The organism is Mycobacterium sp. pW045, assembly GCF_041287085.1.
In the GTDB taxonomy this organism is placed as follows: domain Bacteria; phylum Actinomycetota; class Actinomycetes; order Mycobacteriales; family Mycobacteriaceae; genus Mycobacterium; species Mycobacterium algericum_A.
The window spans coordinates 171,088-227,265 of record NZ_JBGGKU010000003.1 but is presented as its reverse complement, the minus strand read 5'-3'; the positions used below and the strand labels follow the sequence as shown (position 1 = coordinate 227,265).

Sequence of the window (56,178 nt, the reverse complement as noted above, 5' to 3'; positions counted from 1 at the left end):
CCCCCGAAAACCTCCGCCATGGACCACACCTTCCCCGTCCCCGGATCCCCCATGTGATCCAGCTGATGGGAAGGAAAATAATTGCCCTCTAAATGACTGTCAAATATAAGTTGACGCTTATTTCAGCCTAAATGCATGGTTTTTTTGGCGGAGTAAGCCCCGAAGTGATGAATCGGAGTTCATGGAAGCGGAATCGGTTCCAGAATCTCTGTCCTGGCTTCGGGCGCCCTCGCCCGCAGCTCGTCCGCCGAGGCGTCATCGGGCTGTTCCTGCGACAGGATCTCGGCCTCCACCCGGGCGGTGTAATTGGCCACCTCCGCATCCACCGCGGCGTCGTCCCAGCCCAATACCGCCGCCATCACCTCGGCGACTTCGCGGGCACAGTTCACCCCGCGATGGGCGTACTCGATGGAGATCCGCGTCCGGCGGGCCAGCACGTCCTCCAAGTGCAGCGCGCCCTCGGCGGCGGCTGCGTAGGCGACCTCCACCCTCAGGTACGTGGGCGCCTCGGCGATCGGGTCCAGCAGGTCCGGCCGGTCCTCGGCCAGCGCCAGCACGTCATGGATCAGCGAGCCGTAGCGGTCCAGCAGATGGCGCACCCGATACGGGTGCAGGCCCTGCTCGGCGCCGACGTGCTCGGCCTGGTTGACCAGCGCGAAGTAGCCGTCGGCACCCAGCAGCGGCACCTTCTCGGTGATCGACGGGGCCACCCGGGTCGGGATGAACTCGGCGGCGGCGTCGATCGCGTCGGCGGCCATCACCCGGTAGGTGGTGTACTTGCCGCCGGCGATCGCCACCAGGCCCGGCGCGGGCACCGCCACCGCGTGCTCCCGCGACAGCTTGGAGGTGTCGTCGTTCTCCCCGGCCAGCAGCGGTCGCAGCCCGGCATAGACGCCCTCGATGTCGGCGTGGCTCAACGGGGTGGCCAGCGCGGTGTTGACGTTGGCCAGCAGGTAGTCGATGTCGGCCTTGGTGGCCGCCGGGTGGGCCAGGTCCAGGTTCCAGTCGGTGTCGGTGGTGCCGATGATCCAGTGCGTGCCCCACGGGATGACGAACAGCACCGACTTCTCGGTGCGCAGGATGATCGCCACCTCGGACACGATCCGGTCGCGCGGCACCACGATGTGCACGCCCTTGGAGGCCCGGACGTGGAACCGGCCGCGCTGGCGCGACAGCGCCTGGATCTCGTCGGTCCACACCCCGGTGGCGTTGACCACCACGTGACCGTGCACCTCGGTCGTCGCACCGTTCTCGGAGTCGCGCACCGTCACCCCGGTCACCCGGTCGCCTTCCCGCAGTAGCGCCACCACCTGGGTGGAGGTGCGGATGACCGCGCCGTAGTGCGCCGCGGTGCGCCCGACGGTCAGCGTGTGGCGGGCGTCGTCGACGACGGTGTCGTAGTAACGGATGCCGCCGATCAGCGCGCTGCGCTTGAGCCCCGGGCACAGCCGCAGCGCGCCGGCGCGAGTCAGATGCCGTTGCGCAGGAAGCGATTTCGCCCCGCCCAGCTGGTCGTAGAGGAAGATGCCGGCGGCGACGTACGGCCGCTCCCACCACCGGGCGGTCAGCGGGTAGAGGAACGGCAGCGGTTTGACCAGGTGCGGCGCCAGCGTGGTCAGCGACAGTTCGCGTTCGTGCAGCGCCTCGCGCACCAGGCCGAACTCCAGCTGTTCGAGGTAGCGCAGCCCGCCGTGGAACATCTTCGAGCTCCGGCTCGACGTCCCGGCGGCGAAGTCCCGCGCCTCGACCAGCGCGACCTTGAGGCCGCGGGTGGCCGCATCCAGCGCGCAGCCGGTGCCGACCACACCGCCGCCGATCACCACCACGTCGAACTGCTCGCTGCCCAGCCGTTCCCAGGCTTGCGCTCGTTGGTCAGGTCCCAGCGTGCTCACGCCTGCCAGGCTACGTGGCCGGTTCGCCGCTACCATCTGGTGTGGCAGAAGCTACACCGGTGAATCACGGGTCGGCCTGACGCTGGATGAAGTCCGCCATGCCAGGAACCGTGAAGGCGACGACTCCATGTTCGGGAGCGAATATGAGCCCCTTGGCAATGAGGTTTGCCCGCACCGGCCCGAAACTGTTGACACTCCGCCCGAGCCGCGCAGCCACGTCACCGGACGTGCTGCCGGCATCGCCGTCGACGGCCATGGCGCGCAGATAGCGCTGCTCAGCCCGCGTTGCGCGATCCCAGCGGGCACGGAAAAACCCGTTGTCGAGAGCGGCTCGCCCCCGCGCCGCGCCGACCCGGGCGTCCGACAATGTGATGTCTGGTCCGGTCGCCTCGTTCCAGGCCTCCTGCCCGAACTGCTGAAGGAAGTAGGGGTAACCCGCCGTTTCCTGAACGACTAGGGTCACGGCGTCGTCGTCCCACCGCGACCTCTCGAGTTCCGCGGGCTCGACAAGGGCCTTTCGAGCGAGATTTTGGTCAAGCTGTTCGATTCGTTCGAAAACGAATAGCCGCTCTGCATAAGACTTCGCCTCGGCAAGAACGCGCGGCAAGCTCGGTAGCCCGGCGAGCGCGAACGTGCATGCCCAGCCGCGTTGTCCGGCAATATGTGCGACCGAACAAACCGCCGCACGCTCGTCGGGAGTGAGATCCTGTGCCTCGTCGATAAGGACCGCCAGGCCGACGTCTTCCTCCTCCGCGGCCTCGGATAAGTCCAGCACCAGCTTGTGCAGATCGGTCTCGAGCATGCCGGTGTCCGCGCCGCCCCCTCCCGCTGATTCGGTGAGATCGAGACCGAAAGTCCAGCTGCCGCCGGTGTCGTAGGACGCTTTGAAACTCAGGGCCGTCTTGAGGCCTTTCAGCAGCCGCTTGCCCGCCGATGGTCGCGCCAAATCTGCCAGCGGCGCATGGAGCGCCTCTCCGAGCAGTTCGCGTAGCGACTTTCCCGTCCCGGCCTCCACCTGGGCGACGATCCAGTTCCGGTCTCGAGCAATCCGGAAGAATTGAGTCAACAGGACCGTCTTGCCTACGCCTCGGAGCCCATACAGCACCTGCGGTTGCGCCGTCCGGCCAGACCCGATGCGGTCCAGGCCGACGCGCCAGCGGTCCAGTTGACTGTCCCGCCCGACCAGGGCCGCCGGTATACGGCCGGCGCCAGGCGCATACGGATTCAGCACTGGATCCATCGCTGCCCCTGCTCCCGTGCGTCCATACCGAAGTATAGCGCTGTATAGCGTTTCACTATATGTGCACATATATTGCTATAGATGGCGGTTTCGCATCTTCGTGCAGGGCGGCCGTTGACCGGCCGACTCCCGTTCGCCGCCGACCATGTACCGACAGCGCAGTCCGATCAAATGCTTCGCGCCATACCCACGTTCGGTAGGCAGGAGCGGCATCCCGACCAGTTCAGTCCAGGTCGTCGTGCGTCATCAGCCGCCGGGCCGCCTCAGTGAGCGAGCCCGACAGCGACGGATACACCGCCAGCGTCTGCGCCAGGTCGGCCACGGTGATCCGGTTCTGCACCGCCAGCGCGATCGGCAGGATCAACTCCGAGGCGATCGGCGCCACCACCACCCCGCCGATCACCACTCCGGTCGCCGGCCGGCAGAACAGCTTGAGGAAGCCGTGCCGCATCCGGCTCATCTTCGCCCGGGCGTTGGTCTGCAACGGCAGCATGACGGTGCGCGCGGGCACCGTGCCGTCGTCGATCTGGGACTGCGGCACCCCGACCGCGGCGATCTCCGGGCGGGTGAACACCGCCGCGGCCACCGTCCGCAGCCGGATCGGGGCCACCGCGTCACCCAGCGCGTGATACATCGCTATCCGGCCCTGCATGGCCGCGACCGACGCCAGCTGCAACAACCCGGTGCAGTCTCCGGCGGCGTAGATGCCGGGAACCGTGGTGCGCGACACCCGGTCGACTGGCAGATAGTCACCGGGCTCGAGCTTGATGCCGACCCGCTCCAGGCCCAGCCCGGCGGTGTTGGGCACCGAGCCGACCGTCATCAGCGCGTGACTGCCGGTCACGGTGCGGTCGTCGGTCATGGTGACCAGCACGCCGTCGGGCGTGCAGGTCACCGAGGCGGCCCGGGCGTTTTTGACCAGGGTGACGCCGCGCTCGGCGAACGAGCGTTCCAGCACCCGGGCGGCGTCGGGGTCCTCGTGCGGCAGCACCCGGTCGCGGCTGGCCACCACCGTCACCGGCACGCCCAGCTCGGTGTAGGCGTTGACGAACTCCGCGCCGGTGACCCCCGAGCCCACCACCACCAGGTGTTCGGGCAGCGTGTGCAGGTCGTAGAGCTGGCGCCAGGTCAGGATGCGCTCGCCGTCGGGCTCGGCGTGCGGCAGGGTGCGGGGGCTGGCGCCGGTGGCGATCAGCACCACATCGGCGTCGAGCACCCGCTGCGCACCGCCGTGTTCGGTGACCAGAACCCGGTGATGCGCCAGCCCGGGCTCGGGGTCGATCAGCTCCCCGCGGCCGGCGATGACGTCGATGCCGGTGTTGACCAGCTGGGTTCTGATGTCGGCGGACTGCGCCTCGGCCAGCGACTTGACCCGCTGGTGGATCTTGTCCAGCTCGATCTCGGCATCGGTGAAGTGGATGTCGAAGCCCAGGTGCGGGGCCCGGCGCAGCTCGGTGCGCACCCCCGAGGAGGCGATGAAGGTCTTCGACGGCACGCAGTCCCACAACACGCAGGCACCGCCGATGCCGTCGGCGTCGACCACGGTGACCGTCACCACCTCGGGCCCCTTGGCCGCTGCTACCAGCGCGGCTTCGTAGCCGGCCGGACCGCCGCCGATGATCACGATGCGCGTCGAGGCAGAAGTCACAGCGACCAACTTATCCTCGACACGACGTTTAAGCTTTCTGCCGTGCCGCTCTACGCCGCCTACGGGTCAAACATGCATCCCGAACAGATGCTGCAGCGGGCACCGCACTCTCCGATGACCGGAACCGGCTGGATACACGGCTGGCGGCTGACGTTCGCCGGCGAGGACATCGGCTGGGAGGGTGCCCTGGCGACCGTGGTCGAGGATCCGGGGTCAAGCGTGTTCGTCGTCCTCTACGACGTGACCCCCGAGGACGAGCAGAACCTGGATCGCTGGGAGGGCTCGGACTTCGGCATCCACAAGAAGATCCGCTGCCGGGTGGACCGGGTGGACGGCATCACGTCGGATCCGGTGGACAGCAAGCCCGAACCGGTGCTGGCCTGGCTGTACGTGGTGGACGCCTGGGAGGGTGGGCTGCCGTCGGCGCGCTACCTCGGCGTGGTGGCCGAGGCCGCCCAGATCGCCGGCGCGCCGGAGGAATACGTGCGCAATCTGCAGACCCGCCCGGCCCGCAACATCGGCCCCGGGAGTTAGTTCCCCGTGCGCGAGCGCCCGCTCGGCCGAGCGGGCGTGTTTGCACAGCGACACGCCGGTGTGCTCGTACAACTGTGCACCCTCACGGGCGGAATCAGGGGCGCGGGCGGAGTCGGGGGCGCGGGCCGAATCAGGGGCGCGGGCGGATTCGGGGATGCGGGCCGGTCTAGGCGGCGGCGCGGGCCAAGTGCGTCTCGATGCGGCGGACGGTCTGCCAGGGCTGGCGTCGTACATCGTCGGCGATGATCGGGATCACCACCCAGCCCAGCTCCTGCAACGCGGCACGTCGCTGCCGCTCGTAGACGAACGCTTCCGGCCCCTCATGCCAGACGACCCCGTCGTACTCGACCGCCACCCGCTGCTCGGGCCACGCGAAGTCGACCCGCCAGATCCGGTGATTGCGATCCAGGATCTCGTACTGCAGCACCGGCACCGGCAGACCGGCGTCGATCATCATCAGCCGCGACTCGCTCTCCATCGCCGAAGCCGCCAGCGGGTCGGCCAGCGGCAGCAGATCGCGCACGTCCACGATGCCGCGTCGGCCGGCCTGCCGGGTGGCGGCGCGCCACAGTTCGCGGCGCGAGCAGGTGCGGCTGCGCAGCGCGGCATCCAACGTCGCCAACGCTCGGGGACGGCGCAGTGAGCGGGCCACCTCGATCGCGGTCCACGCCGGCGCTGTCGCCGGCCGGCCGGCGACTTCGCTCAGCGGTGCGCCCTCGCGCCGGTGCACCACTAGCCCGTCGGCCGATCGCAGCTGTCGATCCGGCGGGTTGAGCACGTGCAGATCGACCGGCTCCTCGGTGTCGAAGCCGTATAACGCGGCCGCGGTACCCAGACACACCGCGACCGTGGTGCCCGTCGCCAGGTCCAGCCCGCGCAGCCGCAACTCGTCGCTCGGCTCGCCGTCGCAGTCGCCGTCGGCGCCGTAGATGCCATACCAAATCTTTTGCAGCGGGCCACGTCTCAGCTCGGCTTCGAGCGCGCGGCGGGTGAGGATCGTGAGGGCTTGAGCGGACGTCACCACCCCGCCCTGGCGGTCGAGCAGCGTCCGCAATCGGTTGTCCATGCCGCCGATCGTCGGCGTCCGATGTGATAGCGGAGTGCCTCATCCCGTCCGGCCGGCCCCAATTGTGGACGGCGGCCGAACTGTGCACAGCCGCCGGCGCCGCGAGCGTGCACAGTTGTACAGAATTTGCGGCGTGTCGGCGGACAAACACGCCCGCTCGGCCGAAAGAGGGCGCGGCCGAGAGGGGGCGCGCGACCGGGTCAGGGCAGCGCGGCCTGGTCGATGATGCCGGCCATCACCTTGACCCCGATCGCCAGCGCCCGCTCGTCGAGGTCGAACGTCGGCTGGTGCAGGTCCAGTTGCGGCCCGCTGCCCGGCCACACCCCGAGCCGGGCCATCGCACCCGGAACCTGCTCCAGATACCAGGAGAAGTCCTCGCCCCCGCCGGACTGCCGGGTTTCGGCCAGCACGTGCGGCCCGACCGTCTCGATCGCGCGGGTCAGCATCCGCGTGGACACCGCCTCGTTGACCACCGGCGGCACCCCGCGGTGGTAGTACAGCGTGTGCTGGATGTTCAACGGCGCCAACAGGTGCGCCACCGCGTCCTCGACGATGCCCTGCATCGCCATCCAGGTGTCACGGCTCGCGGTGCGCACCGTGCCGGCCAACCGTCCGGCCTGCGGGATCGCGTTGGCGGCCGCCCCGGAGTTGACCGCCCCCCACACCAACACGGTGCTGTTGCGAGGGTCGATGCGCCGCGACAGCACGGCGGGCAGCCCGGTGATCAGCGTGCCCAGCCCGTAGACCAGGTCGGCGGTCAGGTGCGGCCGCGAGGTATGCCCGCCGGGCCCGCCGACGGTGATCTCGATGGTGTCGGCCGCCGAGGTGATCGGCCCGGGCACGGTGGCCACCCGGCCGACCTGCAGCCGCGGGTCGCAGTGCAGCGCGAAGATCCGGCTGACCCCGGCCAGCACCCCGGCGGCGATCGCGTCGATGGCCCCACCCGGCATCAGTTCCTCGGCGGCCTGGAACACCAGCCGCACTCCGACCGGCAACTCCGGTGCTGCGGCCAGCGCCAGCGCGGCGCCCAGCAGGATCGCGGTGTGCGCGTCGTGACCGCAGGCGTGCGTCACTCCGGGCACCAGCGAGGAGTACGGCGCCCCGGTCTGCTCGGTCATCGGCAGCGCGTCGATGTCGGCGCGCAACGCGATACGCGGGCCCTCTTCCGGGCCGAAATCGCAAACCAGTCCGGTTCCGCTGGGCAACACCTTGGGGTTGAGGCCCGCGCCGGCCAGGCGTTCGGCGATGAACTGGGTGGTGGCGAACTCCTGCCGGCTCAGCTCCGGGTGGCGGTGCAGATGCCGCCGCCAGGCCACCAGCTCGTCGGCGTTGACCGCCAACCACGCCTCGGCGGCGTGCGACGCGGGAGCTGAGGACATTCAGGCAGTATCCCACCGTGGCACCCGACTAAACTCACGGGCTGTGACGGTTCCGCTCGCGACTCAGGCCGCGGCGGTCGTGGCCCGGCGCACCGGCGTCGACTCGCATGACGTGGCGATCGTGCTCGGTTCGGGGTGGGCGCCGGCGGTGGCGGCCCTGGGCACACCGACCGCGACGCTACCGATGGCCGGCCTGCCCGGGTTCAGCGCGCCGACTGCGGCCGGCCACCTCGGCGAACTGGTGTCGGTCCCGATCGGCACCCACCAGGTGCTGGTGCTGGTCGGACGGATCCACGCCTACGAGGGTCACCCGCTGGTCGATGTGGTGCGGCCGGTGCGCACGGCGGTGGCGGCCGGCGCCAACACCGTAGTGCTGACCAACGCCGCCGGCGGCCTGCGCGAACGGTTCGAAGTCGGCCAGCCGGTGCTGATCAGCGACCACCTCAATATGACCGGGCGCTCACCGCTGGAGGGCGCCCACTTCGTCGACATGGTCGACGCCTACACCCCCGCGCTGCGTGCCCTGGCCCAGCAGGTGGACCCGACGCTGGCCGAGGGCGTCTACGCCGGGATGCCCGGCCCGCAGTACGAGACGCCGGCGGAGATCCGGATGCTGCGCACCCTGGGCGCCGACCTGGTGGGGATGTCGACGGTGCACGAAGCCATCGCGGCGCGGGCGGCCGGCGCGCAGGTGCTGGGCCTGTCGCTGGTGACCAACCTGGCGGCCGGGATCACCGGCGAGTCGCTCAGCCACGCCGAGGTGCTGGCCGCCGGCCGCGAGTCGGCGGGCCGGATGGGCGCGCTGCTCGCCGACGTCATAGCCCGGCTCTGAGTCCCCCGCGGCCGTGTCGGCTCAGTAGCCGACGCCGGAGCTGTGCCGCATCCGCGGCCACATCGTCTCCCAGCTGCCCCGCGCACCCTGGCACAGGTAGATCTTGGCGGCGCTCTCGCCGTTGCGCACCCCGCCGGGGAACCTGATCGACCGCAACTGGCTGACCTGGGACCAGTACTCGCGCAGCTTCGGCACCGGGAACCGTCCGACGCACAGCACGGTATCGGCGCTGCCGGCGGGCGGCCCCCAGTGGGCGAAACTGCCGTCGCCGCTGACCACCTGACGGTCGATGCCGGCGCCGGGGCCCAGGATCGTCAGCGCCGAGGCCTCGCCGTAATTGCTGGTGAAGATCGGCACCTCGGGGGGCAGCGACGATGCCGCGGCCGCCACCTGGGTGACGAACTGCGGCCAGCCGTAGGTCTCCAACGGAATCGGGTTGACCTTCCGCATCGTCATGGCGGCCGCCGGCGGCAGCACCGGCAAGCAGCACACGGCCGCGCCCACGAACGAGGCGATCAACGCCACCACCCAGCCGCGCGGCGGCCGATCCGGGTTCCCGGCCTCGACGCGGACCGCGCCGGCGGCGAACAGCGCGACCAGCGCCGGGCCCGCGTAGTAGGCACGGCCGCCGCTGATGACGCAGAGCACCACCGCCACCACCGGCACCGCCAGAATCCAGCGGTACTCCCGGCCGGCCGGGGACGCCAGCCAGCCGCCGCCGATTACCCACAGCAGCACCAACAGCGGGCCGGCGTACAACAGCAGCAGCAGCGGCACCTGGGTCAGCGATCCCAGCGGTCCGCCCATCCGAACCGACATCGCCTGGGCGAACTGCAGGCTCGGCCAGCCGTGTTGCGCGTTCCAGATCAGGTTCGGGGCGGCCAGCGCAGCGGCCACGGCGCCAGCCAGCCACGGCCCCGGTGTGCGCAGCGCTTCCCGCCGGAACAGCGCCAGGCCCACCGCGATGCCGGCCAGCAGCAGCGCAACGGTCTGTTTGGCCTCCAGTCCGATGCCGGCGACCAGGCCGGCCGCCAGCCAGGCCGGCACCGTGCCGACCCGCAGCGCGCGGGTCACCAGCAGCAGCACCGCGATCCAGATCAGCTGGTCGACCACGGTGGTCCCGAAGAACATCGCGGCGCCCATGAACAGCGGACTGCCGGCGACGGCCGCCGCGGTGATCGCCTGCGCAGTACGCCGCCCGCCGAACTCCGCGGCGAGCAGCGCCGCCAGCACGATGCAGCCGAGGTGTATCGCGATGGCCAGCAGTCGCAGGCCCGCCAGGCCGCCGAGCGCGGCCACCCGCGCCAGCAGCGGCACCAGCGGCGGGTGGTCGACATACCCCCACGCCGGGTGCCGGCCGCCGACCACGTAATAGAACTCGTCGGGATGCCAGCCGTATCGCATCGCCACCGCGCCGTGGACGGCCGCGGCGACCGCCACCACGACGGCGACCGGCAACAGGGTCGAGCGGTCCACCGACGGCGCTGTCGAACGGTCCACCGGCAGCGCTGTCGGGCGGTTCAAAGGCACTCCATCCTCGGTTTTCGGCATACAAAGTGGAGAAGCGTATCAAGTGGTTGACAGATGTCTGCCAGGGGTTTGGCGCGGATCGACCACAATCGACGCTGTGACGCCTGACGAGTGGATCGCCCACGACCCCGACCCGGTGACCGCCGCGGAGGTGGCCGGCTGGGACGCCGAGCAGACCGCCGCCCGGTTCGCGGCGCCGCTGCGGTTCGGCACGGCTGGCCTGCGCGGGCCGGTGCGCGGCGGACCGGACGCGATGAACCTGGCCGTGGTGCTGCGCGCCAGTTGGGCCGTCGCCACGGTGCTGCAGGCGCACCGGCACGCCGGTGCGACGGTGGTGGTCGGTCGCGACGCCCGCCACGGCTCGGAGACTTTCGCGACCGCGGCCGCCGAAGTGCTTGCTGCCGCCGGGTTTTCGGTGGTGCGACTGCCCGATCCGCTGCCGACTCCGGTGGTGGCGTTCGCGGTGCGCCAGACCGGCGCGGCGGCCGGCATCCAGATCACCGCCTCGCACAACCCGGCCGGCGACAACGGTTACAAGGTGTACTTCGACGGCGGGGTGCAGATCGTCTCACCCGTCGACGCCGAGATCGAGGCCGCGATGGCCGCGGCTCCGCCGGCCGATGCGATCCCCCGCCGTCCGGTGCCGCCCGCCGGCGACGAGCTGGTGACACGCTACCTCGGGCGGGCCGCAACGGTGCGGCGCCACCGCGGCCCGGTCCGGGTGGCGCTGACCCCGCTGCACGGCGTGGGCGGCGCGCTGGCCGTCGCCGTGCTGCGCGCCGCGGGATTCACCGACATCCACACCGTGACAAGCCAGTTCGAACCGGATCCGGATTTCCCCACCGTCGCTTTTCCCAATCCGGAGGAGCCGGGCGCCTCCGACGAGCTGCTGGAACTGGCCGCCGACGTCGACGCGGACATCGCGATCGCATTGGATCCCGACGCCGACCGGTGCGCGGTCGGCATCCCCGGACCGGCCGGCTGGCGGATGCTGACCGGCAATGAGACCGGTTGGCTGCTGGGCGATTACCTGCTCTCACGGCTGCCCCGGCAGCGGGTCTCCGATGCGGTGGTCGCCAGCACCGTGGTGTCGTCGCAGCTGCTGGCGCGCATCGCCGACCACTACGGGGCTCGCCACGTGGAGACGCTGACCGGGTTCAAGTGGCTGGCTCGCGCCGATGCCGGCCTGCCCGGTGCCACGCTGGTCTATGCCTACGAGGAAGCGATCGGCTACTGCGTCGACCCGGATGCGGTGCGCGACAAGGACGGCATCACCGCCGCGGTGCTGTCCTGCGACCTGATGGCGGCGCTGCGCGATCAGGGCTCCTCGGTGCCCGCGGCGCTCGATGAGCTGGCCCGCCGCCACGGCGTGCACGTCACCGAGGCGGTGTCGCGCCGGGTCGCCGACCTGGCCGAGGCCACCGCGGTGATGGCCCGGCTGCGCGCCGACCCGCCGGCGTCACTGGCCGGATTCACCGTGACCGCAACCGATCTGATGCACCGCCGCGGGCCGGCCACCGATGCGCTGGAGTTCAGCGGGGTGGGTGAGGGCACCTCGGTGCGGGTGGTGGTGCGGCCGTCGGGCACCGAGCCCAAACTCAAGTGCTACCTCGAAGTGACCCGGCCGCCGTCGGATGATGTGGCCGGCGACCGCGCCGAGGCGTCGCGGCTGTGCGCGGCCGTCGCCGCGGAGGTCCGCAGCTGGTAGGGCGCCGGCGTCAACCATGCGCCGAGCGTGCGTGCTTGTACGCGACACGCCGAACAGCAGCGTACAAACACGCACGCTCGGCGAAAGGGGGTCAGCGCGGCCCGAACTGCCGGTCGCCGGCATCGCCGAGCCCCGGGACGATGTAGGCGTTCTCGTTCAGCCCGTCGTCGATCGCGGCGGTGAACAACCGCACGTCGGCGGCGGTGTTCTTCAGCGCCGCAATGCCTTCCGGTGCCGCCACCACACACAGCACGGTGATATCGGCGGCGCCGCGCTCGATCAGCAGTCCCAGGGTGTGGGCCATCGAGCCGCCGGTGGCCAGCATCGGGTCGAGAACCATGACACCCCGGCCGCTCAGGTCCACCGGCAGCGACGCCAGGTACGGCTCCGGTTGGTGGGTGGCCTCGTCGCGCACCACACCGACGAATCCGACCTCGGCTTCGGGGATCAGGGCGTGCGCGGCGTCGACCATACCCAGCCCGGCGCGCAGCACCGGCACCAGCAGCGGCGGGCAGGCCAGCCGCGCACCGACGGTGTCGGCCACCGGGGTGCGCACGGCGATCTGCTCGCAGGGCGTCTCACGGGTCGCCTCGTAGACCAGCATCCAGGTCAGGTCGCGCAGCGCCGCCCGGAATCCGGCGCTGCCGGTGCGCTCGTCGCGCAGCGACCGCAGCCGGACCGCGGCCAGCGGATGGTCGACGACACGGACAGTCACGGGCTCAAACCCTACGGGTCATGCGCCGAGCAGGTTGAGGATCTCGAAGACCACCGCACCCATGTCCAGGAGCGGCTCCAGCGAGAGCAGCGGTTCGCCGTTGAACACCGCGTCCGGGCCGAGCCAGTCGGCCACACCGAGGGTCACCGCCAGCTGCTGCCAGGCGTCCAGCAGCGCGGCGTCCACCTCGTTGGTGAGCCGGTAGCCGGTCAGCAGGGCCTCGACCAGCGAATCGGGCAGCGGGTCGTGCCCGGCGAAGCCCAGCAGGGCATTGACCGGGTCGACGACGCTGCGCACCGCGGCGTACTGCACGCCGGCCAGCATCTGCAGCGGATCCATCCGCAGCAGGAACCCGGCGACGCCGGAGCCCTCGGCCAGCTGCCCGCCGGCGGTGACCGCCCAGGGCCCCACCGCGTCGGTTCCGTTGACGCCCACGAACGGGTCGCCCGGGTTGCCGTAGCCCCAGTCGATGACCAGCTTGAGCCACGGCGCCAGCGCGTCGCCGACGACCTTGCCGATGTCACCGAGCGCATAGACCGGCCACAGGATCGGCAGCTGCTGGGGGATCAGGTAAAAGTCGGTGTCACCGATGGTGCCCAGCTCGACGGTCTCGGAGAGGTTGTCGAACTCCAGATAGGAGAAGTGCACGGTCGCCGTGCCGATCAGCGCGTTGAGCATGGCCAGCAGGTTGGCCGGGTCCTGCGGAAAGTTGGCCAGGCCGTCGTACTCGCCGGTGTAGCTGTCAATGTCGAACCCACTGGTCGGGGTGGGCCCGATGCTCAGCGGGATGCCCAAAAACGGCAGGTGCACCGGCTGGTCGCTCAACAGCGGGCAGGCCGGGAAGCGGGTCAGCACCCCGCCGAGCGGGTTGTTGGGGTTGCCGATCAGCACGAAGTCCAGGTTGTCGGGGTCATAGCCGCCGCCCGGCGGCTCGGCGAGCAGGTTGATCATCTCCTGGGTGGAGATGGTGGCGCTCTGCGAGTAGCCGAACACCGTGACGTGATCGCCGGCCTGTAATTGCGGCACGATGGCGTCGTGCAGGATGTCGACGCCGCGGGCCACCGACTCGGCGAAGGTCAGGTAGGGATTCGGCGGCGGCAGGCACACCAGCGGGCAGAACTGCTCGGGGGTGACCAAGCCCTCGAACCGGTAGCCCGGGAACGTCGGCTGCCCGGGAAACCACGGCGTGACGGGTTGCAGGAACCGGTCCAGCACCGACTCCAGGTAGCCGCCGACGGTGGGGTCGGGGATGCTGGTCGGCCCCATGATCCAGCCTTCGTCGGCCAGCAGCACCACGTCGGGCCGGAACTGCGGGCCAGGCCCGGCCGGCGCACCGGCCGCCGCCACCGACGCCGCTGCGAGCAGTGCTGCCCCCAGCAGACGCCGGTGTCGCATCGGATCAGGCGTCGAGGTAGTTGAGGATGCTGAAGCCCACCCCGAGCAGGTCCAGCAGCGGCTGCGCGGAGATCAGCGGCGCACCGTTGAAGATCGCGTCCGGCCCCAGCACGTCGAGCAGGTTCCACTCGGTGGCCAGGTCCTGCCACCCGTTGAGCAGCAGCTGGTCCAGCTCGAGGGTGAGGTTGTAGCCGCCCAGCAGGGTGTCGACCACCGACTGCGACAGCGGGTCCTGCCCGGCGAAGTCCAGCAGGTTGTTGATGGTGTTGGTCAGGCTCTGCACCCCGGCGTACTGCAGGCCGGCCAGCATCTGCAGCGGGTCCATCCGCAGCAGGAACCCGGCAACGCCGGTGTCCTCCGACAGCTGACCGGTCGCGGTGACCGCCCAGGCGCCGGCCGCCCCGATCGGGCCGACACCGTCGACGGTGATGCCGGCATCCGGGGCGCCCGGGTTGCCGTAACCCCAGTCGATGACCAGCTTGAGCAACGGCGCCAGCGCGTCACCGGCCAGCTTGCCGAAGTCGCCGAGCCCGTAAAGCGGTCCCAGTATCGGCAACTGGGCGGTGGGAAGCATGTAGAAGTCGTTCCCGCCGATCGAGCCGAGGTCGATCGCGTTGCCGAGGTTGTCGTTGAAGTAGGCGCCGTGCACCGCCGGGATGCCCATCAGCGCGTTGATCACCGCCGGCAGGTTGCTGAGGTCCTGCGGGAAGCTGGACCAGCCGTCGTATTCGGTGCTGTAGATGCTGGCCGCGAAGTCGGTCGGACCCGCCCCGATGCCCAGCGGGATGCCCAGGAACGGGATGTGCTGCATGTTCCCGTCGAAGCCGTCGGCGAAGTCGAGCCGGCTCAGGATGCCGCCGATCGCGCTGTTCGGGTCACCGATCAGCACGAAGTGCAGGTTGTCGGGGTCGTAGGAGCCGCCCGGCACGTCGGCGAGCAGCTTCTGCATCGCCAGGGTGGCGACCACGGCGCTCTGCGAGTAGCCGAACACCGTGACCTGCTCGCCGGCCTCCAGCTGCGGGCGGATCGCCGCGTCCAAGTTGGCGGAGCCCTCCGCCAGCGAGGCCGCGAAGTCCAGCTGCGGGACCGGCAACGGCTGGCAGACGATCGGGCAGAACTGTTCGGGGGTGATCAGGCCCTCGAACGTGTAGTCGGGGAAGACCGTCTGCCCGGCGAACCACGGCGCCAACGGCTGCAGGTAGAAGTCCCGCACCACGTCCATGTAGTTGCCGATGGTCGGGTCGGACTGGCCGGTGCCGGTCATGATCCAGCCCCCGCCGGCCAGCAGCACGATCTCGGCGATCGCCTTCTCCAGCCGAGACGCCAGCGTCGGCGCCAGCAGCGACGACAACCCGAGCAGCACCGCGCACAGCGCCGCCAGTGCCGTCGCACCCAACCGGTGCAGTCGTGTAGCCGTCATTCGGGCCTCCCGGGTCGTCGCGTCACGCCATTAGTCGCAGTGGGACCCCGCCTGACGACTTCACATGGATCTATAAGGCGGAATTCAGCGTAGAGCCTATAAAGAAAGCGCGCGTTGTCAACTCCACAATGATGGTCCAGTCGTTCATCACGGTGGACGGACGTCCTACTGGCGTCTGCGCCGACTCGCCCGTCGCGCCGCTAAGCGCCGAAGAAGTTGAACAGGTCGAAACCCAGGCTGACCAGGCCCAGCAGCCCGTCGCCGGGAACGCCGACTCCGCTCAGCACCGCGTCGGGACCGAGCGTGTCGGTCAGGTCCAGCGAGTCCGTCAGGCTGCTCCAGCCGTCGAGCACGACTTTGTCGATCGAGTTGACCAGGTCATAACCCGTGATGACCTGCAGGAAGTCGGTGACGCCGGTGATGGTGCTGATGTCCGAGGTGCTCAACACACCGCCGTTGGCCGCGGCGGCGACATCCGCCCACGGCCCGACCAGGCTCTGGATCAGCGCGTTCTGGGTGCCGGCCAGCATCTGCAACGGGTCCATTTTCATGAACAGCCCCGCCACGCCGGAGCCGTCGTAGAGCTCGCCGGTCGGCGTCATCGCCCACGGTCCCCCGGCCACCCCGAACGCCTGTTGATACGGGCTGCCGTTGATGAACTCGCCGCCGGCGATCTGGTACATCCCGTTGACGTCCGGGTTGCCGGCATTGCCGTAGCCCCAGTTGATGACCAACCTCGCCCACGGTGAGAAGAAGTCGCCGAAGAACTGGCCGGCGGTCCCGCCGTTGAACATGAACTGCAGGATGGGCAGGTTCTGCGGGATCATGTAGAAGTCGGCGTCGCCGATGGTGCCGACGTTGACCGCGCTGGCCAACTGCTCGGCACTGTAGAGCGGGTAGTACGGGTGCACCGTCAGGATGCCGATCAGGGCGTTGATGACGGCCAGCAGGTTGGTCGGGTCCTGCGGGAAGTTCGCCCAGCCGTCGTACTCGCCGGTGTAGATGTCCGACGAGATGTGTTCGGTGGGGGTGGCGGCCAGGCTCAGCGGGATGTTCACGAACGGCATGTGCTGGCCATCGGGGAACTGGAAGCGGTCCAGGATGCCGCCGCTCGGGTTGTTGGGATCACCGATCAGCACGAAGTGGAGATTGCCCAGCGCATCCATGCCCGGGTAACCGTCCGACCCGGCGTTGGCGATCAGGGCGTTCATCTCGATGGTGGCGATGGCGGCGCTCTGGGAGTAACCGAACACCGTGACGTTATCGCCGGCCAGCAGCTGCGGCAGGATCGACTGGTGCAGCGCGGCGACACCGGCGTCCAGCGAGTCGCCGAAGTTGAGCGGCGGCTGATCCGGCAGGCACACGAACGGGCAGAACTGCTCGGGGGTGGTCAGGCCGACGAAGTTGTAGCCGGGGAAGCTCGGCTGGCCGTCGAAGTGCGGCGAGGCCGGTTGCAGATAGCCGGCCAGAATCTGGCTGAAGTAGGAGCCCACGGTCGGGTCGGGCACGCCGGTGCCACTCATGATCCAGCCCTCGTCTGCCAGCAGCCGCAGCCGGGCGGTGAGCTGGTCCACGCCGAAACCGGCGCCCGGGTGTGTGGGCGTCGCGGCCACCATGACGGCGCACAGCACCGCCGATACCGCCGCCCCCAGCTGACGTAATCGCATAGTCGTCATCGCCGCCTCCCCGACCCCGGGCTTTATGCGTTGCACACACATCCCCGGCGAAAGTGAACCTAACTAAAAGATGAGGGCGACGCCATTGTTAACACAAGAAATTCAGGATTCTTTATCCGCGGTTGCGGGCGGTGACAATCCGGTCGCCAATCCGGTCGGCAATCCGGTCGCCAATCCCGGCGCTGATCCCGGCGCTAATCCCGGTTCGGGCAGCCACCGGGCACCTCGCTACTCTGTGCGCCATGGCAGCTGACCTCGTACCGATCCGTCTTGCGGTGACCGCCGGTGACCGCTACACGCTGTGGGCGCCGCGCTGGCGCGACGCCGGTGACGAGTGGGAGGCGTTCCTCGGCAAGGACGAAGACCTCTACGTCTTCGCCACCGCGGCCGACCTGGTGGCGTTCGTGCGGACCAACACCGACAACGACCTGGCGGATCATCCCGCCTGGCCGCGGCTGGTCGAGGCCAACGCCCACAAGCTCAACCCGCCCCGCAACCGCCAGTACGACCTGATCGCGGTCGAGGAACTGCTGGCCGACAAGCCCAGCAAGCAGTCCGTGCGCTCGGTGGCCGACGCCCTGGAGATCGTGTCCTCCATCGGGACGGTCTGCGACCTGACCGCGGTGACGAAGTTCTTCAACGGCAACCCGAGCCTGGGCACGCTCGCCGGTGGCGTCGACAACTTCACCGGCCGGGCCGGCCGCAAGCGGTGGAACCAGATCGGCGACATCATCGGCCGCAGCTGGAGCAACGTGTTGGCGGCGATCGAAGGGGTCCTCGCCACACCCGACGTCGACGCCGCCGCGTCGTCGCGGGCAGCCGACGAACTGGCCGAAGAACCCCCGGTCGAGGTGACCGAGGCCGAGACCGAGGTGGCAGCCGCCGATGCCGAAACCGCCGACGGCACCGAGACCACCGAGGCGGCCGTCGAACGCGCCCGCGGTGACCGCGTGGTGCTCGGCGGCGACGCGGACTTCTGGGCCAAGGTGGGCATCGATCCGATCCGGATCATGACCGACAACGGGACGTTCTTCACGCTGCGCTGCTACCTCGGCGACGAGCCGGTGTTCCTCGGCCGCAACGGCCGGATCAGCGTGTTCAACTCCGAGCGTGCCCTGGCCCGCTACCTGGCCGACGAGCACGATCACGACCTGTCGGATCTGAGCACCTACGACGACATCCGCACCGCGGCGACCGACGGCTCACTGGCCATCGACATCACCGACGACAACGTCTACGTGCTGTCCGGGATGGTCGACGACCTGACCGACGGGCCCGACGCCGTGGACCGCGAGCAACTTGAACTGGCCGTGGAGTTCCTGCTGGACGTGGGCAGCTACGCCGAGGACGGCGTGGTCGCCGAAACCCTCAAACCGGATCGCGCGCTGGGCCGAATGGTCGGCTATGTGCTCGATCGGGAATCGGTGGCCGAACCGCAGCGTCCGTTCGCTCCGGCGGTCAAGGAATGGGAGCAGCTCGAGCAGTTCGTGCAGTCGCGGCTGCGGCGCGAGTAACGCGCCCGAACTCAGCGTCTTCTCGCCCCTGCCGCGGCGGCCGGCGGCATCATCGGTGTCGCCGGCGGTGCGGGTATGGCGGCAAGTATCGCCGGAATTCACCGACAATTGCCGCAACCATTTGCCCGATTTCATTGCCCGGTGGTCGTATCCCCGATAACATCTGGCCGATAACCTCTGGCCGGGCCGTGTGGGTTTGCGGGGCCCTTCCAAATTCGAAAGGACTACACATGCGCAAGGCGACACAACGAGCCGCAGCTGTATCCGCCGCAGTTTTGGGGCTCGGGTTGATCGGCACGGGTTGCAGCAGCACCAATGAGAAGACCAGCGAGGCCCTGAGCTCGGCCAGCTCGGTCGCATCCTCGGCCAGCTCGGTGATCTCGTCGGCGGTCACCACCCCCACCGAGGAGAGCGGCGCCGCCAGCTCCACCGAGATGACCGGCGCGGACGGCAAGGAGTACACCGTCGCCGGCCCCATCCTGGCCAAGCTGGACTCGCTGGACGCCGAGGCCAAGCAGAGCCTGGGCGAGCCGACCGGGGCCGAGCAGAAGAACCCCGACGGCGGCGTCTACCAGCAGTTCGACGGCGGCGTGATCGTTCACACCACCCGGTCATACGTGGTGTGGGGCAAGATCCGCGACAAGTGGAACGAGCTGGGCGGTTCGCAGGGCAAGCTCGGTTACCCGACCAGCGATGAGACCACCAACGCTGATGGGACCAAGCAGACCACCTTCGAGCACGGCATCATCACCTGGAAGGAAGGCGACCCGGAGGCCACTGTCACCGAGCACTGATCTCGTTGGAGAAGGCCGGGCAATCGCAATCGCGGTTGTCCGGCTTTCGCCTTTCAGCGACCCGGCGGATTCAGCCGACCAGCACCGCGAATCGCGGCTTGATCACTTCCTCGATTATCGCCACCCGCTGATCGAACGGGATGAATGCCGATTTCATCGCATTCACCATGAACCGCTGCAGATCGGTCCAGCCGTAGCCGAACGTCTCGGCGAGCACCGCCATCTCTTTGCTCATGGTGGTGTCACTCATCAGCCGGTTGTCGGTGTTCACCGTCACCCGCAGCCGGGCGCGCGCCAAAAGGTCGAACGGGTGCTCGGCGATGCTGCCGACCGCGCCGGTCTGCACGTTCGAGCTCGGGCACAGTTCCAGCGGGATCCGCTTGTCCCGCAAGATCGCCGCCAGCCGGCCCAGCCGTACCTGACCGTCGTCATCGACGGTGATGTCGTCGGTGATCCGCACCCCGTGCCCGAGCCGGTCGGCGCCGCAGAACGCGATCGCCTCATGAATGGACGGCAGCCCGAAGGCCTCGCCGGCGTGGATGGTGAAGCGGGCGTTGTGGTCGCGCATGTACTCGAACGCATCCAGGTGCCGGCTCGGCGGGTGGCCGGCCTCGGCGCCGGCGATGTCGAACCCGACCACGCCCTTGTCGCGGAACCGGATCGCCAGCTCGGCGATCTCCCGCGACAGCGCCGCGTGCCGCATCGCGGTGACCAGGCAGCGCACGGTGATGTCGCGGCCGGCCGCCGCGGCCCAGCGCTCCCCCTCGGCGAACCCGGCCAGCACCGCATCGGTCACCGCGTCGAACGACAGCCCGCCTTCGATGTGCAGTTCGGGCGCGAACCGCACCTCGGCGTAGACCACCGCGTCGGCGGCCAGGTCCTCCACGCACTCGGCGGCGACCCGGAACAGCGCGTCGGGGGTCTGCATCACCGCCACGGTGTGGCTGAACGGCTCCAGATACCGCTCCAGCGACCCGCTGTGCGAGCGGGTGCGAAACCAGGTCGCCAGCTCTTCAGTGTCGGTGGCGGGCAGGCCGTCGTAGCCGACCTGCCCGGCGATGTCGACGACGGTGGCCGGCCGCAACCCACCGTCGAGGTGGTCGTGCAGCAGCGCCTTGGGCGCCTGCCGGATCGTCTCCAGGGTCAGCGGTGTGGTCACGGGGCCGCTCCGATGATCAGTGGGCGCGCTGGGACCGCCGCGGCGTCGGTGATCCGGTAGCCGCCGTCGAGCTCGGCGTGCGCCGGCCCGAACCGCTCGGGCGCGTCGGTGTACAGCGTGAACAGCGCCTCGCCGGCGGTGACCGGCTCCCCCGGCCGGCGGTGGATGCGCACGCCGGCACCGGCCTGCACCCGTTCACCCGGGCGGGAGCGCCCCGCTCCCAGCCGCCATGCCGTCATACCCACCGCCATCGCGTCGATTTCCCCCATTGTGCCGTCCCGGGATGCGGTGACGGTCTCCGAGCATGCCGCCACCGGCAGCGCGACGCTCAGATCACCGCCCTGGGCGGCGACCATCGCGGCGAAGGCGTCCATCGCGGTGCCGTCGGCCAGCGTCGCGGCCGGCTCACGGTCGTCCAGCCCGGCCAGCTCCAGCATCTCGGTGGCCAGCGCCACGGTCAGCGCCACCACGTCCTCGGGCCCGCCGCCGGCCAGCACGTCGAGTGCCTCGGCGACCTCCAAGGCGTTGCCGACGGTCGCCCCGAGCGGGCTGTTCATGTCGGTGAGCAGGGCGCGGGTCGGCACGCCGTGGGCCGCCCCCAGGTCGATCATCAGCTCGGCGAGCTGCCGGGCCTGACCGGGCGACTTCATGAAGGCGCCCGAGCCGACCTTGACGTCGAGCACCAGCGCCTGCGCCCCTTCGGCCAGTTTCTTGCTCATCACCGAGCTGGCGATCAGCGGCAGCGACTCCACCGTGGCGGTGATGTCGCGCAGCGCATACAGCTTGGCGTCGGCCGGTGCCAGGGCACCGGCGGCGAAGATCGCCGCCCCGACGGTTGCCAGCTGCTCCCGCAGCCGGGCCGTCGGCAGCACCGGGTCGAAACCCGCGATCGACTCCAGCTTGTCCAGCGTGCCGCCGGTGTGGCCCAGGCCGCGGCCGGAGGCCTGCGGCACCGCGGCACCGCAGGCGGCGACCACCGCCACCAGCGGCAACGTGATCTTGTCGCCCACCCCGCCGGTGGAGTGTTTGTCGACGGTCGGCACCCGGCGCCCGTCGCGCCGCAGCTCGCCGAAGTCCATCCGCTCCCCGGAGGCGATCATCGCCGCGGTCCAACGCGCCGTCTCGCCGGTGTCCATGCCGCGCAGGAAGATCGCCATCAGCAACGCCGCCATCTGCTCTTCGGCGATCTCGGCGGCCGTGTAGGAGTCGATCAGCCAGTCGATCGCGGCGTCGCTCAGCCGCTGACCGTCGCGCTTGGCGGCGATCAGGGTCGGGGCGTCAAAGGAGCGGTTCAGCCCCATGCGTCGGGTCCGAACGCGTCGGGCAGCAGTTCCGAGAGCCGCCGGGCGCCGGCGGGATGGTCGACGAGCAGCTCGGGTCCGCCGTGTTCGAGCAGCACCTGCCGGCACCGGCCGCAGGGCATCAGCAGGTTGCCGGCGGCGTCGGTGCACGACAGCGCCACCAGCCGGCCTCCCCCGGCGGTACACAGCGCGGCGACCACCGCACACTCGGCGCACAGGCTCAGGCCATATGAGACATTCTCCACATTGCAGCCGGTGAACAACCGTCCGTCGGCGGCAAGGGCGGCCGCGCCGACCCGCAGCCGCGAATACGGCGCATAGGCGTTGGCGGCGACCGAAATTGCATTGCGCCGCAACACTTCCCAGTCGACCACGGCAGCCATCTCAGCTGCGCCCATATCGTTCGGAGACCATCACGTCACCTTGTCCGTCCAGTTCGGCTTGTCGAACGTCACCCTAACTTCGACCATTTCTACCCGTCGGTAACTTCGGCGAGGTCGTTTCGACCCTGTGGATGGGTTTAGAGTCCAAGCCGAGGTTTACTGACAGCGATGGCGTTGGGTAGCTGCCGCAAGCATGGCGGCTACAGATATTGGAGGCGCTAGATGACGGCGACATCCGTCGAGACGGCGGGAGCCGGGACGCAGGCGACCACCCGGCGTCCCCGGCGGCAGAGTCTGTACAAGGGCGACCCCGGCATGTGGGCGTTCGCGCTGCACCGGATCACCGGTGCGACCATCTTCTTCTTCCTGTTCGTCCACGTGCTCGACACGGCTTTGGTGCGGGTCAGCCCGCAGGCCTACACCGAGGTGATCGCGACCTACAAGACCCCGCTCGTCGGCCTGATGGAGCTGGGCCTGGTCGCCGCGGTGCTATTCCACGGCCTCAACGGCGTCCGGCTGATCCTGATCGACTTCTGGTGGCAGGGCTGCCGCTGGCAGCGCCAGATGCTGGTGGCGGTCGGCGCTGTCTGGCTGGTGGTGATGGTGCCGGTGGTGGTCCGGATCGGCATGCACATGGCGGAGCGATTCTTATGAGCACACCTGATCTGCAACTCGGCCGCGGCGCGCTGGCCCCGGTGCGCGGCCCGGACCGCGACCGGCCCGCCAGCCTGGGCGACCCGCGCGCGCCGTTCCGGCACAAGGGGATGGCCAACTTCGAGAAGTACACCTGGCTGTTCATGCGGTTCTCCGGCGCCGTACTGATCTTCCTGGTGCTCGGGCACCTGTTCATCATGCTGATGTGGGACGACGGGGTGTACCGGATCGACTTCAACTTCGTGGCCGAGCGCTGGCGCTCGCCGTTCTGGCAGATCTGGGACCTGAGCCTGCTGTGGCTGGCTCAGCTGCACGGCGGCAACGGCATGCGCACCATCATCAGTGACTACACCCGCAGCGGCCGCAGCCGGTTCTGGCTGCTGAGCCTGCTGGCGGTGTCGATGGTCTTCACGCTGGCGCTGGGCAGCTACGTGCTGCTGAGCTTCGATCCGAACATTTCTTGACGGCAGATCTCCTACGAACGGGTGATATCGCGGTGATTCAGGAACATCGATACGACGTGGTGATCGTCGGCGCAGGCGGTGCCGGGATGCGCGCGGCGGTGGAAGCCGCGCCCCGCGCTCGGACTGCGGTGCTGACCAAGCTCTACCCGACCCGCAGCCACACCGGCGCCGCGCAGGGCGGCATGTGCGCCGCGCTGGCCAACGTCGAGGACGACAACTGGGAGTGGCACGCCTTCGACACCGTCAAGGGCGGCGATTACCTGGCCGACCAGGACGCCGTGGAGATCATGGCCAAGGAGGCCATCGACGCGGTGCTGGACCTGGAGAACATGGGCATGCCGTTCTCCCGCACCCCCGAGGGCCGCATCGACCAGCGCCGGTTCGGCGGGCACACCCGCGACCACGGCAAGGCCCCGGTGCGCCGTGCGTGTTACGCCGCCGACCGCACCGGCCACATGATCCTGCAGACGCTGTACCAGAACTGCGTCAAGCACAACGTGGAGTTCTTCAACGAGTTCTACGTGCTGGACCTGGTGCTCACCGACACCCCGTCGGGCCCGGTGGCCACCGGCGTGGTGGCCTACGAGCTGGCCACCGGCGAAATCCACGTCTTCCACGCCAAGGCGATCGTGCTGGCCACCGGCGGTTCGGGCCGGATGTACAAGACCACCTCCAACGCCCACACCCTGACCGGTGACGGCATGGGCGTCGTCTTCCGCAAGGGTCTGCCGTTGGAGGACATGGAGTTCCACCAGTTCCACCCGACGGGCCTGGCCGGGCTGGGCATTCTCATCTCCGAGGCGGTGCGCGGTGAGGGCGGCCGGCTGCTCAACGCCGACGGTGAGCGGTTCATGGAGCGCTACGCCCCCACGATCGTCGACCTGGCACCGCGCGACATCGTGGCCCGCTCGATGGTGCTCGAGGTGCTCGAGGGCCGCGGCGCCGGGCCGAACAAGGACTACGTCTACATCGACGTGCGCCACCTCGGCGAGGACGTGCTCGAGGAGAAGCTGCCCGACATCACCGAGTTCGCCCGCACCTACCTGGGCGTCGACCCGGTCACCGAGCTGGTGCCGGTCTACCCCACCTGCCACTACGTGATGGGCGGCATCCCCACCACGGTGACCGGGCAGGTGCTGCGCGACAACACCGCGGTGGTGCCGGGGCTCTACGCCGCCGGCGAGTGTGCCTGCGTGTCGGTGCACGGCGCCAACCGGCTGGGCACCAACTCACTGCTGGACATCAACGTGTTCGGCCGTCGCGCCGGTATCGCCGCCGCCGAGTACGCCAACACCCACGAGTTCACCGAGTTGCCGGAGAACCCGGCCGAGATGGTGGTCAACTGGGTCGCCGACATCTTGTCCGAGCACGGCAACGAGCGCGTCGCCGACATCCGCGGTGCGCTGCAGCAGTCGATGGACAACAACGCCGCGGTGTTCCGCACCGAGAAGACACTCAAGCAGGCGCTGAGCGACATCCACGCGCTCAAGGAGCGCTACGCCCGAATCACCGTGCACGACAAGGGCAAACGCTTCAACTCCGATCTGCTGGAGGCCATCGAGCTGGGCTTTCTGCTGGAGCTGGCCGAGGTCACCGTGGTCGGTGCGCTGAATCGCCGGGAGTCGCGCGGCGGGCACGCCCGCGAGGACTACCCCAACCGCGACGACGTCAACTACATGCGCCACACCATGGCCTACAAGGAAGGCACCGACCTGATCGCCGACATCCGGTTGGACTACAAGCCGGTGGTGCAGACCCGCTACGAACCGAAGGAACGGAAGTACTGATGTCCTCTTCAGCTGACTCCGGCTGCTGCTCATCAGATTCAGGCTGCTGCTCGCCCGGTCCGTCGAGCGCGGCACCGGTGGCGCTGGTCGACGGCCCGCCGGCCGGTGACCCGCCGCTGCCGCCGGTCCCCGAGGGCGCCCGGATGGTCACGCTCAAGATCGCCCGGTACAACCCGGAGAACCCCGACCAGTACGCCGCCACCGATGGCTGGCAGAGCTTCCGGGTGCCGGCGCTGCCCACCGACCGGCTGCTGAACCTGCTGATCTACGTCAAGAGCTACCTGGACGGCACACTGACCTTCCGGCGCTCCTGCGCGCACGGGGTGTGCGGCTCCGACGGGGTGCGGGTCAACGGCAACAACAAGCTGGCCTGCAAGCTGCTGATGCGTGACATCCTGCCCAAAAAGCCGGGCAAGGAGCTGACGCTGACCATCGAGCCGATGCGTGGGCTGCCGGTGGAAAAAGACCTCGTGGTCGACATGGAACCGTTCATGGACGCCTACAAGGCGATCAAGCCCTACCTGATCACCTCCGGTAACCCGCCCACCCGGGAGTGGATCCAGAGCCAGCACGACCGGCACCGCTACGACGACACCACCAAGTGCATCCTGTGTGGCATCTGCACCACCAGTTGCCCGGTGTACTGGAGCGAGGGGTCCTACTTCGGGCCGGCGGCGATCGTCAACGCCCACCGGTTCATCTTCGACTCGCGTGACGAGGGTGCCGCGGAGCGGTTGGACATCCTCAACGAGGTCGACGGGGTGTGGCGCTGTCGCACCACGTTCAACTGCACCGACGCCTGCCCGCGCGGCATCGAGATCACCAAGGCGATCCAGGAGGTCAAGCGGGCCTTGATGTTCGCCCGCTGATTTCCCTGGCACCATTTTGCGCGAGCAGTCGCGAAAGCCCCCAATTCCGCCGCGAGTTGGGGGCTTTCGCGACTGCTCGGCAAATCCGTCACATTGTCGCGAGCTGTCTCGTCTCCACGGTGTATCCCCATTCGTCGTACACCATGAGGAGCTCAGTCATGATCGTCACGTGGTGGCCGCTGGCCGTGCTGGCCGGGATCCAGTTCGCCGATGCGGCTCTCTGCTGGAAACCCGTCGACTTCATCCGCGACTGCCTGGTCGACGTCCGGTTTCCCCGTCGCTTCTGGCGCGTGCTGCCGGTACTGAAGGTGGCAGCCGCAGCCGGCCTGATCCTCGGGATCTGGTTTCCGCCGCTTGCGTTGCTGACCTGTGCGGCGCTGGTCGGCTATTTCACAGTCGCCATCGGGATGCACGTCGCGGCCGGCGATTTCGGCCGGAACCTGTTCGTCAATGCGAGCGGCATGCTTGCGTTGTGCACCGCCGCACTGGGTTTCGTTGTGGTGTCGATGTAAACCGCGAGACTGTAGTTGGCGTGTGAAATTACGGGTGGGCGTCACGGCAACTACAGGCTCACGGTGCTGTTGTCAGCCGCCATTGAGTGAGACGGGCCCGCGGCGCCCACACCGCGACGTGATAGACCATCTGACATGCATTGGTACACCGGGAACAGCGTCTACGACACCGTCCTGACCTTCGCGTTCGGCTTCGCCGCGTTCGTGATCATCGGCGGCTTCTTCGGCCAGAGCTCCTACGGCCGGTTCTCCTCGGCCAAACTCGGGTTCAACCTGAACCCGAAGTTCGGCTGGTGGCTGATGGAGATCCCGGCGACGGTGGTCTTCGCCATCGCCTACTTGAGCGGGCCGGCCCGGTTCGAGCCGACGTCGCTGGTGCTGGCCGGGATCTGGGCGCTGCACTACGCCAACCGCGGCTGGTTCTTCCCGCTGGCGATCCGGCAGGTGCCCGGCAAGCGCAGCACATTCAACATCTCGGTGGTGGTGATGGGCATGCTCGTCACGACGATGCACGGCTACCTCAACGGTGCGCTGTTCAGCCACGACTACCTGGGGCAGTACGGCCGTTCCTGGCTGACCGACCCGCGTTTCGTGGTGGGCCTGGTGATCTACCTGTGCGGGTTCGCGCTGCTGATCAGCTCCGAGTCGATCGTGCGCAACCTGCGCGACAAGAACAACCCCGGTGCCGCCGAGTACCGGATTCCGTTCGGCGGCGGCTTCCGATTCGTCACCAGCCCGGCCTATCTGGGCGAGCTCATCGCCTGGACGGGTTTCGCGATCCTGACCTGGGCGCTGCCCGGCGTGGTGATCCTGTTGATCACCGCGGGCAACCTGATCCCCCGGGCCCTGCAGACGCACCGCTGGTACCGGGAGAAGTTCGCCGACTACCCCACCGACCGCAAGGCGCTGGTGCCGTTCCTGCTCTGAGGCCCCTGCTCGTCACATCAAGCCGAGTTGCCTCGTCTACCGGGTATGAGCACTCAACCGCGTATCGAACCGCTGTCCCCCAAGAAGACCGGCCTGCTGACCCGCGCGATGTACCGCTACGCCAAACGGCGCTTCGGCGAGGTCCCCGAGCCCTTCACCGTCATCGCGCATCACCGGCGACTGCTGGTCGCCGCCGCCGCGCATGAAGGATTGCTGCAGTCCGCGTCACGCAAGCTGCCCGCCGAAGTGCGCGATCTGGCGGTGTTCTGGACCGCCCGCACCATCGGCTGCTCGTGGTGCGTGGACTTCGGCGCCATGCTGGCCCGGCTGGAGGGCCTGGACGTCGAACGCCTCAAGGAGATCGACGACTACGCCACCTCGCCGCGCTTCACCGCCGACGAGCGGGCCGCCATTGCCTACGCCAACGCCGTCACCACCGATCCGCACTCGGTCACCGACGCCCAGGTCGCCGATCTGCGCGCGCGATTCGGCGACGACGGCGTCATCGAGCTGACGTATCAGATCGGCGTCGAGAACATGCGGGCCCGGATGTATTCGGCGCTGGGCATCACCGAGCAGGGGTTCAGCTCGGGGGATGCCTGCCGGGTGCCGTGGGCCCAGTGACGTCCCGAGACTGTAGTTAGCGTGCAAAAGTGCGAGTGCACATCTCGCTAACTACAGGCTCGCGGCACCGCGCAGCGGGGAACCACTGAATTTGTCGGGGTTGGCGATGTCCCAGACGGCATAGACCAGGCCGTCGCGCACCGTCATCGCGGTGACGCGGGGCAGCAGCTCGGCGAACCCGTCGGCAGCCGGAGCCCCGGACGTGTAGGCGCCGAGCTCGCCGTTGACCAGTGCCAACTGGTTCGCGCTGAGCAGCGTTGGCCCGTAGCGCCGCGCCAGGCCGAACAGGAACCGCGCCACCTTCTCCGGGCCGTGGATGGTCCGCACCGCGGTCGGCGCCCGGCGGTTGGCGTCGCCGGTGAACGTCACGTCGGGATGCAGCAACGCCACCACCGCGTCCAGGTCACCGGCGGCCATCGCGGCCATCAGCGATCCGACCGCCTCGGCGTGCCGCGGGTCGGGTTCCGGCGGCGGGTCGGCGGCAACGGCCCGGCGGGCCCGCGACGCCAACTGGCGGGCGGCGGCCTCGGTGGTGTGCAGCACCGCGGCGACCTCCCCGAACGGCACCGCGAAGCCGTCGTGCAGCACGAACGCCACCCGCTGATCCGGGGTCAGCCGCTCCAGCACCACCATCGCGGCGAACCGGGCGTCCTCGCCGGCCACCACCGCCGACAACGGCTCGTCGACGCCGGTCACCACCGGCTCCGGAAGCCATTCGCCCACATAGGTTTCGCGGCGCCGCGGCGCCGAGCGCAGCCGGTCCAGGCCGAGCCGGCTCACCACCGTCGTCAACCATGCCCGCAGGTCGACGATCTCGTCACGCTCGGCGGCATCGAAACGCAGCCAGGCGTCCTGCACGATGTCTTCGGCGTCGGCGAACATCCCGGTGAGCCGGTAGGCCACCGCCAGCAGGTGAGGCCGCAACGCCTCGAAGTCGTCCACCGCCGTCGTCATCGCAACCCAGCCTAGGCGCGCGGGTTCCTCACTGCGGCCGGCCGGCGCCCGGCCACAGGCCGACCAGCGCGATCACGCAGACCGCCAGCATCGCCACGGTCAAGCTGTACAGACCGGCGTCGACGAGATTCTCCTGCCACGCGGCGCCATGGTGACCGGCCCCCACGATCGGAGTCGTCCGGCCGGTGCCGAAGATCGCTGCGGCCAGGGTGGTAGCCCAATTGGTATAGGTGCCGTAGAGCACCAACCAGAACAGCGCCGTCAGCCAGCGCGCCGAGAGCCGCAAGCGGCCCCACAACAGACCGAGCACCACGAGGAACACGCCGTTCATCACGCCTTCCAGATGCGAGGACAACCCCATCCGCGGGTTGTTCATCGGCCCGGTCACCAAACCGGTGAGCAAACCCAGCAGGAACAGCAACACGCCGAACCACAGCAGGAGCCGGCCCTTGTCGACATATCTCATCGGCCCTCCTCGCATCAGCCGCCAACCACGACATTATTCCGTCGGGCGCATTGCCAACCGGATTGGCGGAGGCCGCCTTAATGTCATCGACATGGGCCCCAAGCCGCGCATCTCCCCCGTCCGCTGGCGGCCCCCGCCGTCGCGCCCGCTGCCCCCGCCCGACCCGATGCCGAAGCTGACCGTCGTCGAGATCCCCGGCACCGCCGCCGAAGACGTCGTCGTCGACGCCGACGGCGCCATCTGGACCGGTGTCGAGGACGGCCGCATCATCGCGGTCGGTCCCGGCGCCGCCGCGCCGCGGGTGATGACCGACACCGGCGGGCGCCCGCTCGGGCTGGCCTTCACCCGCGATCACCGGCTGCTGATCTGCGACAGCCACCGCGGCCTGCTGCGCTTCGACCCGAAATCCGGGCAACTGGAAACCCTGGTCAGCCATGTGGCCGGCCGGCCGCTGACGTTCTGTTCAAATGCGGTCGAAGCATCCGACGGCACCATCTACTTCACCGAATCCACCGACCGGTTCCGCTACGAGTACTACAAGGCCTCGGTGATCGAGGCCCGCGCCAGCGGCTCGCTGCTGCGGCGCACCCCCGACGGCGCGACGACGGTGCTGGCGTCGGGCCTGCACTTCGCCAACGGGGTGACGCTGACCGCCGACGAATCGGCGGTGGTGTTCGCCGAGAGCACCGGGTGCCGGTTGTCCAAGTACTGGCTGACCGGGCCGCGAGCCGGTTCGATCACCGGGCTGGTGAGCGAGTTGCCCGGCCATCCGGACAACATCTCCACCGGGCGGGACGGCCGGATCTGGGTGGCGATGGTCTCGGATCGCAACGCGCTGTCGGAGTGGCTCTCGCCGCGCGCGCCGGTGCTGCGCACCCTGCTGTGGCGGTTGCTGCCGTATCGCTGGCTGCCGGACACCAAGTCCGGGGCGTGGGTCATCGGCTTCGACGCCGACGACGGCCGGGTGCTCAGCCAGTTCCGCAGCACCGATCCGGCGTTCGGGCTGGCCACCGGGGTAGTCGAAGCCGGCGATCGGCTGTGGCTGGGCCGGATCAACGGCCCGGGCCTGGCGTATTTTCAGTTGTAACTTCCGCACCACCAGTCACAGCGTGGCTCCCGCGGTTCGCGGCGCGGTTCGCCTACCCTGCACACACGATGACTTTTGCGCGTTCGGTATCAGCCCTGGTCGCGGTCGGTTTTCTCACCGCCGCCGCACCCCTGGCCGCCCCCACCGCGATGGCCGACCCCACTCCCGGCCTCAACGCGGCAACCGCCGGCTGCCCCTACCAGGTGAGCACCCCGCCCGCCGTCGACGCCTCGGAGGTGCCGCTGGCCGGTGAGCCGCCACTGCCGCTGCCGGTGCCGGCCACCCCGGTCGGCGGCGACGCGCTGGCCGGTTGCGGAATCGTCGTCGCGCCCGGCACCCCGCCGGTGCCCGGCGATGTCTCCGCCGAGTCGTGGCTGGTGGCCGACATGGACAGCGGGGCGGTGATCGCCGCCCGCGACCCGCACGGCCGGCACCGGCCCGCCAGCGTCATCAAGGTGCTGACCGCGATGGCGGCGATCAACGAGCTGGACCTGGCCAAGGTCGTCCCCGGCACCCAGGAGGACGCCAACGCCGAAGGCACCCGTGTCGGCGTGGGCCCCGGCGGCGACTTCACCGTCAACCAGTTGCTGCACGGCCTGCTGATGGGGTCGGGCAACGACGCCGCTCACGCCTTGGCAACCGAGCTCGGCGGCATGGACACGGCGCTGCACAAGATCAACGCGCTGGCCGCCAGGCTGGGCGGCCGCGACACCCGCGCCGCCACCCCGTCCGGGCTCGACGGGCCGGGCATGAGCACCTCGGCCTACGACATCGCGCTGTTCTACCGCTACGCCTGGAACAACCCGGTGTTCGCCGACATCGTCGCCACGCGGAACTTCGCGTTCCCCGGCTACGGCGACGTGCCCGGCTACACCTTGGAGAACGACAACCAGCTGCTCTACAACTACCCGGGCGCCCTCGGCGGCAAGACCGGCTACACCGACGACGCCGGGCAGACGTTCGTGGGCGCGGCCACCCGCGACGGCCGCCGGCTGGTGGCGGTGCTGCTGCGCGGCACCCGGCAGCCGATCCCGCCGTGGCAGCAGGCCGCGCAGCTGCTCGACTACGGCTTCGCCACCCCGCCCGGCACCCGGGTCGGCACCCTGATCGAACCCGACCCCTCGCTGGTCGCCCGGGCACCCGCCGACGGGCCCAGCCCGCAGGCGATGGTGCTGGCGCCGGCCGGCGACACGGTGCCGGTGCGGGTCGGGGTGAGCATCTTCGGCACGATCATCGTGTTCGCGCTCATCATGGGTGCGCGCGCGCTGAACCGCCGGCCGGGCCGGGCCTCGACGTGGTGAAGGCGCTACGGGCCTTCGGCGGGTTCTCCGGGCTGCTGCTGATCGCGATCGGGCTGAGCCGGATGGCGCTGTCGCTGGACTCCATTCCCGACGGCCAGGACGTCAACGCGACCGTCGACAGCGAGAGCCGGGCGGCCGGTGCGCTGTTGATCGGGCTCGGCATCGGCTATATCGAGGCGTTCCGGCGACCGCGGATCCCGGCCGGGGCGGTGCGGCTACTGGCGCTGACCATGGCGCTGCTGGGGGTGTCCCGGTTGATCTCGATGGCCGACGTGGGCATGCCCCACCCGTGGTTCACCGTGGCCTGTGTTGTCGAGTTCGTCGCGGCCGGTTTGACCTATTGGTATGCCACCCTGGCCGATCGGGGTGTGCGCTGATCCCATCCCCTACGGTGAGCTAGGTGGGCCGAATCGGGGAACTGCGCCGATCCTCGCCGCTGGCACTGCTGGTCGGGGTGGCTGCCGCCAGTGTCGGCGTGATCTACGGCTACGACCTGTCCAACATCGCCGGCGCGCTGCTGTTCATCGAGGCCGACTTCGGGCTGACCGCCGCCCAGCAGGAGATGGTGGCCACCGCAACGGTGATCGGCGAGATCGCCGGCGCCCTGGCCGCCGGGTGGCTGGCCAACGCGATCGGGCGCAAGCGCTCCATGGTCTCGGTGGCGCTGGGCTACGCGGTGTTTGCGCTGCTGGGGGCGGCGTCGACGTCGGTGTCGATGCTGACCGTGGCCCGGCTGCTGCTCGGTGTCACCATCGGGGTGTCGGTGGTGGTGGTGCCGGTGTTCGTGGCCGAGTCGGCGCCGGCCGCTGCCCGCGGCGCGCTGCTGGTCACCTACGGGGTGGCCACCGTGGTCGGGATCATCGCCGGCTACCTGTTCGCCTACCTGCTGGCCGGGGCCGGCAACTGGCGGGCGATGCTGGGGCTGGCCGCGGTACCCGCCGTGCTGGTGACGCTGCTGCTGGCCCGCATCCCCGACACCGCCCGCTGGTATCTGCTCCAGGGCCGGGTCGACGACGCGTACCGCGCCCTGCGCCGCATCGAACCCAACATCGAGGCCGCCGAACGCGAACTCGCCGAGATCGGCCGGACGCTGCAGGAGGAACGCCGCAGCGGGGTCGGGGTGCTGCGCGAGATGCTGCGGCCGCCGTATCTGCGGGCGACGCTGTTCGTGGTGACGCTGGGGTTCTTCATACAGATCACCGGAATCAACGCGATCGTCTACTACAGCCCGCGGCTGTTCGAAAAGATGGGTTTCGAAGGCGATTTCGCGCTGCTGATCCTGCCGGCGCTGGTGCAGGTGGCCGCGCTGGCGGCGATGTTCGTCTCGCTGGCGTTGATCGACCGGGTGGGCCGTCGTCCCATCCTGCTGTCGGGGATCGCCACGATGGTCGTCGCCAACGCGCTGCTGATCGCGGTGTTCGCGGCCGGCCCGGCGTTCGGTGACGCGCTGGCGGCGCTCAAGTTCGGCGGGGTGCTGCTGTTCACCGCGGGCTACACCTTCGGGTTCGGTTCGCTGGTGTGGGTCTACGCCGGGGAGGCCCTGCCGGCGCGGCTGCGGTCGATGGGATCGTCGGCGATGCTGACCTCGAACCTGGTGGCCAATGCGATTGTCGCCGGGGTGTTTTTGACCATGCTCACCGCGCTGGGCGGCGCCGGAACGTTCGCGGTGTTCGGGGTGCTGGCGCTGTTGAGCCTGGCGTTCGTGTACCGCTACGCGCCGGAGACCAAGGGCCGGCAACTCGAGGACATCCGGCATTTCTGGGAGAACGGCGGCCGCTGGCCCGCCGAAGAGCAGGTGTCGGCTGAGATCGGCGCGTCGACGTGACCGTGATCTCCGCCGGCGCCGTGGTGCTCGATGGCCGGGTCTGCCGGCCCGGCTGGGTCTCGGTGGCCGACGGGCGGATCGCCGAGTGCGGAACCGGGCCCGTGCACGCCGACATCGAGTTCGCGGATTGCGTTGTGGTACCGGGCTTCATCGACATGCACTGCCACGGCGGCGGGGGTGTCGGGTACCCCGACGGCCCGGATCGCGCGGGCGCGCTGCACGCCGCGCACGGCACCACCGGCGGGCTGGCCAGCCTGGTGAGCGCCGCCCCGGCGGTGCTGTTGGACCAGGTGCGCGTGCTGGCCGACGCCACCCGGCGCGGCGTGGTGGACGGCATCCACCTGGAGGGGCCGTGGCTGAGCGGGCACCACTGCGGCGCCCACGACCCCGCCTGGCTGCGCGCCCCCGACGACGCCGAGCTCGCTGCGCTGCTGGCCGCCGGCGACGGCGCGATCCGGATGGTGACCCTGGCACCAGAGCTGCCCGGCGGGCCGGCCATGATCCGGCGGCTGGTCGACGCGGGAATCATTGTGGCGCTGGGGCATACCGACGCCGACTACGACCAGACGCAGGCCGGGATCGACGCCGGCGCAACCGTCGGCACCCATCTGTTCAATGCGATGCGGGCGTTGCACCACCGCGACCCGGGACCGGTGCCGGCGCTGCTGGCCGATCCGCGGGTGACCGTCGAGCTGATCGCCGACGGGGTACACCTGCATCCGGCGGTGATCCGGCACGTCGTGGCGACCGCCGGCCCGGATCGGGTCGCGCTGGTGACCGATGCGATGGCCGCCGCCGGGGCCGGCGACGGGGCGTTCACGCTCGGCGGGCGTGACGTGGAGGTGGCCGGCGGGGCGGCCCGGCTGCGCGGCACGGCCACCATCGCCGGCAGCACCGCGACCATGGACCGGCTGTTCGCGACCGCGGTGAACCTGCTGGGCGGCGTCCCCACCGAGAACGACGCGGCGCTGGCCGCGGCGGTGCGCATGACCGCGACCACCCCGGCCCGGGTGCTCGGCCTCGCCGGCGCCGGGGTTTTGGCCGTCGGGTCCGCGGCTAATCTGGTGGTGATGGATGCCGACCTGCAGCTGGTGCGGGTGATGCGCCGCGGAATGTGGCTGAGGTAAGGAGAACCATGAGCGAGCCGACGATCACCGATGTCCCCGAGCAGCACCGCTATGAGATCAGCGTCGACGGCGTGCGGGCCGGGCTGGCCGCCTACCGCGACAGCGGCGATCAGCGGGACTTCCACCACACCGAGATCGACAAGGCGTTCGGTGGCCAGGGGCTGGCCACCAAGCTGATCGCCTTCGCGCTGGCCGACACCCGGGCCGCGGGCAAGCGGATCGTGCCGAGCTGCTCGTTCGTGGAGGCCTACGTCGGCAAGCACCCGGAGTATGCCGGCTGAGGTGGGGGTCAATCCACGCGCAGGTTGTCCGCCGACGTCGCCGCCCAGGCGGTGGCGAACAGGATCAGCCGGGTGGTGACGTAGGCGAACACCAGCAGGCCCAGCACCGGGCCGAACACCGCCCCGGCCGGGCCGTTGACCACCGACTGCAGATACACCGAGCCGGCCTGCTTAAACAGCTCGTAGCCGACCGCGGCGATCGCGCCGGCCCGCGCGGCGCTGGCCAGGCTGACCGACTCCCGGGGCAGCCGGGCGATCATCCAGGTGAACAACAGCCACGACACCCCTACCGCCATCCCGACCGATGCGACCCGCAACAAGGCGCCCAGCAGATCGAAGTCGGGAACACCGAGCCAGCGCAGGATCTTGCGCATCAGCTTCGGATCGGCCAGCGCGGTCAGCGCAATGGTGGCGAGCATGGCGCCGAACGCCCACACCATCGCAACCAGGTCCGACAGCTTTGACGAGACGAAACCCTGTTTTTCCGAACGTTTTTCCCACATCTCGGTTAGCGCCTCGCGCAGGTTGGCCATCCAGGTCAGGCCCACCCAGGCGGCCGTCGCCAGGCCGATGGCACCCACCGAGGCGCGCGATCCGATAGCGGTGTCCATCAAAGTCACCAGCTCGTCGCCGAACTCGCCGGGAATGGAGTGCTTGATGCGGCGCTCGATTTCGTCGAGCACCTCGGGCCGCCGCGATAGCAGGAAGCCGCCGACGGAGAACCCCACCATCGCCAACGGGAACAGCGCGAAGATGGTGTAGTAGCTCATCCCGGCGGCGAAGAAGTTGCCCTGACACTCGTCGTAGCGCTGCTGCGCCCGCATCACGTGGTCGAACCAGCCGTAACGCGACCGAAGCCGGTCGAGGATGCCCGGTTTGGACCCGTCGGCCTGGTCTGTGGCGGCGTTATTCATGACTCATGCCGGCGGCGGCAGGAATCCCACCCGGTCGTAGACCCGCGCGAGGGTGGCCGCGGCCACCGCGCTGGCACGTTCGGCGCCGGCGGCCAGCACCGACTGCAGTTCGCCCGGGTCGGCCAGCAGTTCGTCCACCCGCGCCTTGATCGGCGTCACGAAGTCGGCGACGGCCTCGGCGGTCTCCTTCTTCAGGTCGCCGTAGCCGCGGCCGGCGTAGCCTTCCACCAGTTTCTCGACGCTGTCACCGGTGATCGCCGACTGGATGGTCAGCAGGTTGGAGACCCCGGGCTTGGCCTGCGGGTCGTAGCGGATCTCGCGCTCCGAGTCGGTGACCGCCGAGCGGATCTTCTTGGCGCTTTTCGCCGGGTCGTCGAGCAGGCTGATCAGGCCGGCGTCGGTGGCCGCGGATTTGCTCATCTTCGCCGTCGGGTCGGCCAGGTCGTAGATCTTGGCGGTGGCCTTGGGAATCATCGGTTCGGGGACGACGAAGGTGTCGGGGAAGCGGGCGTTGAACCGCTGCGCGACGTCGCGGGCCAGTTCCAGGTGCTGCCGCTGGTCCTCGCCGACCGGCACCACGTCGGTGTCGTAGAGCAGCACGTCGGCGGCCATCAGCACCGGGTAGGTGAACAAGCCCACGGTCGTCGAGTCTGAGCCCTGCTTGGCCGACTTGTCCTTGAACTGCGTCATCCGCGAGGCCTGGCCGAATCCGGTGAAACAGCCCAGCACCCAGGCCAGTTCGGCATGCGCCGGTACGTGGCTCTGGACGAAGATCGCGCTGCGGGCCGGGTCGATGCCCAGCGCCAGGTACTGCGCGGCGGTCACCAGCGTGCTGCGGCGCAGCGTCTCGGGGTCCCAGCCCGGGACGGTGATGGCATGCATGTCGACGACACAGAACAGCGCATCGTGGTCGTCCTGCAGCTCCGCCCAGTGGGTGATCGCCCCCAGCGCGTTGCCGAGGTGCAGCGACGCCGAGGTGGGCTGGACGCCGGAGAAGACGACGGGGCGGGTTGCGGAAGTGCTCATGGTTTCTCGATCCTGTCACGCCGGTGCGGCGGTGGGCGCACCTGGTAACAGAGCAATCACTCTGTTATGGTGGCCGCCATGGCCCGCCCGCGTGTGCACGACCCTGGCCGGGTGCTGGACGCCGTCGAGTCGCTGACGGCGCGGTCCGGCCCGGCTGCGGTGACGATCCGGGCCGTCTCCGAGACGACCGGAGCTTCCAACGGCGCGGTCTACCACGGGTTCGGGTCGCGGGCCGGGCTGATGGCCGCGGCCTGGTTGCGGGCGGGGCGCCGGTTTTTGGACATGCAGCGCGAACTCGTCGACGGCGCGCACGACGCGGCGGCGGCCGTGGTCGCCGCCGCCGACACCCCGCTGCTCTTCGCCGAACGCCACCCGGAATCCTCGGCGCTGCTGCTGGCGATCCGGCGCGAGGAGTTACTCGCCGACGACCTGCCCGCCGACGTCGCCGAACCGCTGCACCGCCTCGACGCCGAACTGATCGGCCTGCTGATCCGGCTCGCCGCCGCGATGTGGGGGCGCCGCGACGCCGCCGCCGTCGACACCATCACCACCTGTGTGGTCGATCTGCCCACCGCGATCGTGCTCAGCCGAAACCGACTGGGCAACAACGCCGCCCGCGCCCAGCTGCACGCCGCGGTACGCGCCGTGCTGGCCGTGGGACCAGAGACCCGGAGATAAAGGAGCAACCGTGAACCTGACTTATGACGACAAGATCGCCGTGCTCGATCTCGGCGACGACGAGAACCGGTTCTCCCCGGACTTTCTCGACGAGATCGAGCGCATGCTCGACGAGGTGGTGTCCAGTGGCGCGCACGGCCTGGTCACCACCGCGGGCGGCAAGTTCTACTCCAACGGCCTGGACCTGGACTGGCTGGCCGCCCACAGCGACCGCGGCGACTGGTACGTCGGGCGGGTGCAGGCGCTGCTGGCGAAGGTGCTGACGCTGCCGATCCCGACCGCGGCGGCGGTGGTGGGGCACGCGTTCGGGGCCGGGGCGATGCTGGCGATCGCCCACGACTTCCGGGTGATGCGCGCCGACCGCGGCTTCTTCTGCTTCCCGGAGGTCGACATCCGGATTCCGTTCACCCCCGGGATGGCCGCGCTGATCCAGGCCAAGCTCACCCCGCAGGCGCAGGTGGCGTCGATGACGACCGGGCGCCGGTTCGGCGGGGTGGATGCGGCGGCGGTCGGAATCGTCGACGGCACCGCCGGCGAGGGCTTGGTGACGCCGGGGGCCGTCGAGTTGCTGCGGCCGCTGGCCGGCAAGGATCCCGGCACGCTGGGCGCGATCAAGACCGGCATGTTCGGGCCGGCGGTGGCGGCACTGACGGCGGGGTGAACAACATCGGTCCCACCCGTCACCGGCGGGCAGGTATGCGGTGATTGCCCACCTCTGAGCGACAATCGGGCCGTGCACTCCAACGCACCCGCTCGTGCGGCGACACCGGCCCGGGTTGTCGCTGTGAGGCGGGCAATCGACACACATCTCCCCCGGCGTGACGGATGCGACGGATGAGGAACCGAACCGACCGGTGCCCGGGAGTGCTGCGGCCGTGGCCCGCCGACGACGGCCTGTTGGTCCGGTTGCGCCTCGTCGGGGGACGGCTGCCCGTGGCAGCACTGGAACGGCTGCTGCGAGTCAGCGCCGAGTTCGCCGACGGCTCGATCTACCTGACTACCCGAGCCAACCTGCAGCTGCGGGGGCTGCCCGGCCGCGAGGGGCGGCTTGATCCGGCTGTCGTCGCCGCCATCGAATCCACCGGACTGCTACCGTCGCGCAGCCACGAGCTGGTCCGCAACATCCTGGTGTCCCCGCAGACCGGGTATGCCGAGGGGCGCGTCGATCTGCGCCCGGTGGCGCAGCGGCTCGATGCGCTGCTCTGTGGCGACCCGCAGCTGGGTCGGCTGCCGGGACGCTTCCTGTTTGTCCTCGACGACGGCCGCGGCGACCTGATCGACCGAACCGCCGATGCCGGGCTGGTGGCGCTCTCCGCCGCGCAGGCGCAGCTGCGGATCGGCGAGGACTGGGGTGCGGTGGTGGCCATCGCCGAGGCGGCCGAACGGCTGGCCGCGCTGGCGGCGGCATTCCAGGCCGCCCGCGGCAGCGGCCCCGGCGCGGCGTGGCACATCCGGGAGCTGCCCGATCCGCTTGCTCCCGTCGTCGCCGCCGACGCACGGCTGCCCGCACCCTCGGGTCCGCTACCCTACGGTCCGGTGCCCGGCGGCACCCACGTGCCGGTCCCCGGCGGGATACTCACGCCGGCGCAGGTGGGCTCGCTGCCGGTGCACACCGAGCTGGTGGTGACGCCGTGGCAGGGTGTCTTCATTCCCGATACACAGGAGACGAATCCGTGACGACGCCCGCTAGCCGTCCCACCAAGCGGTATTCCTACCTCGAGGACGGCCCGGCCATCTACGTGGAATCGTTCGCCACCATCCGGCGCGAGTCCGATCTGTCGCACATCCCGGCGTCGGCCGAGCGGCTCGCAGTGCGCATGATCCACGGCGCCGGGCAGACCGACGTCGCCGCCGACCTGCTCATCCACCCCGAGGCGGTGCCGGCCGGACGCGCCGCCCTCGACGCCGGCGCACCGATCTTCTGCGATGCCCGGATGGTGGCGGTCGGGGTGACCGCCGGGCGGCTGCCCGCGCGCAACGAGGTGCGCTGCCACCTGCACGACGAGCGGGTTCCGGCGCTGGCCGCCGAGTGGGGAACGACCCGCTCGGCGGCGGCGGTGTCGTTGTGGGCACCGGAGTTGGACGGTGCCGTCGTCGCGATCGGCAACGCCCCCACCGCGCTGTTTCACCTGCTGGAGCTGATCCTGGACGGCGGGCCGCGTCCCGCGGTGATCGTCGGCTGTCCGGTGGGGTTCATCGGCGCGGCCGAGTCCAAGGCGGCGTTGGCGGCGCTGCACGCCGAGCACGGCATCGACATCCCGTTCGTGACGCTGCGCGGCCGCCGCGGTGGCTCGGCCATCACCTCCTCGGCGCTGAACGCCCTGGCTTCGGACAACGAGTGAGAGACACAGCATGAGCGGCACGTTCTACGGGGTGGGCCTGGGCCCCGGCGACCCGGAACTGATCACCCGCAAGGCCGCTCGGATCATCGCCGACGCCGACGTGGTGGCCTACCACGCCGGGGTCAACAAGAACTCCTACGCGCGCACCATCGCCGCCGACCTGATCCGCGACGGCGTGATCGAGGAGGAACTGCGCTACCCGGTCACCACCGGGGTCACCGACCACCCCGGCGGCTATGCCGGGGCGCTCGCGGACTTCTACGAGACCTCCGCGTCCCGGCTGGCCGCGCACCTGAGTGCGGGCCGCACGGTGGCGCTGCTGACCGAGGGCGATCCGCTGTTCTACGGCTCATTCATGTACATGCACGACCGGCTGTCGACCCGCTTCGACACCGAGATCATCCCGGGCGTACCGGCTTTCAGCGCCGCCACCGCCGCGCTCGGCATGCCGCTGGTACGCCAGACCGACGTGCTGACCGTGCTGCCCGGCACCTTGGGCGAGCACGAGTTGGCGATGCGGCTGGCCGACACCGACGGCGCCATCATCATGAAGCTCGGCCGCACCTTCCCCGCCGTGTACCGTGCGCTGGTCGCTGCCGGCCGTCTCGAGCACGCCTACTACGTGGAGCGGGCCAGTCATCCGCAGCAGCGCTGGCTGCCGGTGTCCGCCATGGCCGAAACCGATGACGTGCCCTACCTGTCGCTGATCGTGGTCGATGGGGACTCCCGCAACGGGCAGCGCTCCCGCAAGCCGTCCGATTCAGTCCCGGAGGTCGTTGAACCCGTTACCCGGCCCGCCGAGCTGCTGGTCATCGGGCTGGGGCCCGGACCCGCGGGCTGGTTGACCACCCAGGCCGCCGCGGCGCTGGCCACCGTGGATCACGTGGTGGGTTACGGCCCCTACCTGGCGCGGGTGCCGCAGCGCGCCGGCCTGCAGCGGCACTCCTCGGGCAACACCGTCGAGCTGGACCGGGCCCGGTTCGCGCTGGATCTGGCCGCCCGTGGCCAGAAGGTGGCGGTGGTCTCCGGCGGGGACGCCGGCGTGTTCGGGATGGCCTCGACGGTCTTCGAGGCGCTGTCCGAGGCGGCCGATGATGCGCGTTACCAACAGGTTTCGGTGCGCGTGCTGCCCGGGGTGTCGGCGGTGCAGGCGGTCGCCGCGGCGGCCGGTGCCCCCATCGGCGCCGATTTCGCCGTGTTGAGCTTGTCGGATCGGCTCAAGCCGTGGTCGGTGATCGAGTCCCGGTTGCGGGCGATCGCCGACGCCGATCTGGTGCTGGCGATCTACAATCCGGCCTCGCGCGCCCGACCCGACCAGATCGCGCTGGCCCGCAAGGTGCTGCTGGAGCATCGTGACGCGGCAACTGTGGTGGTGGTCGGCCGCGACGTCGGCCGGGAATCGGAGTCGCTGACCGTGACCACGTTGGGCGAGCTGGACACCGACGCTATCGACATGAAATGCCTTGTCCTGGTGGGGTCGTCGTCGACGCGGTCGACGGGTGGACGGGTCTGGACGCCGCGATGGGTGCGCTAGCGGTCCAGTTCGTCGGCGCGGGCCCCGGAGCCGCAGACCTGCTGACGGTGCGGGCGGCGCGACTGCTGGCCGATGCCGACGTGGTGCTCTACCCGGGCAGCTACCTGGATCCGAAGGTTCTCGATCACTGTTGCGCCACCGCCGAACTCGTCGACACCGCCAAGCTGGACCTGGATGCGATCGTGGACCGGCTGGTGACAGCCCACGGGGCAGGCCGGCGGGTGGTGCGGCTGGTCTCGGGCGATCCGTCGCTCTACAGCGCGGTTTTCGAGCAGACCCGCCGACTCGATGCCGCCGGGGTGCCGTGGCAGGTGACACCGGGCGTGCCGGCCTATGCCGCGGCGGCCGCCGTGCTCGGGCGCGAACTCACGGTGCCGCTGGTGACGCAGTCGGTGGTGTTGACCCGGGTGCAGGCCGCCTCCACCGCGATGCCGCCGCGCGAATCGCTGGCCGCGTTCGCCGCCACCGGTGCCACGCTGGTGCTACACCTGGCGATCACCCGGATACGGGAGCTCATGGGCCGGCTGGAATCCGACTACGGCGCGGATTGCCCGGTGGCGGTGGTCTACCGGGCGTCACAACTCGATGAACGCGTACTGCGCGGCACGGTGGCCGACATTGCCGATGCGGTCGAAGCGGCGGGACTGCGGTCGGCCGCGGTGATCCTGGTCGGCCGCGCGGTGGCCGATCGGCCCGATCCGTGCGGCGGCGAGAGCCATCTCTACGACCCGGCGCGGGACCGGGGACTCTAACGGCAAGTACTGTCCCGCCGAACGTGTAACCACTGCGAAAAATCGCGCCGAAACTCGCAATGGTTACACGTTCGGCGGGCACGCTGTTGTTCGGCGACGGACACGCCAGCGCACCACGACAGAATCAACGGTCAAGCAGGCAGGGTCAGCGCCCACTGCGTAACCGCCCGGGCCGGCTTCCAGCCGGTGAAGCTGCCGAGCGGGGCGGCGTGTTCGACCTGAATGCGGCTCAGCTCGCCGCCGTGTTCACGATAGGCCGCCGCCAGCAGCGCCTCGCTTTCGAGCGTCACACCGTGGGCCACCAGCCGGCCGCCGGATCCCAGTGCCGCCAGGCAGGCCGCCAGCAGCCCGGGCCGGCTCAGCCCGCCGCCGATGAAGATGGCGTCCGGAGCAGCCAGCTCGGCCAACGCCGCCGGGGCGGGTGCGTTCACGACGCGCAGCGCGGGCACCCCGAGCTTGGCGGCGTTGCCTGAAATCCGTTGCGCCCTGGTCTGATCTGCTTCGATGGCGATGGTCCGGCAGCTCGGGTGGGCGCGCATCCATTCGATGCCGACCGAGCCGGCGCCCGCACCGACATCCCAGAGCAGCTGTCCGGGCGCCGGTGCCAGGCGCGCCAGCGCGGCGGCCCGCAGGTCACGTTTGGTGAGCTGCCCGTCGTGGTCGTAGGAGTCGTCGGGTAGCCCGGCCGTCCACCCGGCCGGCAGCGGGCCGTCGAGTTCGACTGCGACGATATTGAGCCGCGGCGCCGGGCCGGTGTAGGTGGCCGCCGTACTGTCCAACCTGGACTCGGCCTGCCCACCCAAGTCACCGAGCACCGTCATCCGGCTCGCCCCGTAGCCGTGCTCGACCAGCAGCACGGCGACCTGCCCGGGCGTCGTTTCGTCGGCCGACAGCACCAGCACCCGCCGGCCCGGTGCCAGCTCGCGCAGCACCGCGTGCACATCCCCGGCCCTGATGACCGCGACCGACTCCGCCGGCCAGCCCAACCGCGCCCGGGCCAGCGTCACCGAGGACACCGCCGGGATCACGCTGACCCGCGGGGCGCCGAGCATCTCGATCAGCGTGCTGCCCACCCCCGACAGCAGCGGATCCCCGGAGGCCAGCGCGACCACCCGCCGTCCGCTCAGACCGTCGAGCAGCGCCGGGAGCCCGGACCGCAGCGGTGAGGGCCAGCTGCGCCGTTGCTGGCCGTCGACGACGGGCAGCAGGTGCAGCTGGCGCGGCGCTCCGATCACGACATCGGCGGCCGCGACCGCTGCGCGGGCGGGTTCGCCGAGGCCGTTCCAACCGTCGGCACCGACGCCGACAACGGTGACGTGAGGGGCTTGGGTGGGCACGGTGTTAGGGTATCGGCGCGAACTGCCAGGGAAGTCGGTGTGAGTCCGACACAGGCCCGCTACGGTGTTCCGCGGCGCATTCCGGTGCGCCACGGTCAGTCCGAATACCGGCTTCGCGTTGCCAACACCGGCATCACGAGCGGAGCCTCAATGCAACAGCTGTACCCGTTTCCTGCCGTGCTCGGCGGCGACCCGGATGCACCGGGCGGCCTCGACGACATGGCCCTGGCGCTCGTGCTGAGCGCGATCTCCCCCGGCATCGGCGGGGTACTCATCCGCGGCGAGAAGGGCACCGCCAAGTCGACGCTGGTGCGGGCGCTGGCCCAGGTGCTGCCGCCGATCGACGTGGTGGCCGGCGACCGGTTCTCCTCCGATCCCGCAGAGGCCAACCCGCTCTCCCCGGACGGCCCGTTCCCCGCCGACGCCGCCGTACAGACCCGCCCGGTGCGACTGGTGGAGCTTCCGGTCGGTGCCACCGAGGACCGGGTGGTCGGCTCCATCCAGCTGGAACGGGCGCTGGGGGCCGGCGCCGTGGAGTTCGAGCCCGGGCTGCTGGCGCGGGCCAACCGCGGCATCCTCTACGTCGACGAGGTCAATCTGCTCGCCGATCACCTGGTGGACCTGTTGCTGGACGCCGCCGCCATGGGCCGGCTGACCGTGGAACGCGACGGGGTCTCGGTCAGCCACGCCGCGCGTTTCGTGATCGTCGGGACGATGAACCCCGAAGAGGGCGAGCTGCGCCCGCAGTTGCTCGACCGGTTCGGGCTGACGGTCGAGGTGTCCGCGCCGCGCGATCCGGCGCTGCGCGCCGAGGCGGTGCGCCGGCGGCTGGCGTTCGACGCCGATCCGGAAGCGTTCGTGCGCGGGTATGCCGACGCCGAAGAGCAGCTGCGGTCCCGGATCCGCAAAGCCCAGGAACTGCTGCCGCGGGTGGAGCTCACCGACACCGCGCTGGTGCGGATCGGTGAAATCTGCGCGGCCTTCGACGTGGACGGCCTGCGCGGTGACATCGTCTGCGCCCGTACCGCGGTGGCGCACGCCGCCTGGCAGGGCCGCGACGCGGTCAACGTGGAGGATCTGCGGGTGGCCGCCCGGCTGGCGCTGCCGCATCGGCGGCGGCGCAAGCCGTTCGACGCGCCGGGGCTGGATGAAACCGAACTCGACGAGCTGCTGCCGCCGCAGGATTCCGGCACCGAGCCCGACCCGGATCCCGACGGCCCCGAACCCGACGGACCGCCCGATGGCGACGGGAACGCCGCACCGCCCGAGCAGCGCGGGCCCGCACCGGCGAAACCCGGTGCCACCTCGACCGTCGGCGCTGACTCCCCTTACCGGGCACGGCTTTTCACCGTCGATGGGGTCGGCTCCGGCCGCGCCGGCCGGCGCAGTCGGGCCCGCACCAGTTCCGGGCGCCGCGTGGGTGCCACCGCCGTCGGCGCCGCGGGGGGCCTGCACCTGTTCGAGACGCTGCGGGCCGCCGCCCCGCATCAGGGCGCCCGGGGCCGGGTCGACGGTCCGATGCTGTTGCAGGCCGACGATCTTCGCCGCGCCGTCCGGGAGGGCCGGGAGGCCAACCTGGTGCTGTTCGTCGTGGACACCTCCGGGTCGATGGCCGCCGCCGAGCGGATGCGGCACGTCAAGACGGCGATCCTGTCGCTGTTGCTCGACGCCTACCGCCGCCGCGACCGGGTGGCGGTGGTGACGTTCCGCGACACCGGAGCCGAAGTGGCGCTGCCAGCGACCGGGTCGGTGGAGATCGCCGCGGCGCGCCTCGATGAGCTGCCCGCCGGTGGCCGTACGCCGCTGGCCGAGGGACTGCTCGAGGCGGGCGAGGTGATTCGCCGGGAACGGCTGCGCGACCCGGCATCTCGCCCGCTGCTGGTGGTGCTGACCGACGGCCGGGCCACCGCCGGCGCCGATCCGGTCGGGCGGTCGCGGCAAGCCGCTGCACAGCTTGCCGAACACGGGTTTTCGGCCGTCGTCGTCGATTGTGAGAGCGGCCGGATGCGGCTCGGGTTGGCACACACCCTGGCCGAGCAGCTGCGGGCCGACTACGTGCCGCTGCCGCAGGTCAGCGCCGATGCGCTCACCGGCATTGTTCGTGACGTCACCGGAAAGGGAGCCGCCTGATGCCGCAGGGACAACCGTTGACGGTGCCCGATGACAACCTGACCACCCGGCAGCGTCGCAATCGGCCGCTGCTGATGGTGCACACCGGCGACGGCAAGGGTAAGTCCACCGCGGCGTTCGGGACGGCGCTGCGCGGCTGGAACCAGGGCTTTGCGATCGGGGTGTTCCAGTTCGTGAAGTCCGCCAAGTGGCGGGTCGGTGAGCAGGCGGTGCTGCAGCGGCTCGGCGCCCTGCACGACGAGACCGGCGAGGGCGGCCCGGTGCAGTGGCACAAGATGGGCTCGGGCTGGTCGTGGAGCCGCAAGGCCGGCAGCACCGAGGATCACGCCGGCGACGCGCTGGCCGGCTGGACCGAGGTGAAGCGCCGGCTGGCCGAGCAGACCCACGACCTGTACGTGCTCGACGAGTTCACCTACCCGATCCACTGGGGTTGGGTCGATGTCGACGACGTGGTGGAAACGTTGCGCGATCGGCCGGGCCACCAGCACGTCATCATCACCGGCCGTCGCGCTCATCCTCGGCTGGTCGAGATCGCCGACCTGGTCACCGAGATGACCAAGATCAAGCATCCGATGGACGCCGGTCAGAAGGGCCAGCGCGGGATCGAATGGTAGTGCTGCCCCGGGTCATCGTGGCCGCGCCGGCGTCCGGGCACGGCAAGACCACCGTCGCGGTCGGCCTCATGGCGGCGCTGGCCGCGCGCGGGCTGTCCGTCAGCGGCCACAAGGTGGGTCCGGATTACATCGATCCCGGATATCACGCGCTGGCGACCGGTCGGCCGGCCCGCAACCTCGACCCGGTGCTGGTCGGTGCCGAGCGGATCGTGCCACTGCTAATGCATGGGGCGGCCGACGCCGATGTGGCCGTGATCGAGGGCGTGATGGGGCTTTTTGACGGTCGGCTCGGTGGCCACGGTGAGGCCTCCACCGCCCACGTCGCCGCCTTGACCACGGCCCCGGTGCTGCTGGTCGTCGACATCTCCCACGCCTCTCGCACACACGCGGCGGTGGTGGCGGGCCTGGCCGGTTTCGACCCGGACGTGCGGGTGGCCGGGGTGATCCTCAACCGGGCCGGCAGCGCCCGGCACGCCGACGAGGTCGTCGCCGCGTTGCGCCCCACCGGCATTCCGGTGCTCGGGGTGCTGCCCCGCGACGCGGACGTGGCGACGCCGTCTCGGCATCTCGGGCTGGTGCCGGCCGCCGAACGCGAGGCGTCCGGCGCGATGGTGTCGCGGCTGGCCGAGCTGATCGAACAGCACGTCGACCTCGATGGGGTGCTGGAGATCGCCCGAGTGGCACCGGATTTGGCCGGCCATGCCTGGGATCCCAGCACCGAGGTGCGTGCCGGGTCAGCCGATCGCCCGGTGGTGGCCGTCGCCGGTGGCCGGGCCTTCACGTTCGGCTACACCGAGACGTTCGAACTGCTGCGCGCCGCGGGCTGCGAAGTGGTCTGCTTCGACCCGCTCACCGATTCGTGTCTGCCGGCCGGCACCGCGGGAATCTATCTGGGTGGCGGGTTCCCGGAGGTGTACGCCGGGCAGTTGGCCGCCAACACCGCGCTGCTGGGCGCGTTGCGGGCGGCGATCGCCGCGGGGGTCCCGACCGTCGCCGAATGCGGCGGGTTGGCCTACCTGTGCCGCAGTGTCGACGAGGTCGCCGGGGTCGGGGCGTTGCCGGGTTCGGCAGCGATGGCACCGCGGCTCGTGCTGGGTTACCGGAGCGCCACCGCGCCCGCCGACAATCTGCTGGTGCGGGCCGGCGAGACGGTCGCCGGCCATGAATTCCACCGCACCGGAGTGGTTTTCTCTCGCCCGGTCGAGCCTGCCTGGCAGTTGCCCGATGGCCCGGACGGCCTCGCCGGGCCGAACCTGCACGCGTCCTACCTGCACACCCACTGGGCCGGGTATCCGCGGTTGGCGCAACGTTTCGCCGACGCGGTGCACGGTTTCCGCGGAGGCGATCTGCATCATCACGGCGACACCGAAACCGGTGCCGGCCTAGTGGATTTCGCGGTGAACGTGTACGCCGGGCCGCGCCCGGACTGGCTCGACGACGCCCTGCATACCGCCCTGCACGATGCCGTGGCCTACCCCGACGCGTCGGCCGCCCGCGCTGCGCTGGCCGCCCGGCACGGCCGTCGCGCCGACGAGGTGCTGCCCACCGCCGGGGCGTCGGAGGCGTTCGACCTGGTGGCCCGGCTGCGCCGGTGGCGGCGCCCGGTGGTGGTACACCCGCAGTACACCGGACCGCACGCCGCGCTGATCGCCGCCGGCCACACCGTCGGCACGGTGTTGTGCCGGGCCGAGGACGACTTCGCGCTGCGCCCCGAGGAAGTGCCCACCGAGGCCGACCTCGTCGTCGTCGGCAATCCGACCAACCCCACCGGGGTGCTGCATCCGGCGTCGGCGTTGCGTCGGCTGCTGCGGCCCGGGCGGGTGGTGCTGGTCGACGAGGCGTTCCTGGACGCCGTGCCCGGCGAGCCGGAAACCCTGGCCGGCGAAGAGCTTCCCGGGCTGCTGGTCAGCCGCAGCCTGACCAAACACTGGTCGATCCCCGGAATTCGGGCCGGATACCTGCTCGGCGACGCCGCGGTGCTCGCCGAGGCGGCACGTCTGCAGATCCCCTGGTCGGTGTCGGCGCCGGCGCTGGCGGCCATGCTGTCCTGCTCTGATGAGCGGGCGCTGGCCGAAAGCGAATGCCGGGCGCGGCAATTGGTGATGTGGCGCGAGGTGTTGACCGCCGGCCTGACGGCACGCGCCGTGGCATTCGTTGCCGGGGTAGCGCCCTTCGTGCTGGCCCGGGTCGGCCGCGGGGTGCATGCGGCGTTGCGCGACAACGGCATCGCGGTGCGACGGGCCGACACCTTTCCCGGCCTGGATGACTCCTGGGTACGGATCGCGGTGCGTCCCCCGGAGTTGACCGATCGGTTGCTGAGCACGCTGGATCGGGTACTGGGGTGACGACGGCCCGCGCCATCGGGCTGCTGCTCGGCTACGCTGCCGATCGCGCCTGGGGCGACCCGCGCCGGCTGCACCCGGTCGCCGGATTCGGGACGTGGGCGCTGGCGGTGGAGCGGCGATGGTACCGCGACAGCCGGGCCGGCGGTGTCGCCCACGTGGCAGCAGTGATCGGCGGTGTTTGTGGGCTGGCGTATCTGGGCGAGCGCTCGGCGCGCAGCCCGTTGTTACAGCTGCTGTTCACCGCGTCGGCTACCTGGACGGTGCTCGGCGGCCGGTCCCTGGAGCGCGAGGCGTGCGCTGTGCATGACTTCTTGGCCGCCGGCGACTTGGAGCGGGCGCGCGTTCAGGTGCGCAACCTGGTCGGGCGCGACACCGCCGTGCTGAGCCCGGACGAGATCGCCCGCGCCGTGGTCGAATCCGTCGCGGAGAACACCTCCGACGCGGTGGTGGCGTCGCTGCTGTGGGGTGCGGTGGCCGGGGCGCCGGGCCTGGTGGCGCACCGGGCGGTCAACACTTTGGACGCGATGGTCGGCCACCGCAACGCCCGTTACGAACGCTTCGGCTGGGCGGCGGCTCGGCTGGACGATCTGCTGGGTCTGCCCGCCGCTCGACTGACCGCGGTTCTTGCCGCTGCCTTCGGCCCGGATCCCGGTGGCGCCCTGCGTTCCTGGCGCCGCGACGCCCGCCACCACCCCAGCCCCAACGCCGGGGTGGTCGAGGCCGCGTTCGCGGGAGCCTTGGGTCTGCGGCTCGGTGGTGTCAACATCTACTACGGGAACCGCCGCGAGGACCGGGCGTTGCTCGGCGACGGGCGAGCTCCCATCGTCGCCGACATTCCGCGGGCGGTGGGGCTGGCCCGCCGGGTGGGCGCCGCGGCGGTGGCCGGCGCGGTGCTGTGGTGCCTGATCCGTGAGACCAGGAGGTAGACATGTCCGGCCCCGTCGAATTCTCCACGGCGAGTGCGCGGGTGGATCGTGACTGGCTCTGGCACGAACTGACCGAGCACACGTACTGGGCGAAGTACCGCACCCGCGCCATGTTCGATCGTCAACTCGATGAGGCGTGGCGGCTGGTGGGCGCCTACCGATCCGACGACGGTGCGATGGTGGGTTTCTGCCGGGCATTCTCCGATGGTGCGGCCATGGCGTATCTGGCCGACGTGTACGTCGCGCGTACCGAGCGGGGCACCGGCATCGGCCGGGGCTTGCTGCGGGTGATGATCGACCAGGGGCCCGGCCACGACTTCCGCTGGATGCTGCACACCGCCGACGCGCACGCGCTGTACGAGACGTTCGGCTTCGCCGCACCCGATGTGACCTTCATGGAGCGCCGGCCCCGGTTGCCGCACGTGCGCGACTGAGTCAGCCCTCGCAGCGGTGCACGGACGCGATCAGTGCCCGGCCACCGCCAGTGGCGGCTCAGTGATGGGCGATCAGATCGGCGGCGTGGCCGTGCTCGTTCGTCCGGAGCCGGCCGGCAGCAGCGGATTTCAGCTGCCACCGGGTGACCCGCCCGTCCGGCCCGGTCAGCTCTTCGGCCGCGAGCGCCTCGCCGATGAGCCGGCGGACGCGTGGTTCGTCGGCGGCGTCGGCGGCGAACAGGATCCGCAGCGTGACATCCTCACCGGCGACGTGATTCGCGGTGTGATGCGGCGCCAGTGGGCACGGCGGCGGATGGTCCCAGCTGCCGCACAGCGCCAGCGTGATCGCCGCGCCGGGTGCGTTCGGGCTGCCGCCGGGATGCAACCGCACCACCGCGTCGTGGGCGTAGCCGAGGCGAGTCACGAGTGGCGATGCTACGCGGCGCGGCGCTGATTCATCCACAGTTGGGGGTTCGTCCACAGGCGGGCCGTCCCGGTGTCGGTGTTGGCCGGTGGTGTCGGGGGTGGGTTTTAGCGTTGGGATATGGCAACAGCACTGGGAGCGGCGGCGGCCGCCGACAAGCTCTACTTCGCCTGCGGCCCCACCACGCCGGCCACCGACGGACGACAACACACCATCGTCACCGCCTCGGGCCGGCTGGGCTGGACCGACGGCACCGGCCCACCCGAAATCAACCACGCCCACCACCCCGAAGAACTACTCGAAAACGACCCCGACCCACCGGCGGCGTGAGCCGGGGGATGCGCCCGGCTCAGCGCGCGGTCTTGGTCAGCTCGATGACCGGGATGACCCGGTCGGTGCGCTCCCGGTAGGCGGCGAAGCCGGGATAACGCTGCGCCTGGATGTCGTAGAGCCGGTCATGCTCTGCCCCGCGGATCTCGGTGGCGGTCACGGCAAAGGTCTCGGTGCCGATCTCGGCGATGGCCGACGGGTTCGCCCGCAGGTTGTGATACCAGCTGGGATGGTTGTCCTTGCCCTCGTTGGAGGCGAACACGAAAATCCGCTCGCCCTCGGGCAGGTACATCATCGGGCTGGTGCGCGGCTGCCCGGACTTGGCCCCGGTGGTGGTCAACAGCAGGACCGGAGCCCCTTCGAACGGGCCACCGAGTTTTCCGCCGGTGCTGCGGAACTCCGCGATGTTGCGGGCATTGAATTCCAGGGTTCGCTTCGCGTCCACGGCTACCTCACCCCTCGATATCCACGAAGTGCTCGATCACCGGCGGGGATGCGTAGAAGTCGTGCAGCAGCGCGCGCCACTGGGCGAACTCCGGCGACTTGCGGAACCCCTCGGTGTGCGCCGCCACACTCTCCCACTGCACCAGCAGCAGGTACAGGTTCGGCGATTCGATCGACCGGGACATCGAGATCCCCAGAAAACCGGGCTGGGCCGCGATCAACGGCCGGGCCTTGGCGAACGCCGCCTCGAAGTCGGCTTCGCTGCCGGGATGAATGGGAAGCACACCATGCTCGACAATCACTCCCCCAGTCTGCACCGAGCGCACCTGGCGACCGTCACCCCCACCCGGGGGTTGTCTGTGACGGACTTGCACAGATATGTTTACTGCAACCGTTAGACACAGGTAACACGGGAGGTGTCGGCGATATGGGTGCGATCGCGGCGGCAATCGTTTTCGCTTGGTTGGGCATGGTGCTGGCGATCTCGTTCATCGAGGCGCCGCTGAAATTCCGGGCGCCCGGGATCACCCTCCAGCTGGGGCTGGGTATCGGCCGGCTGGTGTTTCGTGCCCTCAACACCGTCGAGATCGTGCTGGCGACGGTGGTGGTGATCGCGGTCGTCACTCATCCGCCCGGGCGGCTGGCGCTGGCGGCCATCAGCGTAGCGGTGACGATGCTGCTGGTGCAGTCGCTGTTCGTGCGGCCCCTGCTGCGCCGCCGCTCCGATGCGGTCTTGGCCGCCGCCGCGGCACCGCCCGGCGGAATGCGCGCGCGCTCCCAGGCCCACTACGCCTACGCGGGGCTGGAGGTGGTCAAGGTCGCCGGGCTGCTGACCGCCGGCACCGTGCTGCAGCTCTGGTCAGTGGCCGGCTAGCACCCAGGCCAATGCCTGCTCGACGTCGTACACGCATCGCACCCCCGCCGGCCGGGCCGGGCGACGCACGATGACCACCGGCAGCCCGAGTTCCTCGGCGGCCAACATCTTCGGCCAGGTGTACTCGCCCCCGGAATCCTTGGTCACCACGCTGTCGGCGCGGTGATCGCGCAGCAGCGCGAGTTCGCCCGGCAACGCATACGGCCCCCGGTCGCTGACCACCGTCCAACCCGTCGGCAGCGTGATCGAGGGCGGGTCGACGACGCGCGCCAGCACCGCCGCGTCGGCCAGCGCCGGCAGGTAGGACGCCAGCTGTTGGCGTCCGATCGTCAGCACCGGGCGCCGGCTCAGCCGGGCCGCCACCGCGGCAGCCTGCTCATGCGAGTCGACCCACCGCCAGGACGGCCGGGCGCGCTCCCCCCAGCCGGGCCGCTCCAGCCGCAGCAGCGGGCGGCCCGCAGCCGAACAGGCGGCGGCCGCATTGCGGGACATGGTGGTGGCGAACGGGTGCGTGGCGTCGACGACGGCATCGTAGTCGGCCAATGCCGCACGCAGCCCGTCGATTCCGCCGAATCCGCCGATACGCACCGCCCCGACCGGCAGCCGCGGGTTGGCCACCCGGCCGGCCAGGGAGGTGGTGACGTCCACGCCGGCGCGCACCAATCGGTCGGCCAGGGCTCGGGCTTCGGCGGTCCCGCCGAGCAGCAACAGTCGCGTCACGGTCCCCCCGCCGCCAAGAACGGCAGACCCGGTGGCGGCCCGCCGCGCGTCAACTCCAGCAGGGCATCGACATCCAGGTGCTGCTCGACCAGATCAGCCAGCAAGTCGAGCCGGCGTTCGCGGGCGCCCGGAAACGACACCCCGGAGGGTTTCATCCCGAGGCTTTCGGCGAGAAATTCGGCGCGCAGCGCGTCCTGTTCGAAACTTCCGTGCCGCATGGTGCCGAACACCCGGCCGGCACGCACGCCGCCGAGAAAGTCCTGCACCCGCTCGCCCCGGCTGATCCGGCCGTGGTGTATCTCGTATCCACCGTCGGACAGCCGCAGCACTTTGTCTGCACCGAAACAGGTTTCGACGTCCAGCAGACCCAGGCCGGTCACCTGGCCCGGTGCGCCCTCGATCCCCTCCGGGTCGCGGATCGACCGGCCCAGCATCTGAAAACCCCCGCAGATCCCCAGCACCGGCTTGCCCGCCGCGGCGTGCGCGACGATCGCGTCATCCAGTCCGCGCGAGCGCAGCCAGCCCAGATCGGACGCCGTGGCGCGGGTCCCCGGCAGCACCACCAAGTCGGCATCGGACAGCGCGCGCGGGTCCGAAGCGAATACCACGTCCAGATCGGGTTCCAGGCCGAGTGCGTCCAAATCGGTGAAATTGCTGATCCGCGGCAGCCGTATCACCGCCACCCGTCGCGCCCCGGTACGCGCCGAGCGTCTGCCGTCCAGGTCCAGGGCGTCCTCGGAATCCAGCCACAGCTCGGGATGCCACGGCAGCGTGCCAAAGACCCGGCGCCCGGTGCGGCGCTCCAATTCCCGCAGCCCCGGTTCCAGCAGTCCGGCGTCACCGCGGAACTTGTTCACGATGAACCCGGTGATCAGCGCCTGATCCTCCGCATCGAGCAACGCGACGGTGCCGAAGAACCCCGCGAACACCCCGCCCCGGTCGATGTCTCCGACGACCACCGTCGGCAGATCGGCGTGGCGGGCCAGCCCCATGTTCACGAAATCGCTGTCCCGCAAGTTGATCTCGGCCGGGCTGCCGGCACCCTCGGCGATGATCACGTCGTAGCGGGCCGCCAGATCGTCATAGGCGCCGTGGGCGGCGTCGGCCAACGCCCGGCGCCCCTCCCGCCAGTCCGACGATGAGACCTCCCCCCAGGGCCGGCCCATGAGCACCACGTGGCTGCGCTGGTCGCTGCCGGGTTTGAGCAACACCGGGTTCATCGCCGGCTCGGGGACCGCGCGCGCGGCCAGCGCCTGAACCCATTGCGCCCGGCCGATTTCCGTCGCGGCCCCGTCGGCCCCCACGCACACCATCGAGTTGTTCGACATGTTCTGCGCCTTGTAGGGAGCCACTCTGACCCCGCGGCGTGTCAGCGCCCGGCACAGCCCGGTGCTGACCACGGTTTTGCCGGCGTCGCTGGTGGTTCCGGCGATCAGCAACCCCGCCATCAGGGCCTGCGCACCAGGAAGATGTCCATCACCCAGCCGGCCTCGGCGCGGGCTGCGCGGCGGGCGTCGACGAGCTGCCCTGCGACGTCGCCGACCCGGCCGTGCACCAACCGCTCCCCCGCGGCACCGAGGTTGGCGCCCCACCAGATCGTCCAGTCGGCCAGCGCGGAAAGATCCAGCCCGTCGGGGTTGAGCATCGCGACGATGTTGTCCTGACCGGCGCCCACGGCCTCCCAAAGCCGCCGCCCGGTGGTGATGTGCACCGGCCTGCCCACCTCGTGCAGCACCATGCGGTGTCGGGCGGCCAGCAGCTGCGGGGCGCTGATACCTGGCAGTACCTGGTACTCCAGTTCTACGCCAAGGGTTTTCATTCGCTCCACGATGCGGATCGTCGAGTCGTACAGCGAGGGGTCACCCCACACCAGAAATGCCGCGGTGCCGCCGTGGGCCCGTAGCACCTCGGCGTAGCGCGCCGCTCGGGCGGCATGCCAGTCGGCGACGGCGCGGGTATACCCGGGGCCGGTCAGCTCCGGTGAGCGGTCGCGGTGCGGGTCGGCAACAGTGACGACCGGGACTGCGGGGGCGTAGGCGTCGACTATCGCGCGGCGCAGCGCCAGCAGGCCGTCCTCGGATCCCTTGGCTGCGGCCAGCACGTAGTCGACGCTGCGCAGCACCTCGGCGGCCTCGGCCGTGACGTGCTGGGGGCCCATGCCGACACCGAGGATCCAGACCTGCAGCGCCATTACCGGTCCTCCAAATCCCCTTCGACGTCCAGGTAGGCCTGCTGCAGCGCCGCCATGGTCTGCGGATCGGGCTCGGCCCACAGGCCCCGGTCGGCGGCCTCCTTGAGTCGCTCCACGATGCCCTGCAGCGCCCACGGGTTGGACTTGTCGAGGAACTCGCGGGTCTGCGGATCCAGCACGTATTCCGCTGCGAGCTTCTCATACATCCAGTCGTGCACCACCCCGGCGGTGGCGTCGAAACCGAACAGGTAGTCCACGGTGGCGGCCAGTTCGAAGGCGCCCTTGTAGCCGTGCCGGCGCATCGCGGAGATCCAGCGCGGGTTGACCACCCGGGCCCGAAAAACCCGGGCAGTCTCCTCGGCCAGCGTGCGGGTGCGCACCGCATCCGTCGACGTCGAGTCACCCACATAGGCTTTCGGATCCGTGCCGGTCAGCGCTCGCACCGTCGCGATCATGCCGCCGTGGTAGACGAAGTAGTCATCGGAGTCGGCGATGTCGTGCTCACGGGTGTCGATGTTCTTGGCGGCCACTTTGATCCGGCGGTAGTTGGTGCGCATGTCATCCGCGGCCGCACAGCCGTCCAGTCCGCGGCCGTAGGCGAACCCGCCCCAAGCGGTGTAGACCTCGGCCAGATCCTTGTCGTCGCGCCAGGTTCCGGACTCGATCAGCTGCAGGATGCCGGCCCCGTACGAGCCGGGCGCGGAACCGAAGACGCGGGTGGTGGCCCGGCGCAGGTCGCCGTGCTCCGCCAGGTCGGCGCGGGCGTGTGCGGCCACGAAGTTCGACTCGGCCGGCTCATCGAGCGTCGCCACCAGTTGCACGGCATCGTCGAGCATCGTCACCACGTGCGGGAACGCGTCCCGGAAGAATCCCGAGATGCGCACCGTCACATCGATGCGCGGACGCCCCAACTCCTCCAGGGAGATGACCTCCAGTCCCGATACCCGCCGCGAGGCCTCGTCCCAGTCGGGTCGCACCCCGAGCAGTGCCAGCACCTCGGCGACGTCGTCGCCGGACGTGCGCATCGCGGAGGTCCCCCACACCGACAACCCCACCGACTCCGGATAGCGGCCGGTGTCGTCGAGGTAGCGCCGCACCA

General features: G+C 70.2%; 55 protein-coding genes, 2 pseudogenes and 1 riboswitch (2 of these 58 cut by a window edge). Of the genes and pseudogenes, 31 read left to right on the top strand and 26 right to left on the bottom strand.

The annotated features are described in order from the left end of the window. From ACAG20_RS05885 to ACAG20_RS05870, 4 genes are all read right to left on the bottom strand, one after another. A protein-coding gene (locus tag ACAG20_RS05885; RefSeq protein ID WP_370491895.1) for a hypothetical protein crosses the window boundary here: on the bottom strand, positions 1–20 show its beginning. 1,024 nt of this gene lie to the left of the window's left edge; only the first 20 of its 1,044 coding nucleotides appear in the window; the start codon lies at positions 18–20; the stop codon falls past the left edge of the window. A gap of 159 nt (positions 21–179) precedes the next feature. Continuing rightward, on the bottom strand, positions 180–1,928 hold the full coding sequence (gene glpD / locus ACAG20_RS05880; protein WP_370491894.1) for a glycerol-3-phosphate dehydrogenase: 1,749 nt from the start codon (positions 1,926–1,928) through the stop codon (positions 180–182). A gap of 28 nt (positions 1,929–1,956) precedes the next feature. Beyond that, the gene (locus tag ACAG20_RS05875) at positions 1,957–3,132 is read right to left on the bottom strand and encodes an AAA family ATPase (RefSeq protein WP_370491893.1); all 1,176 of its coding nucleotides are present in this window, start codon (positions 3,130–3,132) and stop codon (positions 1,957–1,959) included. 223 nt (positions 3,133–3,355) lie between these two features. Beyond that, positions 3,356–4,780, bottom strand: coding sequence for an NAD(P)H-quinone dehydrogenase (locus ACAG20_RS05870; protein ID WP_370491892.1), 1,425 nt, complete (start codon positions 4,778–4,780; stop codon positions 3,356–3,358). Positions 4,781–4,822: 42 nt separating this feature from the next. On the opposite strand from ACAG20_RS05870, the gene ACAG20_RS05865 reads away from it, so the two are divergent. Continuing rightward, entirely contained in the window at positions 4,823–5,314 is a 492-nt protein-coding gene (locus tag ACAG20_RS05865) for a gamma-glutamylcyclotransferase (RefSeq protein ID WP_112688591.1), read from the top strand. A 166-nt stretch (positions 5,315–5,480) separates the two neighbouring features. On the opposite strand, the gene ACAG20_RS05860 is transcribed toward ACAG20_RS05865, so the two are convergent. Together ACAG20_RS05860 and ACAG20_RS05855 are read right to left on the bottom strand one after the other, a co-directional pair. Then, complete coding sequence (locus tag ACAG20_RS05860) at positions 5,481–6,380, bottom strand: DUF559 domain-containing protein (protein WP_370491891.1); 900 nt, start codon at positions 6,378–6,380, stop codon at positions 5,481–5,483. 200 nt (positions 6,381–6,580) lie between these two features. After that, positions 6,581–7,759 carry an amidohydrolase gene (locus ACAG20_RS05855; RefSeq protein WP_370491890.1) on the bottom strand — a complete coding sequence of 393 codons (1,179 nt, stop codon included), beginning with the start codon at positions 7,757–7,759 and terminating at the stop codon, positions 6,581–6,583. 43 nt (positions 7,760–7,802) lie between these two features. On the opposite strand from ACAG20_RS05855, the gene ACAG20_RS05850 reads away from it, so the two are divergent. Further along, on the top strand, positions 7,803–8,591 hold the full coding sequence (locus ACAG20_RS05850) for a purine-nucleoside phosphorylase (protein ID WP_370491889.1): 789 nt from the start codon (positions 7,803–7,805) through the stop codon (positions 8,589–8,591). Positions 8,592–8,612: 21 nt separating this feature from the next. Here ACAG20_RS05850 and ACAG20_RS05845 read toward each other — a convergent pair whose 3' ends face one another. Then, the gene (locus ACAG20_RS05845) at positions 8,613–10,115 is read right to left on the bottom strand and encodes a glycosyltransferase family 39 protein (RefSeq protein WP_370491888.1); all 1,503 of its coding nucleotides are present in this window, start codon (positions 10,113–10,115) and stop codon (positions 8,613–8,615) included. A 103-nt stretch (positions 10,116–10,218) separates the two neighbouring features. On the opposite strand from ACAG20_RS05845, the gene ACAG20_RS05840 reads away from it, so the two are divergent. Then, positions 10,219–11,829, top strand: coding sequence for a phospho-sugar mutase (locus ACAG20_RS05840; RefSeq protein ID WP_370491887.1), 1,611 nt, complete (start codon positions 10,219–10,221; stop codon positions 11,827–11,829). Positions 11,830–11,920: 91 nt separating this feature from the next. Here the strand turns inward: ACAG20_RS05840 and upp are convergent, their stop codons facing one another. From upp to ACAG20_RS05820, 4 genes are all read right to left on the bottom strand, one after another. Continuing rightward, positions 11,921–12,544, bottom strand: coding sequence for a uracil phosphoribosyltransferase (gene upp / locus ACAG20_RS05835; protein WP_112687350.1), 624 nt, complete (start codon positions 12,542–12,544; stop codon positions 11,921–11,923). An 18-nt stretch (positions 12,545–12,562) separates the two neighbouring features. Beyond that, positions 12,563–13,939 carry a PE-PPE domain-containing protein gene (locus ACAG20_RS05830; protein WP_370491886.1) on the bottom strand — a complete coding sequence of 459 codons (1,377 nt, stop codon included), beginning with the start codon at positions 13,937–13,939 and terminating at the stop codon, positions 12,563–12,565. 4 nt (positions 13,940–13,943) lie between these two features. After that, positions 13,944–15,359 (bottom strand): PE-PPE domain-containing protein, encoded by a 1,416-nt coding sequence (locus tag ACAG20_RS05825; protein ID WP_370491885.1) that lies wholly within the window; start codon positions 15,357–15,359, stop codon positions 13,944–13,946. A gap of 200 nt (positions 15,360–15,559) precedes the next feature. Further along, positions 15,560–17,035, bottom strand: coding sequence for a PE-PPE domain-containing protein (locus ACAG20_RS05820; RefSeq protein WP_370491884.1), 1,476 nt, complete (start codon positions 17,033–17,035; stop codon positions 15,560–15,562). 242 nt (positions 17,036–17,277) lie between these two features. Here ACAG20_RS05820 and ACAG20_RS05815 point away from each other — a divergent pair, with 242 nt between their 5' ends. Further along, positions 17,278–18,549: a primosomal protein gene (locus ACAG20_RS05815; RefSeq protein ID WP_370491883.1), complete on the top strand. Its 1,272-nt coding sequence runs from the start codon at positions 17,278–17,280 to the stop codon at positions 18,547–18,549. Positions 18,550–18,779: 230 nt separating this feature from the next. Continuing rightward, positions 18,780–19,343, top strand: coding sequence for an LGFP repeat-containing protein (locus tag ACAG20_RS05810; RefSeq protein ID WP_370491882.1), 564 nt, complete (start codon positions 18,780–18,782; stop codon positions 19,341–19,343). Between the two features lie 70 nt (positions 19,344–19,413). Here ACAG20_RS05810 and ACAG20_RS05805 read toward each other — a convergent pair whose 3' ends face one another. Genes ACAG20_RS05805 through ACAG20_RS05795 form a run of 3 tightly spaced genes read right to left on the bottom strand, consistent with a single transcriptional unit; the run spans position 19,414 to position 22,186 of the window. Beyond that, positions 19,414–20,502 carry an adenosine deaminase gene (locus ACAG20_RS05805; RefSeq protein WP_370491881.1) on the bottom strand — a complete coding sequence of 363 codons (1,089 nt, stop codon included), beginning with the start codon at positions 20,500–20,502 and terminating at the stop codon, positions 19,414–19,416. After that, positions 20,499–21,803, bottom strand: coding sequence for a thymidine phosphorylase (locus ACAG20_RS05800; protein ID WP_370491880.1), 1,305 nt, complete (start codon positions 21,801–21,803; stop codon positions 20,499–20,501). The genes ACAG20_RS05805 and ACAG20_RS05800 overlap by 4 nt, the downstream gene beginning before the upstream one ends. Next, positions 21,794–22,186 (bottom strand): cytidine deaminase, encoded by a 393-nt coding sequence (locus tag ACAG20_RS05795; protein ID WP_112687374.1) that lies wholly within the window; start codon positions 22,184–22,186, stop codon positions 21,794–21,796. Before ACAG20_RS05795 ends, ACAG20_RS05800 begins: the two co-directional genes overlap by 10 nt. Positions 22,187–22,408: 222 nt before the next feature. On the opposite strand from ACAG20_RS05795, the gene sdhC reads away from it, so the two are divergent. From sdhC to ACAG20_RS05760, 7 genes and pseudogenes are all read left to right on the top strand, one after another. Next, positions 22,409–22,840, top strand: a complete 432-nt coding sequence (gene sdhC, locus ACAG20_RS05790) for a succinate dehydrogenase, cytochrome b556 subunit (protein ID WP_370491879.1) — start codon at positions 22,409–22,411, stop codon at positions 22,838–22,840. Continuing rightward, a complete protein-coding gene (locus ACAG20_RS05785) occupies positions 22,837–23,304 on the top strand; it encodes a succinate dehydrogenase hydrophobic membrane anchor subunit (RefSeq protein ID WP_013830073.1) in 468 nt (155 codons plus the stop codon). The genes sdhC and ACAG20_RS05785 overlap by 4 nt, the downstream gene beginning before the upstream one ends. Positions 23,305–23,336: 32 nt before the next feature. Next, positions 23,337–25,091, top strand: a complete 1,755-nt coding sequence (gene sdhA, locus ACAG20_RS05780; RefSeq protein ID WP_370491878.1) for a succinate dehydrogenase flavoprotein subunit — start codon at positions 23,337–23,339, stop codon at positions 25,089–25,091. Positions 25,092–25,168: 77 nt separating this feature from the next. Next, positions 25,169–25,960 carry a succinate dehydrogenase iron-sulfur subunit gene (locus ACAG20_RS05775; protein ID WP_112687362.1) on the top strand — a complete coding sequence of 264 codons (792 nt, stop codon included), beginning with the start codon at positions 25,169–25,171 and terminating at the stop codon, positions 25,958–25,960. 158 nt (positions 25,961–26,118) lie between these two features. After that, positions 26,119–26,472, top strand: a complete 354-nt coding sequence (locus ACAG20_RS05770) for a DoxX family protein (protein ID WP_112687364.1) — start codon at positions 26,119–26,121, stop codon at positions 26,470–26,472. A 135-nt stretch (positions 26,473–26,607) separates the two neighbouring features. Further along, positions 26,608–27,399, top strand: coding sequence for a 3-oxo-5-alpha-steroid 4-dehydrogenase (locus tag ACAG20_RS05765; protein ID WP_112687366.1), 792 nt, complete (start codon positions 26,608–26,610; stop codon positions 27,397–27,399). A gap of 6 nt (positions 27,400–27,405) precedes the next feature. Continuing rightward, positions 27,406–28,023: pseudogene (locus ACAG20_RS05760) on the top strand (carboxymuconolactone decarboxylase family protein); the annotation flags it as partial. 51 nt (positions 28,024–28,074) lie between these two features. Here ACAG20_RS05760 and ACAG20_RS05755 read toward each other — a convergent pair. Then, entirely contained in the window at positions 28,075–28,977 is a 903-nt protein-coding gene (locus ACAG20_RS05755) for a sigma-70 family RNA polymerase sigma factor (protein ID WP_370491876.1), read from the bottom strand. Between the two features lie 28 nt (positions 28,978–29,005). Continuing rightward, complete coding sequence (locus ACAG20_RS05750) at positions 29,006–29,443, bottom strand: hydrogenase (protein WP_370491875.1); 438 nt, start codon at positions 29,441–29,443, stop codon at positions 29,006–29,008. Positions 29,444–29,534: 91 nt separating this feature from the next. On the opposite strand from ACAG20_RS05750, the gene ACAG20_RS05745 reads away from it, so the two are divergent. From ACAG20_RS05745 to ACAG20_RS05720, 6 genes are all read left to right on the top strand, one after another. Next, positions 29,535–30,530 carry an SMP-30/gluconolactonase/LRE family protein gene (locus tag ACAG20_RS05745; protein ID WP_370491874.1) on the top strand — a complete coding sequence of 332 codons (996 nt, stop codon included), beginning with the start codon at positions 29,535–29,537 and terminating at the stop codon, positions 30,528–30,530. A gap of 68 nt (positions 30,531–30,598) precedes the next feature. Next, entirely contained in the window at positions 30,599–31,831 is a 1,233-nt protein-coding gene (locus tag ACAG20_RS05740; RefSeq protein WP_370491873.1) for a D-alanyl-D-alanine carboxypeptidase family protein, read from the top strand. Beyond that, on the top strand, positions 31,828–32,208 hold the full coding sequence (locus ACAG20_RS05735; protein ID WP_370491872.1) for a DUF4345 domain-containing protein: 381 nt from the start codon (positions 31,828–31,830) through the stop codon (positions 32,206–32,208). The genes ACAG20_RS05740 and ACAG20_RS05735 overlap by 4 nt, the downstream gene beginning before the upstream one ends. A 41-nt stretch (positions 32,209–32,249) precedes the next feature. Next, positions 32,250–33,656 (top strand): sugar porter family MFS transporter, encoded by a 1,407-nt coding sequence (locus ACAG20_RS05730; protein ID WP_370492065.1) that lies wholly within the window; start codon positions 32,250–32,252, stop codon positions 33,654–33,656. Beyond that, positions 33,653–34,783, top strand: coding sequence for an N-acetylglucosamine-6-phosphate deacetylase (gene nagA / locus ACAG20_RS05725; protein ID WP_370491871.1), 1,131 nt, complete (start codon positions 33,653–33,655; stop codon positions 34,781–34,783). The genes ACAG20_RS05730 and nagA overlap by 4 nt, the downstream gene beginning before the upstream one ends. A gap of 8 nt (positions 34,784–34,791) precedes the next feature. Then, complete coding sequence (locus ACAG20_RS05720; protein WP_112689512.1) at positions 34,792–35,064, top strand: GNAT family N-acetyltransferase; 273 nt, start codon at positions 34,792–34,794, stop codon at positions 35,062–35,064. Positions 35,065–35,072: 8 nt separating this feature from the next. Here the strand turns inward: ACAG20_RS05720 and yhjD are convergent, their stop codons facing one another. Then, a complete protein-coding gene (gene yhjD, locus ACAG20_RS05715; RefSeq protein WP_370491870.1) occupies positions 35,073–35,978 on the bottom strand; it encodes an inner membrane protein YhjD in 906 nt (301 codons plus the stop codon). Positions 35,979–35,981: 3 nt separating this feature from the next. Then, entirely contained in the window at positions 35,982–37,004 is a 1,023-nt protein-coding gene (gene trpS, locus ACAG20_RS05710) for a tryptophan--tRNA ligase (RefSeq protein WP_370491869.1), read from the bottom strand. 78 nt (positions 37,005–37,082) lie between these two features. On the opposite strand from trpS, the gene ACAG20_RS05705 reads away from it, so the two are divergent. The 6 genes from ACAG20_RS05705 (at position 37,083) to cobM (ending at position 42,310) form a co-directional block, all read left to right on the top strand. Further along, positions 37,083–37,682 carry a TetR/AcrR family transcriptional regulator gene (locus tag ACAG20_RS05705; RefSeq protein WP_370491868.1) on the top strand — a complete coding sequence of 200 codons (600 nt, stop codon included), beginning with the start codon at positions 37,083–37,085 and terminating at the stop codon, positions 37,680–37,682. Positions 37,683–37,692: 10 nt separating this feature from the next. Then, a complete protein-coding gene (locus ACAG20_RS05700) occupies positions 37,693–38,343 on the top strand; it encodes an enoyl-CoA hydratase-related protein (RefSeq protein WP_370491867.1) in 651 nt (216 codons plus the stop codon). 173 nt (positions 38,344–38,516) lie between these two features. Continuing rightward, a complete protein-coding gene (locus tag ACAG20_RS05695) occupies positions 38,517–39,359 on the top strand; it encodes a nitrite reductase (RefSeq protein ID WP_234825736.1) in 843 nt (280 codons plus the stop codon). Further along, positions 39,356–40,024, top strand: coding sequence for a precorrin-8X methylmutase (locus ACAG20_RS05690; RefSeq protein ID WP_112688201.1), 669 nt, complete (start codon positions 39,356–39,358; stop codon positions 40,022–40,024). The genes ACAG20_RS05695 and ACAG20_RS05690 overlap by 4 nt, the downstream gene beginning before the upstream one ends. 10 nt (positions 40,025–40,034) lie before the next feature. Next, positions 40,035–41,558 (top strand): precorrin-3B C(17)-methyltransferase, encoded by a 1,524-nt coding sequence (gene cobJ / locus ACAG20_RS05685; RefSeq protein ID WP_370491866.1) that lies wholly within the window; start codon positions 40,035–40,037, stop codon positions 41,556–41,558. After that, positions 41,546–42,310 (top strand): precorrin-4 C(11)-methyltransferase, encoded by a 765-nt coding sequence (cobM, locus tag ACAG20_RS05680; protein WP_370492064.1) that lies wholly within the window; start codon positions 41,546–41,548, stop codon positions 42,308–42,310. Before cobJ ends, cobM begins: the two co-directional genes overlap by 13 nt. Positions 42,311–42,441: 131 nt before the next feature. Here the strand turns inward: cobM and cbiE are convergent, their stop codons facing one another. Beyond that, positions 42,442–43,647, bottom strand: coding sequence for a precorrin-6y C5,15-methyltransferase (decarboxylating) subunit CbiE (cbiE, locus tag ACAG20_RS05675; RefSeq protein WP_370491864.1), 1,206 nt, complete (start codon positions 43,645–43,647; stop codon positions 42,442–42,444). After that, positions 43,630–43,778: riboswitch (cobalamin riboswitch) on the top strand. (Overlaps the previous gene by 18 nt.) Positions 43,779–43,797: 19 nt before the next feature. Here cbiE and ACAG20_RS05670 point away from each other — a divergent pair. The 5 genes from ACAG20_RS05670 to ACAG20_RS05650 are packed head-to-tail and all read left to right on the top strand — an operon-like array spanning position 43,798 to position 50,096. Continuing rightward, a complete protein-coding gene (locus ACAG20_RS05670; protein WP_370491863.1) occupies positions 43,798–45,777 on the top strand; it encodes a magnesium chelatase subunit D family protein in 1,980 nt (659 codons plus the stop codon). Next, the gene (cobO, locus tag ACAG20_RS05665; RefSeq protein ID WP_112688191.1) at positions 45,777–46,391 is read left to right on the top strand and encodes a cob(I)yrinic acid a,c-diamide adenosyltransferase; all 615 of its coding nucleotides are present in this window, start codon (positions 45,777–45,779) and stop codon (positions 46,389–46,391) included. Before ACAG20_RS05670 ends, cobO begins: the two co-directional genes overlap by 1 nt. Then, positions 46,385–48,736 carry a cobyrinate a,c-diamide synthase gene (locus ACAG20_RS05660; protein ID WP_370491862.1) on the top strand — a complete coding sequence of 784 codons (2,352 nt, stop codon included), beginning with the start codon at positions 46,385–46,387 and terminating at the stop codon, positions 48,734–48,736. The genes cobO and ACAG20_RS05660 overlap by 7 nt, the downstream gene beginning before the upstream one ends. Then, on the top strand, positions 48,733–49,662 hold the full coding sequence (gene cbiB, locus ACAG20_RS05655; RefSeq protein WP_370491861.1) for an adenosylcobinamide-phosphate synthase CbiB: 930 nt from the start codon (positions 48,733–48,735) through the stop codon (positions 49,660–49,662). The genes ACAG20_RS05660 and cbiB overlap by 4 nt, the downstream gene beginning before the upstream one ends. A gap of 2 nt (positions 49,663–49,664) precedes the next feature. Next, a complete protein-coding gene (locus ACAG20_RS05650) occupies positions 49,665–50,096 on the top strand; it encodes a GNAT family N-acetyltransferase (protein ID WP_370491860.1) in 432 nt (143 codons plus the stop codon). A gap of 58 nt (positions 50,097–50,154) precedes the next feature. Here the strand turns inward: ACAG20_RS05650 and ACAG20_RS05645 are convergent, their stop codons facing one another. Then, on the bottom strand, positions 50,155–50,520 hold the full coding sequence (locus ACAG20_RS05645) for a hypothetical protein (protein WP_370491859.1): 366 nt from the start codon (positions 50,518–50,520) through the stop codon (positions 50,155–50,157). A gap of 135 nt (positions 50,521–50,655) precedes the next feature. On the opposite strand from ACAG20_RS05645, the pseudogene ACAG20_RS05640 reads away from it, so the two are divergent. Beyond that, positions 50,656–50,850, top strand: a pseudogene (locus ACAG20_RS05640) (HNH nuclease); the annotation flags it as partial. Positions 50,851–50,869: 19 nt separating this feature from the next. Here ACAG20_RS05640 and ACAG20_RS05635 read toward each other — a convergent pair. Both ACAG20_RS05635 and ACAG20_RS05630 read right to left on the bottom strand, forming a co-directional pair. Continuing rightward, positions 50,870–51,295, bottom strand: a complete 426-nt coding sequence (locus ACAG20_RS05635) for a nitroreductase family deazaflavin-dependent oxidoreductase (RefSeq protein WP_370491858.1) — start codon at positions 51,293–51,295, stop codon at positions 50,870–50,872. 7 nt (positions 51,296–51,302) lie between these two features. Beyond that, positions 51,303–51,596, bottom strand: a complete 294-nt coding sequence (locus ACAG20_RS05630) for an antibiotic biosynthesis monooxygenase (protein WP_370491857.1) — start codon at positions 51,594–51,596, stop codon at positions 51,303–51,305. A 125-nt stretch (positions 51,597–51,721) separates the two neighbouring features. On the opposite strand from ACAG20_RS05630, the gene ACAG20_RS05625 reads away from it, so the two are divergent. Beyond that, positions 51,722–52,168: a hypothetical protein gene (locus ACAG20_RS05625; protein ID WP_370491856.1), complete on the top strand. Its 447-nt coding sequence runs from the start codon at positions 51,722–51,724 to the stop codon at positions 52,166–52,168. Here ACAG20_RS05625 and ACAG20_RS05620 read toward each other — a convergent pair. The 4 genes in view from ACAG20_RS05620 to cobN are tightly spaced (each overlapping or abutting the next) and all read right to left on the bottom strand, a layout consistent with a single transcriptional unit that may run on beyond the window. Further along, positions 52,154–52,888 carry a cobalt-precorrin-6A reductase gene (locus ACAG20_RS05620; protein ID WP_370491855.1) on the bottom strand — a complete coding sequence of 245 codons (735 nt, stop codon included), beginning with the start codon at positions 52,886–52,888 and terminating at the stop codon, positions 52,154–52,156. The two genes, ACAG20_RS05625 and ACAG20_RS05620, sit on opposite strands and share 15 nt — an antisense overlap. Then, positions 52,885–54,336, bottom strand: coding sequence for a cobyric acid synthase (locus ACAG20_RS05615; RefSeq protein ID WP_370491854.1), 1,452 nt, complete (start codon positions 54,334–54,336; stop codon positions 52,885–52,887). Before ACAG20_RS05615 ends, ACAG20_RS05620 begins: the two co-directional genes overlap by 4 nt. Next, positions 54,336–55,079: a precorrin-6A synthase (deacetylating) gene (gene cobF / locus ACAG20_RS05610; protein WP_370491853.1), complete on the bottom strand. Its 744-nt coding sequence runs from the start codon at positions 55,077–55,079 to the stop codon at positions 54,336–54,338. The genes ACAG20_RS05615 and cobF overlap by 1 nt, the downstream gene beginning before the upstream one ends. Continuing rightward, positions 55,079–56,178, bottom strand: partial view of a cobaltochelatase subunit CobN gene (gene cobN / locus ACAG20_RS05605; protein ID WP_370491852.1) — the 3' end only. Its footprint extends 2,482 nt past the window's final position; only the last 1,100 of its 3,582 coding nucleotides appear in the window; the start codon falls outside the window, past its right edge; the stop codon is at positions 55,079–55,081. Before cobN ends, cobF begins: the two co-directional genes overlap by 1 nt.

Coding starts and splice junctions, on each gene's coding strand:
- ACAG20_RS05705 (WP_370491868.1), top strand. CDS start 37,083: ATGGCCCGCCCGCGTGTGCACGACCCTGGCCGGGTGCTGGACGCCGTC.
- ACAG20_RS05860 (WP_370491891.1), bottom strand. CDS start 6,380: ATGGACAACCGATTGCGGACGCTGCTCGACCGCCAGGGCGGGGTGGTG.
- ACAG20_RS05670 (WP_370491863.1), top strand. CDS start 43,798: ATGCAACAGCTGTACCCGTTTCCTGCCGTGCTCGGCGGCGACCCGGAT.
- ACAG20_RS05765 (WP_112687366.1), top strand. CDS start 26,608: ATGCATTGGTACACCGGGAACAGCGTCTACGACACCGTCCTGACCTTC.
- ACAG20_RS05625 (WP_370491856.1), top strand. CDS start 51,722: ATGGGTGCGATCGCGGCGGCAATCGTTTTCGCTTGGTTGGGCATGGTG.
- ACAG20_RS05815 (WP_370491883.1), top strand. CDS start 17,278: ATGGCAGCTGACCTCGTACCGATCCGTCTTGCGGTGACCGCCGGTGAC.
- ACAG20_RS05810 (WP_370491882.1), top strand. CDS start 18,780: ATGCGCAAGGCGACACAACGAGCCGCAGCTGTATCCGCCGCAGTTTTG.
- sdhC (WP_370491879.1), top strand. CDS start 22,409: ATGACGGCGACATCCGTCGAGACGGCGGGAGCCGGGACGCAGGCGACC.
- ACAG20_RS05740 (WP_370491873.1), top strand. CDS start 30,599: ATGACTTTTGCGCGTTCGGTATCAGCCCTGGTCGCGGTCGGTTTTCTC.
- ACAG20_RS05795 (WP_112687374.1), bottom strand. CDS start 22,186: ATGGCTGCCGTGGTCGACTGGGAAGTGTTGCGGCGCAATGCAATTTCG.
- ACAG20_RS05825 (WP_370491885.1), bottom strand. CDS start 15,359: ATGACGGCTACACGACTGCACCGGTTGGGTGCGACGGCACTGGCGGCG.
- ACAG20_RS05785 (WP_013830073.1), top strand. CDS start 22,837: ATGAGCACACCTGATCTGCAACTCGGCCGCGGCGCGCTGGCCCCGGTG.
- ACAG20_RS05855 (WP_370491890.1), bottom strand. CDS start 7,759: ATGTCCTCAGCTCCCGCGTCGCACGCCGCCGAGGCGTGGTTGGCGGTC.
- ACAG20_RS05650 (WP_370491860.1), top strand. CDS start 49,665: ATGTCCGGCCCCGTCGAATTCTCCACGGCGAGTGCGCGGGTGGATCGT.
- cobF (WP_370491853.1), bottom strand. CDS start 55,079: ATGGCGCTGCAGGTCTGGATCCTCGGTGTCGGCATGGGCCCCCAGCAC.
- ACAG20_RS05660 (WP_370491862.1), top strand. CDS start 46,385: ATGGTAGTGCTGCCCCGGGTCATCGTGGCCGCGCCGGCGTCCGGGCAC.
- ACAG20_RS05830 (WP_370491886.1), bottom strand. CDS start 13,939: ATGCGACACCGGCGTCTGCTGGGGGCAGCACTGCTCGCAGCGGCGTCG.
- ACAG20_RS05745 (WP_370491874.1), top strand. CDS start 29,535: ATGGGCCCCAAGCCGCGCATCTCCCCCGTCCGCTGGCGGCCCCCGCCG.
- trpS (WP_370491869.1), bottom strand. CDS start 37,004: ATGAGCACTTCCGCAACCCGCCCCGTCGTCTTCTCCGGCGTCCAGCCC.
- glpD (WP_370491894.1), bottom strand. CDS start 1,928: ATGGTAGCGGCGAACCGGCCACGTAGCCTGGCAGGCGTGAGCACGCTG.
- ACAG20_RS05820 (WP_370491884.1), bottom strand. CDS start 17,035: ATGACGACTATGCGATTACGTCAGCTGGGGGCGGCGGTATCGGCGGTG.
- cobM (WP_370492064.1), top strand. CDS start 41,546: ATGGGTGCGCTAGCGGTCCAGTTCGTCGGCGCGGGCCCCGGAGCCGCA.
- cobJ (WP_370491866.1), top strand. CDS start 40,035: ATGAGCGGCACGTTCTACGGGGTGGGCCTGGGCCCCGGCGACCCGGAA.
- ACAG20_RS05750 (WP_370491875.1), bottom strand. CDS start 29,443: ATGAGATATGTCGACAAGGGCCGGCTCCTGCTGTGGTTCGGCGTGTTG.
- ACAG20_RS05755 (WP_370491876.1), bottom strand. CDS start 28,977: ATGACGACGGCGGTGGACGACTTCGAGGCGTTGCGGCCTCACCTGCTG.
- ACAG20_RS05615 (WP_370491854.1), bottom strand. CDS start 54,336: ATGGCGGGGTTGCTGATCGCCGGAACCACCAGCGACGCCGGCAAAACC.
- ACAG20_RS05770 (WP_112687364.1), top strand. CDS start 26,119: ATGATCGTCACGTGGTGGCCGCTGGCCGTGCTGGCCGGGATCCAGTTC.
- cobO (WP_112688191.1), top strand. CDS start 45,777: ATGCCGCAGGGACAACCGTTGACGGTGCCCGATGACAACCTGACCACC.
- yhjD (WP_370491870.1), bottom strand. CDS start 35,978: ATGAATAACGCCGCCACAGACCAGGCCGACGGGTCCAAACCGGGCATC.
- ACAG20_RS05800 (WP_370491880.1), bottom strand. CDS start 21,803: ATGGGGCTGAACCGCTCCTTTGACGCCCCGACCCTGATCGCCGCCAAG.
- ACAG20_RS05875 (WP_370491893.1), bottom strand. CDS start 3,132: ATGGATCCAGTGCTGAATCCGTATGCGCCTGGCGCCGGCCGTATACCG.
- ACAG20_RS05720 (WP_112689512.1), top strand. CDS start 34,792: ATGAGCGAGCCGACGATCACCGATGTCCCCGAGCAGCACCGCTATGAG.
- ACAG20_RS05695 (WP_234825736.1), top strand. CDS start 38,517: ATGAGGAACCGAACCGACCGGTGCCCGGGAGTGCTGCGGCCGTGGCCC.